This window comes from Gemmatimonadaceae bacterium (assembly GCA_020852815.1).
In the GTDB taxonomy this organism is placed as follows: Bacteria; Gemmatimonadota; Gemmatimonadetes; order Gemmatimonadales; family Gemmatimonadaceae; genus SCN-70-22.
The window spans coordinates 230,686-288,356 of record JADZAN010000010.1; the positions used below are offsets into that span (position 1 = coordinate 230,686).

General features: G+C 69.6%; 55 protein-coding genes, 2 tRNA genes and 1 riboswitch (2 of these 58 only partly in view). Of the genes, 49 read left to right on the forward strand and 8 right to left on the reverse strand.

The annotated features are described in order from the left end of the window. The 31 genes from IT359_06345 to IT359_06495 all read left to right on the forward strand — a co-directional run. On the forward strand, nucleotides 1–27 hold the end of the coding sequence (locus IT359_06345; GenBank protein MCC6928598.1) for an HPF/RaiA family ribosome-associated protein. It extends 285 nt beyond the left edge of the window; only the last 27 of its 312 coding nucleotides appear in the window; its start codon lies off the left edge, out of view; the stop codon is at nucleotides 25–27. 28 nt (nucleotides 28–55) lie between these two features. Then, entirely contained in the window at nucleotides 56–1,030 is a 975-nt protein-coding gene (gene hprK / locus IT359_06350) for an HPr(Ser) kinase/phosphatase (protein ID MCC6928599.1), read from the forward strand. Beyond that, a complete protein-coding gene (locus IT359_06355; protein MCC6928600.1) occupies nucleotides 1,023–1,457 on the forward strand; it encodes a hypothetical protein in 435 nt (144 codons plus the stop codon). The genes hprK and IT359_06355 overlap by 8 nt, the downstream gene beginning before the upstream one ends. Further along, on the forward strand, nucleotides 1,447–1,938 hold the full coding sequence (locus tag IT359_06360; protein ID MCC6928601.1) for a PTS sugar transporter subunit IIB: 492 nt from the start codon (nucleotides 1,447–1,449) through the stop codon (nucleotides 1,936–1,938). Before IT359_06355 ends, IT359_06360 begins: the two co-directional genes overlap by 11 nt. Then, nucleotides 1,935–2,621 (forward strand): PTS sugar transporter subunit IIC, encoded by a 687-nt coding sequence (locus tag IT359_06365; GenBank protein MCC6928602.1) that lies wholly within the window; start codon nucleotides 1,935–1,937, stop codon nucleotides 2,619–2,621. Before IT359_06360 ends, IT359_06365 begins: the two co-directional genes overlap by 4 nt. Then, the gene (locus IT359_06370; GenBank protein ID MCC6928603.1) at nucleotides 2,618–3,382 is read left to right on the forward strand and encodes a PTS system mannose/fructose/sorbose family transporter subunit IID; all 765 of its coding nucleotides are present in this window, start codon (nucleotides 2,618–2,620) and stop codon (nucleotides 3,380–3,382) included. Before IT359_06365 ends, IT359_06370 begins: the two co-directional genes overlap by 4 nt. After that, a complete protein-coding gene (locus IT359_06375) occupies nucleotides 3,382–3,648 on the forward strand; it encodes an HPr family phosphocarrier protein (GenBank protein MCC6928604.1) in 267 nt (88 codons plus the stop codon). Before IT359_06370 ends, IT359_06375 begins: the two co-directional genes overlap by 1 nt. A gap of 13 nt (nucleotides 3,649–3,661) precedes the next feature. Further along, the gene (gene ptsP / locus IT359_06380; protein MCC6928605.1) at nucleotides 3,662–5,425 is read left to right on the forward strand and encodes a phosphoenolpyruvate--protein phosphotransferase; all 1,764 of its coding nucleotides are present in this window, start codon (nucleotides 3,662–3,664) and stop codon (nucleotides 5,423–5,425) included. Between the two features lie 268 nt (nucleotides 5,426–5,693). Next, nucleotides 5,694–6,866: a methionine adenosyltransferase gene (locus IT359_06385; GenBank protein MCC6928606.1), complete on the forward strand. Its 1,173-nt coding sequence runs from the start codon at nucleotides 5,694–5,696 to the stop codon at nucleotides 6,864–6,866. Nucleotides 6,867–6,880: 14 nt separating this feature from the next. Continuing rightward, on the forward strand, nucleotides 6,881–7,417 hold the full coding sequence (locus tag IT359_06390; protein ID MCC6928607.1) for a bifunctional nuclease family protein: 537 nt from the start codon (nucleotides 6,881–6,883) through the stop codon (nucleotides 7,415–7,417). A gap of 12 nt (nucleotides 7,418–7,429) precedes the next feature. Beyond that, a complete protein-coding gene (locus IT359_06395) occupies nucleotides 7,430–8,986 on the forward strand; it encodes a hypothetical protein (GenBank protein ID MCC6928608.1) in 1,557 nt (518 codons plus the stop codon). A gap of 35 nt (nucleotides 8,987–9,021) precedes the next feature. Continuing rightward, nucleotides 9,022–9,136: riboswitch (cobalamin riboswitch) on the forward strand. Nucleotides 9,137–9,246: 110 nt separating this feature from the next. Further along, nucleotides 9,247–10,248 (forward strand): ABC transporter substrate-binding protein, encoded by a 1,002-nt coding sequence (locus IT359_06400; GenBank protein MCC6928609.1) that lies wholly within the window; start codon nucleotides 9,247–9,249, stop codon nucleotides 10,246–10,248. Next, nucleotides 10,248–11,225 carry an iron ABC transporter permease gene (locus tag IT359_06405; GenBank protein MCC6928610.1) on the forward strand — a complete coding sequence of 326 codons (978 nt, stop codon included), beginning with the start codon at nucleotides 10,248–10,250 and terminating at the stop codon, nucleotides 11,223–11,225. The genes IT359_06400 and IT359_06405 overlap by 1 nt, the downstream gene beginning before the upstream one ends. Next, the gene (locus tag IT359_06410; GenBank protein MCC6928611.1) at nucleotides 11,222–12,016 is read left to right on the forward strand and encodes an ABC transporter ATP-binding protein; all 795 of its coding nucleotides are present in this window, start codon (nucleotides 11,222–11,224) and stop codon (nucleotides 12,014–12,016) included. The genes IT359_06405 and IT359_06410 overlap by 4 nt, the downstream gene beginning before the upstream one ends. 14 nt (nucleotides 12,017–12,030) lie before the next feature. Beyond that, complete coding sequence (locus tag IT359_06415) at nucleotides 12,031–14,007, forward strand: TonB-dependent receptor (protein MCC6928612.1); 1,977 nt, start codon at nucleotides 12,031–12,033, stop codon at nucleotides 14,005–14,007. Between the two features lie 27 nt (nucleotides 14,008–14,034). Beyond that, nucleotides 14,035–14,823, forward strand: a complete 789-nt coding sequence (gene recO / locus IT359_06420; GenBank protein ID MCC6928613.1) for a DNA repair protein RecO — start codon at nucleotides 14,035–14,037, stop codon at nucleotides 14,821–14,823. Continuing rightward, nucleotides 14,820–16,664 (forward strand): selenocysteine-specific translation elongation factor, encoded by a 1,845-nt coding sequence (selB, locus tag IT359_06425; GenBank protein ID MCC6928614.1) that lies wholly within the window; start codon nucleotides 14,820–14,822, stop codon nucleotides 16,662–16,664. The genes recO and selB overlap by 4 nt, the downstream gene beginning before the upstream one ends. Before the next feature lie 236 nt (nucleotides 16,665–16,900). After that, the gene (locus IT359_06430; GenBank protein MCC6928615.1) at nucleotides 16,901–17,245 is read left to right on the forward strand and encodes a hypothetical protein; all 345 of its coding nucleotides are present in this window, start codon (nucleotides 16,901–16,903) and stop codon (nucleotides 17,243–17,245) included. Between the two features lie 298 nt (nucleotides 17,246–17,543). Next, on the forward strand, nucleotides 17,544–20,135 hold the full coding sequence (gene clpB / locus IT359_06435) for an ATP-dependent chaperone ClpB (protein MCC6928616.1): 2,592 nt from the start codon (nucleotides 17,544–17,546) through the stop codon (nucleotides 20,133–20,135). 33 nt (nucleotides 20,136–20,168) lie between these two features. Continuing rightward, the gene (locus IT359_06440; protein MCC6928617.1) at nucleotides 20,169–20,609 is read left to right on the forward strand and encodes a nucleoside deaminase; all 441 of its coding nucleotides are present in this window, start codon (nucleotides 20,169–20,171) and stop codon (nucleotides 20,607–20,609) included. Between the two features lie 127 nt (nucleotides 20,610–20,736). After that, nucleotides 20,737–21,948 (forward strand): GGDEF domain-containing protein, encoded by a 1,212-nt coding sequence (locus IT359_06445; GenBank protein ID MCC6928618.1) that lies wholly within the window; start codon nucleotides 20,737–20,739, stop codon nucleotides 21,946–21,948. Nucleotides 21,949–22,054: 106 nt separating this feature from the next. Next, nucleotides 22,055–22,141: transfer RNA gene (locus IT359_06450), tRNA-Ser, on the forward strand. Between the two features lie 87 nt (nucleotides 22,142–22,228). Next, nucleotides 22,229–22,316 (forward strand) — tRNA-Ser (locus tag IT359_06455). Nucleotides 22,317–22,659: 343 nt separating this feature from the next. Then, complete coding sequence (locus IT359_06460) at nucleotides 22,660–23,487, forward strand: hypothetical protein (GenBank protein ID MCC6928619.1); 828 nt, start codon at nucleotides 22,660–22,662, stop codon at nucleotides 23,485–23,487. A 326-nt stretch (nucleotides 23,488–23,813) separates the two neighbouring features. After that, nucleotides 23,814–24,632: a signal peptidase II gene (locus IT359_06465; GenBank protein MCC6928620.1), complete on the forward strand. Its 819-nt coding sequence runs from the start codon at nucleotides 23,814–23,816 to the stop codon at nucleotides 24,630–24,632. Nucleotides 24,633–24,890: 258 nt separating this feature from the next. Further along, a complete protein-coding gene (locus tag IT359_06470) occupies nucleotides 24,891–26,462 on the forward strand; it encodes a diguanylate cyclase (GenBank protein ID MCC6928621.1) in 1,572 nt (523 codons plus the stop codon). A gap of 82 nt (nucleotides 26,463–26,544) precedes the next feature. After that, a complete protein-coding gene (gene pyrR / locus IT359_06475; protein MCC6928622.1) occupies nucleotides 26,545–27,093 on the forward strand; it encodes a bifunctional pyr operon transcriptional regulator/uracil phosphoribosyltransferase PyrR in 549 nt (182 codons plus the stop codon). Then, on the forward strand, nucleotides 27,090–28,043 hold the full coding sequence (locus IT359_06480) for an aspartate carbamoyltransferase catalytic subunit (protein MCC6928623.1): 954 nt from the start codon (nucleotides 27,090–27,092) through the stop codon (nucleotides 28,041–28,043). Before pyrR ends, IT359_06480 begins: the two co-directional genes overlap by 4 nt. A gap of 69 nt (nucleotides 28,044–28,112) precedes the next feature. Further along, nucleotides 28,113–29,426 carry a dihydroorotase gene (locus IT359_06485; protein ID MCC6928624.1) on the forward strand — a complete coding sequence of 438 codons (1,314 nt, stop codon included), beginning with the start codon at nucleotides 28,113–28,115 and terminating at the stop codon, nucleotides 29,424–29,426. Between the two features lie 47 nt (nucleotides 29,427–29,473). Continuing rightward, nucleotides 29,474–30,097: a class II aldolase/adducin family protein gene (locus IT359_06490; protein ID MCC6928625.1), complete on the forward strand. Its 624-nt coding sequence runs from the start codon at nucleotides 29,474–29,476 to the stop codon at nucleotides 30,095–30,097. Nucleotides 30,098–30,171: 74 nt separating this feature from the next. Further along, nucleotides 30,172–31,146 (forward strand): hypothetical protein, encoded by a 975-nt coding sequence (locus IT359_06495; GenBank protein ID MCC6928626.1) that lies wholly within the window; start codon nucleotides 30,172–30,174, stop codon nucleotides 31,144–31,146. Between the two features lie 126 nt (nucleotides 31,147–31,272). Here IT359_06495 and rpsT read toward each other — a convergent pair whose 3' ends face one another. Beyond that, nucleotides 31,273–31,518 (reverse strand): 30S ribosomal protein S20, encoded by a 246-nt coding sequence (gene rpsT, locus IT359_06500; protein ID MCC6928627.1) that lies wholly within the window; start codon nucleotides 31,516–31,518, stop codon nucleotides 31,273–31,275. A gap of 205 nt (nucleotides 31,519–31,723) precedes the next feature. On the opposite strand from rpsT, the gene IT359_06505 reads away from it, so the two are divergent. The 17 genes from IT359_06505 to groL all read left to right on the forward strand — a co-directional run bounded on the left by IT359_06505 (nucleotide 31,724) and on the right by groL (nucleotide 50,751). Next, a complete protein-coding gene (locus tag IT359_06505) occupies nucleotides 31,724–32,419 on the forward strand; it encodes a site-2 protease family protein (protein MCC6928628.1) in 696 nt (231 codons plus the stop codon). After that, nucleotides 32,419–33,153 (forward strand): segregation/condensation protein A, encoded by a 735-nt coding sequence (locus tag IT359_06510; protein MCC6928629.1) that lies wholly within the window; start codon nucleotides 32,419–32,421, stop codon nucleotides 33,151–33,153. The genes IT359_06505 and IT359_06510 overlap by 1 nt, the downstream gene beginning before the upstream one ends. Next, nucleotides 33,128–33,670, forward strand: a complete 543-nt coding sequence (scpB, locus tag IT359_06515) for an SMC-Scp complex subunit ScpB (GenBank protein MCC6928630.1) — start codon at nucleotides 33,128–33,130, stop codon at nucleotides 33,668–33,670. Before IT359_06510 ends, scpB begins: the two co-directional genes overlap by 26 nt. Then, on the forward strand, nucleotides 33,670–34,563 hold the full coding sequence (locus IT359_06520) for an rRNA pseudouridine synthase (GenBank protein MCC6928631.1): 894 nt from the start codon (nucleotides 33,670–33,672) through the stop codon (nucleotides 34,561–34,563). Before scpB ends, IT359_06520 begins: the two co-directional genes overlap by 1 nt. 176 nt (nucleotides 34,564–34,739) lie before the next feature. Further along, nucleotides 34,740–35,684 carry an AAA family ATPase gene (locus IT359_06525; protein MCC6928632.1) on the forward strand — a complete coding sequence of 315 codons (945 nt, stop codon included), beginning with the start codon at nucleotides 34,740–34,742 and terminating at the stop codon, nucleotides 35,682–35,684. 19 nt (nucleotides 35,685–35,703) lie between these two features. Then, nucleotides 35,704–36,627, forward strand: a complete 924-nt coding sequence (locus IT359_06530; GenBank protein ID MCC6928633.1) for a DUF58 domain-containing protein — start codon at nucleotides 35,704–35,706, stop codon at nucleotides 36,625–36,627. Nucleotides 36,628–36,692: 65 nt separating this feature from the next. Then, nucleotides 36,693–37,673 (forward strand): hypothetical protein, encoded by a 981-nt coding sequence (locus IT359_06535; GenBank protein MCC6928634.1) that lies wholly within the window; start codon nucleotides 36,693–36,695, stop codon nucleotides 37,671–37,673. Continuing rightward, on the forward strand, nucleotides 37,670–39,439 hold the full coding sequence (locus IT359_06540) for a VWA domain-containing protein (protein MCC6928635.1): 1,770 nt from the start codon (nucleotides 37,670–37,672) through the stop codon (nucleotides 39,437–39,439). Before IT359_06535 ends, IT359_06540 begins: the two co-directional genes overlap by 4 nt. Beyond that, the gene (locus tag IT359_06545; protein MCC6928636.1) at nucleotides 39,439–41,733 is read left to right on the forward strand and encodes a BatD family protein; all 2,295 of its coding nucleotides are present in this window, start codon (nucleotides 39,439–39,441) and stop codon (nucleotides 41,731–41,733) included. The genes IT359_06540 and IT359_06545 overlap by 1 nt, the downstream gene beginning before the upstream one ends. A 200-nt stretch (nucleotides 41,734–41,933) precedes the next feature. Then, nucleotides 41,934–43,733, forward strand: a complete 1,800-nt coding sequence (gene mutL / locus IT359_06550; GenBank protein MCC6928637.1) for a DNA mismatch repair endonuclease MutL — start codon at nucleotides 41,934–41,936, stop codon at nucleotides 43,731–43,733. Continuing rightward, nucleotides 43,720–44,637, forward strand: a complete 918-nt coding sequence (miaA, locus tag IT359_06555; protein MCC6928638.1) for a tRNA (adenosine(37)-N6)-dimethylallyltransferase MiaA — start codon at nucleotides 43,720–43,722, stop codon at nucleotides 44,635–44,637. The genes mutL and miaA overlap by 14 nt, the downstream gene beginning before the upstream one ends. Nucleotides 44,638–44,658: 21 nt before the next feature. Further along, the gene (gene bshA / locus IT359_06560; protein ID MCC6928639.1) at nucleotides 44,659–45,795 is read left to right on the forward strand and encodes an N-acetyl-alpha-D-glucosaminyl L-malate synthase BshA; all 1,137 of its coding nucleotides are present in this window, start codon (nucleotides 44,659–44,661) and stop codon (nucleotides 45,793–45,795) included. Nucleotides 45,796–45,900: 105 nt separating this feature from the next. Further along, entirely contained in the window at nucleotides 45,901–46,701 is an 801-nt protein-coding gene (gene uppP, locus IT359_06565; protein MCC6928640.1) for an undecaprenyl-diphosphatase UppP, read from the forward strand. A gap of 3 nt (nucleotides 46,702–46,704) precedes the next feature. Further along, nucleotides 46,705–47,622, forward strand: coding sequence for a biotin--[acetyl-CoA-carboxylase] ligase (locus IT359_06570; protein ID MCC6928641.1), 918 nt, complete (start codon nucleotides 46,705–46,707; stop codon nucleotides 47,620–47,622). Continuing rightward, on the forward strand, nucleotides 47,619–48,401 hold the full coding sequence (locus IT359_06575) for a type III pantothenate kinase (protein MCC6928642.1): 783 nt from the start codon (nucleotides 47,619–47,621) through the stop codon (nucleotides 48,399–48,401). The genes IT359_06570 and IT359_06575 overlap by 4 nt, the downstream gene beginning before the upstream one ends. Before the next feature lie 285 nt (nucleotides 48,402–48,686). Beyond that, the gene (locus IT359_06580) at nucleotides 48,687–48,992 is read left to right on the forward strand and encodes a co-chaperone GroES (protein MCC6928643.1); all 306 of its coding nucleotides are present in this window, start codon (nucleotides 48,687–48,689) and stop codon (nucleotides 48,990–48,992) included. 124 nt (nucleotides 48,993–49,116) lie between these two features. Next, complete coding sequence (gene groL, locus IT359_06585) at nucleotides 49,117–50,751, forward strand: chaperonin GroEL (protein MCC6928644.1); 1,635 nt, start codon at nucleotides 49,117–49,119, stop codon at nucleotides 50,749–50,751. A gap of 184 nt (nucleotides 50,752–50,935) precedes the next feature. On the opposite strand, the gene IT359_06590 is transcribed toward groL, so the two are convergent. The 7 genes from IT359_06590 to IT359_06620 form a co-directional block, all read right to left on the reverse strand. Then, a complete protein-coding gene (locus IT359_06590; protein ID MCC6928645.1) occupies nucleotides 50,936–51,583 on the reverse strand; it encodes a carbonic anhydrase in 648 nt (215 codons plus the stop codon). 50 nt (nucleotides 51,584–51,633) lie between these two features. Continuing rightward, nucleotides 51,634–53,250: a SulP family inorganic anion transporter gene (locus IT359_06595; GenBank protein MCC6928646.1), complete on the reverse strand. Its 1,617-nt coding sequence runs from the start codon at nucleotides 53,248–53,250 to the stop codon at nucleotides 51,634–51,636. Nucleotides 53,251–53,518: 268 nt separating this feature from the next. Then, nucleotides 53,519–54,322: an MBL fold metallo-hydrolase gene (locus IT359_06600; protein ID MCC6928647.1), complete on the reverse strand. Its 804-nt coding sequence runs from the start codon at nucleotides 54,320–54,322 to the stop codon at nucleotides 53,519–53,521. Nucleotides 54,323–54,358: 36 nt separating this feature from the next. Continuing rightward, complete coding sequence (locus IT359_06605; protein ID MCC6928648.1) at nucleotides 54,359–55,558, reverse strand: hypothetical protein; 1,200 nt, start codon at nucleotides 55,556–55,558, stop codon at nucleotides 54,359–54,361. Next, nucleotides 55,555–56,598 (reverse strand): mannose-1-phosphate guanylyltransferase, encoded by a 1,044-nt coding sequence (locus IT359_06610; GenBank protein MCC6928649.1) that lies wholly within the window; start codon nucleotides 56,596–56,598, stop codon nucleotides 55,555–55,557. Before IT359_06610 ends, IT359_06605 begins: the two co-directional genes overlap by 4 nt. Beyond that, on the reverse strand, nucleotides 56,595–57,002 hold the full coding sequence (locus tag IT359_06615; protein MCC6928650.1) for a response regulator: 408 nt from the start codon (nucleotides 57,000–57,002) through the stop codon (nucleotides 56,595–56,597). The genes IT359_06610 and IT359_06615 overlap by 4 nt, the downstream gene beginning before the upstream one ends. A gap of 2 nt (nucleotides 57,003–57,004) precedes the next feature. Next, nucleotides 57,005–57,358 carry a roadblock/LC7 domain-containing protein gene (locus tag IT359_06620; GenBank protein MCC6928651.1) on the reverse strand — a complete coding sequence of 118 codons (354 nt, stop codon included), beginning with the start codon at nucleotides 57,356–57,358 and terminating at the stop codon, nucleotides 57,005–57,007. 119 nt (nucleotides 57,359–57,477) lie between these two features. Between IT359_06620 and IT359_06625 the strand changes: the two genes are divergently transcribed. Further along, on the forward strand, nucleotides 57,478–57,671 hold the beginning of the coding sequence (locus tag IT359_06625) for a hypothetical protein (protein MCC6928652.1). 424 nt of this gene lie beyond the right edge of the window; 194 of the gene's 618 nt are visible here — the first part of the coding sequence; its start codon is at nucleotides 57,478–57,480; its stop codon lies off the right edge, out of view.

A 57,671-nucleotide genomic window follows, 5' to 3' on the forward strand; every position in this document is an offset into this window, starting at 1 on the left:
AAGGCCAGCCGCCTCGTGACCGCCTGAGCGCCCCACGACCGGAGACGTCGCGCGCGTGAATCGCACCGTCAGCGTCGGGCGCCTGTTCGAGCGCCTCAAGGACCCGCTCGAGCTGGAACAGCTCGGCGGGGCCTTCGGGCATGAGCGCGACATCGTCAATTCCGACTTCTCGAGCCCCGGGCTTGCCATTGCCGGCTTCGTTGCGCGCTTCATGCACGAGCGGCCGCAGGTGTTTGGCGAGACGGAGATGACGTACCTCGCCTCGCTCGCCGAGGCGGACCGTGCGCGCCAGCTGCAACTCTTCTTCTCGTTTCCCATCCCCTGCGTCTTCGTGACCAAGGCGCTGGACGTGGTGGAGCCGCTGCTGGCCATTGCCGTCGCCGCGGGGGTCCCGGTCTTTCGCTCACCGCTCAAGACCAACGAGTTCTACCGGCGCGTGAAGCCGCTGGTGGAGGACATGTTCGCGCCGACGTCGACATTGCACGGGTCGCTGGCCGACGTGTACGGCGTGGGGCTCCTCTTCACGGGAGCGAGCGGTATCGGGAAGTCGGAGTGCGTGCTCGACCTCGTGGAGCGCGGGCACCGGCTGGTGGCCGACGACGTCGTCATTGCCAGGCGGCGCGGCAACGACATCCTCATCGGGAGCGGGCATCACCTGCAGCGGCACTTCATGGAGATCCGCGGCGTGGGGTTGATCGACGTGCCCAGCGTCTTCGGTATCAGGTCGGTGCGCCAACAGAAGCGCATCGAGGTCGTGGTGCAGCTCATGGAGTGGACCGAGGATGCGGTGGTGGAGCGCACGGGACTGGAAGGGGAGCTGACGACCATCCTTGGCGTCGAGCTGCCGCTCATCACGGTCTACCTCAATCCCGGGAAGAACATCACCGTGATTGCGGAGGTGATTGCCATGAACCATCTGCTGCGCTACGCCGGGATCAACCCGGCCGAAGCGTTCAACCAGCGCCTGATGGGGCACATGCAGCAGAAGTCCGCCGACCTGCGGCGCTACCTGATCCAGGACGATGAGTAGCGCCCCGGCGCCGCGTGCGATCGTGGCCGGCCACGGCGATTTTGCCGCGGGGATCGTGTCGGCGGTGGTGCAGATCACCGGGCGCGACGACGTGTTCGTGGCACTCTCCAACCGGGGGATGAGCGCCCAGGATGTGGAGCGCACGCTGCGGGAGCGCGTGGAGGCGCTGTCGCCCGACGGGGGGGCGGTGGCGGTCATCTTCACCGACCTGCCGGCGGGGAGCTGCACCATGGCCGCCCGCCGGCTGCAACGCGAGCGTCCCGGGCTGTCGGTGGTGACCGGGGTGAACCTGGCGGCGCTGCTGGAGTTCGTCTTCAGCGAGGCGGGCGATGCGGCCGCGGCGGCCGCGGAATCGGTGGAGAAGGGGCGCAAGGCACTCGCCGTGGCGGGTGGCGGCGCGCTGGGCGGGGGGTCGCGTGGCGCTTGAGCTCTATCGCATCGACGATCGCCTGATCCACGGGCAAGTCGTGGTCGGGTGGGGACAGCCGCTCGACCTGCGATTCATCGTGCTCGTGGACGAGGAAGTCGCGGCCAGTGATTGGGAGCAGGAGCTGTACCGCATGGGGGTCCCGCCGGAGATGGACGTCTACTTCGAATCGTTGGCCGACGCGGCGGCGCGACTCGCCGAGCACCAGGCCGACCCGCGAGCGGGATTGCTCCTGACGGGGGACATCGAGACCATGGCGCGCCTGGTGGAGGCGACGCGCGCGATTCCGTCGGTGAACCTGGGCGGGATCCACCACAAGACGGGGCGCGTGCAGCGCCTGCGCTACGTCTTTCTCTCCCCGGCAGAGGAGGCGGCGCTGCGCGAACTGTCGCGCAGCGGCGTCGAGGTCACGGCGCAGGACGTACCGGCCGCGCGCCCCCTCCCGCTGGACGAGGTCCTGGCCGGTGAGGGGAACCGATGAACCCCGTGGAGATCGGCGCGATCGCCCTCCTCGGCGCCGTGTTCGGGCTCGACGTCGTCTCCTTTCCGCAGGCGATGCTCTCGCGCCCGCTGGTGGCGGCGACGCTCACCGGGGCCTTTCTCGGGGCTCCGGAGGCGGGGCTCCTTCTTGGGGCGACGCTGGAGTGTTTTGCCCTGGAGTCGCTCCCGTTCGGTGCGTCGCGCTACCCGGAGTGGGGATCGTCGTCGGCCGTGGGCGGGGCGCTGGTCTCGCTCCCCGTGGCAAAGGGGGCAGGCGCACTGATGATCGCGGTGGTGGTGACGTTGTGCTGGGCCTGGCTGGGGGGGTGGTCCATGGTCCAGCTGCGACGCCTGAATGCGCGCTGGGCGCGGCAGCGGCACGAGGCGGTTGCCCGCGGCTCGCGGCGTACCGTGATCGGGTTGCAGCTGTACGGGATGAGCGCCGACCTGCTGCGCGGCGCGCTGATGACGGCGAGCGGGATCGCCATCGGGGCGCCGCTGATGCAGCTCGCCATCCCCCGCTGGCAGGTGCCGGAGACGCTGACGCGCAGCGTGCTGATGGTGCTGGCGGGGATCGTGGCCGCGTCGGCCACGCACAAGGTCTTCCACATCGTTCCCGGGGCACGCTGGTACATGCTGGGCGGATTGACGTTAGGCATGGCGCTCCTCGTGGTGCTGTCATGAGCGCGTCGCCGGCGGTCGCGCTTCCGCTGGGCACGCGCTCGGCCATCCTCCTGCGCATGCTGGCCATCCAGGGGGCGTGGAACTACGAGACGCTGGTGGGGAACGGGATCGGCTTCTGCGTCGAGCCGGCGCTGCGCCGCCTCCCGGGAGGGATGGGGGGGGAACCCTATCGCGCGGCGCTGGCGCGCCAGAGCCAGTACTTCAACGCCCACCCCTACCTGGCGGCGGTGGCCGTCGGCGCACTGGCGCGGGCCGAACTCGAGGGCGTCGATCCGGGAAAGATCGAGCGCTTCCGGACGGCGATGTGCGGGCCGCTGGGGAGCGTGGGCGATCGCCTGGTGTGGGCGTCCTGGCTCCCGTTGTGCGCGCTGATGGCGCTCGTGGCCTTTGCGTTTGGCCTGGGACCGGTGGGCACGGTGCTCGTCTTTCTGGTATCCTACAACATCGGACATGTCGCCCTCCGCGTGTGGGGGATCAACGTCGGGTGGCGGGAGGGGCTGCGGGTGGCCGGGGCGCTGGGGCACCCGGTCCTGCGCTACGGCCCGTTGCATCTGGCGAGGGCGGGCGCCCTCGTCGCGGGCGTGGCGCTCCCTCTCGTGGTCCATCGCCTCGTGGGCGGCGGACGGCTGGTCCAGGGGGAGATCCTCGCGGCGGTGCTGGTGGGAGGATTCGTCGTCACCCGGTTCCAGGGCCGCGTCGAAGCCTGGAAGTGGTCGTTAGGCGTGCTCGCGATCTTCGCCCTCTACTCGGTGCTCCGCTGATGGTCGAACGCTCCGTCGAGATCGTCAACAAGAACGGGATCCACGCGCGACCGGCGGCCGAGATCGTCAAGACGGCCGGCCGGTTCAAGAGCCACATCACCCTCTCGCGCGAGGACCTCGAGGTGAACGGCAAGAGCATCATGGGCGTCATGATGCTCGCCGCGGAGTGCGGCTCGCTGGTGCAACTCCGCGCCGACGGCCCGGACGCGCTGGAAGCCGTCGAGGCGCTGGCGATCCTCATCGCCGACAAGTTCGGCGAGCGCTGAGGAGCCGCACCACATGGACCGCGCCATCGTCGGCGTCTCCGCCTCGCCCGGAATCGTCCTCGGACCCGTCCACCTGCTGCGGTGGGAAGTCCCTGACGTGCCGCACCTCATCATCCCGGACGACGACGTCGACCAGGAGATTGCGCGCTTCCGCAGCGCCGTCGAGAAGGCCAAGGATCGACTCCGCGCCGTGCGCGACCGCGCCGAGCGCCACGCGGGGCCGGAAGAAGCCGCGATCTTCGAGGTGCAGATCCAGATCCTCGAGGACGGCGAGCTGGCGTCGCGCGTGTCGTCCTACATTCGGCAGAACCTCGGCGCCGAGAAGGCGTTCGACCTCGTCCTGCTGGAATGGCGACAGCAGTTCGCGCGCTCCTCGTCGGCCCTCATGCGCGAGCGCGTGGGCGACCTCACCGACGTGCACATTCGCGTCCTCTCGTTCCTGCTGGGCCTCCCCGACCACGACCCGGTGGACGTGCCCAAGGGAGCCAACGCGATCCTCGTCACGCACGACCTCACGCCGAGCCTCACGGTGCAGCTCGATCGCGAGGCCATTGCCGGGATCGCGACGGAGTCGGGCACGCGCACCTCGCACGTCGCCATCCTCGCCCGCTCGTTAGGGTTGCCGGCGGTGGTCGGGCTGCGCGATGCGGTGTCGCGCCTGCGCGGTGACGAGTACGTGGTGCTCGATGGCTCGAGCGGCATCCTCGTCGTGAATCCCAGCGCGGCGGAGATCGACACCTTCCGCAATCGCGCCCTGGCCGAGGCGCAGACCGAGGCTGAACTCCTCAAGGGGGCGGAGCTCGACGCCATCACGACCGATGGCGTGCGCGTCACCATCCGCGCCAACGTCGACCTTCCCGACGAAGCCGAACAGGCGGCGCACAGCGGGGCCGAAGGCGTGGGGCTCATGCGCACCGAGTTCCTCGTCGTGGGGCGCGCCGCGATGCCTGACGAGGAGGAGCAGTACCGGGCCTACACGCGCGTGGTGGAGGCGTTCGGCGGACGCCCCGTCGTCATCCGCACCTTCGACGTCGGCGGCGACAAGCTCCCCATCGGCGGCTTCCCGGCGGAACCCAATCCGTTTCTCGGCTGGCGCGCCATCCGCATGTGCCTGGACCAGCCGGAGCTGTTCAAGGTGCAGCTGCGGGCGCTGCTGCGCGCCGCGATGCACGGTGACGTGCGCATCATGCTCCCGCTTGTGGTCTCGATCGAGGAGGTGCGCGACGCGCGGCGCCTCCTGGACGAGAGCGCGGAGGAACTCGAGCGCCGCGGCGTCCCGTTCAAGCGCGGTGTCCCGCTGGGAATCATGGTCGAGACCCCGGCCGCCGTCATCGGCGCCGACGCCTTTGTCGAGGACGTGGCCTTCTTCTCGATCGGGACCAACGACCTGGTGCAGTACACGCTGGCCGTCGACCGCGGCAACGCCAACCTTGCCGGGCGTTTCACCCCGTTGCACCCGTCGGTGCTGCGGCTGGTCAAGCGCACCGTCGAGGTGGGGGCCGCGCACGGGCTCGATGTGTCGGTGTGCGGGGAGATGGCCTCGCAGCCATTGATGGCCTTTGCCCTCATCGGGCTCGGGTTGCGCACGCTGAGCGTGAACCCTCGCGCCGTCCCCCTCGTCAAGCGGATCGTCCGTGGGCTGAGCATCTCCTTCGCCACGGAGGCGGTGTCGGCCGCGCTCCAGTCGCGCTCCGCCGCGGAGGCCGAGCGGCAGCTGAAGTACCGCCTTCTGGCGGCGTTCGGCGACGCAGCCTTCCTTCGCGACAACGTCCTGTAGGCGCCCCGCCGCGGCAAACGCGGCGCCGGCCACCGTGCCACCCACCGCGCCAAACGCGGCGCCACCCACCGCGCCACACGCGGCGCCACCCACCGCGCCACTCGCCGGGTGACACGCTTCCGCCTGCGCGCGTCATGCGCATGGCATGGACGGTGCAACGGACGTTCCGTTGCTTCGCTCCAACGTGATCGGTTAATCTTGAACCCGACAGGTGGTCACTCGTTCGCCCCTGTCTCCCCTCCCAACGCCCAACCGCGCGAGCCTCTCCGTGGCCGAACGTCATCTCTTCACGTCCGAATCCGTTACCGAAGGGCATCCCGACAAGGTGGCCGATGCCATCTCCGACGCGGTGCTCGATGAGCTGCTCGCCAGCGATCCGCACTCCCGTGTCGCGTGCGAGACGATGGTGACGACCGGCCTCGCCACGATCTTCGGCGAGATCACGACCTCGGCCTGGGTCGACCTGCGCGAGGTCGTGCGCAGCACCATCAAGCGCATCGGCTACACCGAGGCCGGCATTGGCTTCGATGCCGACTCGTGCGGCGTGCTCAATGCCATCGGCCGCCAGTCGCGTGACATCGCGCAGGGCGTCGACACGGGCGGGGCCGGCGACCAGGGGATGATGTTCGGCTATGCGTGCGACGAGACGGCGGAACTCATGCCGCTCCCCATCACGCTGGCGCATCGCCTCACGCAGGCGCTGTCCGAGCGCCGCCGCGACGGTTCGCTCCCGTGGCTGCGCCCCGACGGCAAGTCGCAGGTGACGGTGCTGTACGAGGACGGACGCCCGGTCGAGGTGGAGACGGTCGTCATTTCCACGCAACACGCGGAGTCGGCGTCCAACCGCAAGATCCACGAGGGCGTCACGCAGGAGGTCATCGAGGCGGTGATCCCCGTCGAGCTGCGCGCCAAGCGGATGCGGAAGTACATCAACCCGACGGGGCGCTTCGTGATCGGCGGGCCGCACGGCGACGCCGGCCTCACCGGGCGCAAGATCATCGTCGATACGTACGGCGGCATGGGGCGACACGGCGGCGGCGCCTTCTCGGGAAAGGATCCGTCCAAGGTTGACCGCTCGGCGGCGTACGCGGCGCGCTGGGTGGCGAAGAACATCGTCGCCGCGAAGCTCGCCAGCCGCGTCGAGGTCCAACTCGCGTATGCCATTGGCGTCGCCGAGCCGGTCTCGATCATGGTCGATTCGTTCGGCACCGGGACCGTGGCCGACGCGAGGATCACGCAGGCCGTGCGCGATGTGTTCAAGCTCACGCCGCGCGACATCATGCACGCGCTCGACTTGCGAAAGCCCATCTATTCGCCCACTTCGGCCTACGGGCACTTCGGTCGCACGCCGGAGAAGGTGGGGAAGGGGAAGTCCGCCGCGACGACCTTCAGCTGGGAGCGCCTGGACAAGGTGAATGAGCTGAAGCGCGCGGTGAAGTAACTCACGGAGGGCGCATGAGCACGATGGTGGAGGTGAACGTCAATCGCCTCGGCTTGGACGGGAGCACCAACACGTACGTGGTCATCCTGCGCGAGACGGGGGGCGAGCGTGTCCTCCCGATCTGGATCGGTCAGGCCGAAGCGGAGTCGATCCTGCTCGAAATGAACCATGTGAAGAAGGACCGTCCCTTCACCCACGATCTGTGCAAGGCGCTGATCGTGGGGCTGGGGGGGGCGGTGCGTCGCATCCATGTCACGCGCGTGCAGAACGGGACGTACTTCGCCGAACTGCACATCGAGCGCGACGGTGAGGAGTACCGCATCGACGCGCGCCCGTCCGACAGCATCGCCATCGCGCTCCGCATCCCGGCGCCGGTGTACGTGGAAGAGTCGCTGCTCGTGCTCCCGGGCGATGAGTCGCGCGAGGATGATGAGGACGTGATCGTCCCCGAAGCGCCGCCGGCGCAGAGCACCGACGAGATGACGGCCGAGCAGCTCAAGCAGTACCTCTCCGGCTTGCGTCCGGAGGACTTCGGCAAGTTCCACCTCTGACCAGATCGGCGCGTGATGCAACGCTGGCGGGCGACGCGGTCGCGGTGGCGCGGGATGTCGCGTGAGATGTTGCGTGAGAAGTCGCGTGAGTTTGCGCCTGGCGGATTGCTGGTGACGTCGTGGTTGTGGTTGTTCATGCTGGTGTCGGCGGAGGGTTCGGCGGCGCAGCGGGCGCCAGTCGTGGCGCAGCAGGCGCCGGCGTTGCCGGCGCAACTGCCGGCGACACCTGCGCCGGCGGCACCTGCGCCCGGGCCGTTGCTCGTTCGCGGGACGGTGGTGCGGCAGACCATCGACGGGACGCGACCGGTGGTGCGCGAGCAGGTGACGCTGCATCGGGTGAGCGCGCAGGATGCGGGGGCGGTCGATTCGCTCGTGACCGATGCGCGCGGGAACTACGCGTTTCGCGTGGCGGCTCCCGAGGCGCAGTCGATGTACCTCGCGTCGGCGCGCTACGGCGGCATTGCCTACTTCTCGTCGCCGGTGCAGCCGGGGGCGCCGGCGAACGCGCCATCGGAGATCGTCGTCTTCGACACGACGTCGGCCGAGCTGCGCCTGCAGCTGCAAGGACGCCACGTGGTGGTATCGGCGCCCGACGCCGACGGCGTGCGGTCGGTGATCGATGTCCTCGAGATCTCCAACGACACCGTGCTGACGCGCGTGGCCGGTGGAGACAACCGGCCCACCTTCTCGGTGCTCCTGCCGGAACAGGCGCGCGAGGTGACGGCGTCGCAGGGGGACCTGGGCGCCGGTGGGGTGGAGTTTCGCGCTGGGCGGGCCGACATCTTCCTGCCGCTCGCCCCAGGGTTGCGGCAGGTCGTCGTCACCTACAAGCTGCCAGCGGCGGCGTACCCGGTGGCGATCCCGCTGGAGCGAACGGTCTCCGTGCTGGAGGTGCTGCTGGAGGAGAAGGGGGCCACCGCCGAGGGGGGCGGGCTGGTGAACAAGGGGGGCGTCACGGTCGATGGCAAGGCGTTCGAGCGGTACCTGGGGCAGAATGCCGGGGCCAGCGCCGTCGTCACCTTGCGCGCGCCGGGCGGGATCCGTGGCACCTCGCTCCCCGCGTGGTCGCTTCCCGTCGCACTGGGCGCCCTGACGTTAGGCATGATCGTCCTGCTCGTGCGCCGTGGCCCGTCGGCTGCAACCGTGCCGGTCACCCCGCCGACAGGCGCAACGCCGGCGGACGCGACGCGTGTCGCGGCGAGGGCGGTGGATGCGCGGCCGGCGCACACGCCACCGGGTGTCGCGGCGCAGGGCGCAGCGCTGCCAGGCGATGCGCGGCCCGGCGATGCGCTGCCAGGAGATGCGACGCCCGGCGATGCGCCGTCAGGAGAAGCGGTGACAGGCGATGCGGTGCCAGGCGATGCGGTGCCAGGCGATGCGCGGCCCGCTGACTCGGCGCCGGCGCTCGATGGCGTCACACGGCTGGCGCGGCACGTCGCGGCGGTCGACACACTGCTCGAGCATGGCACCGTGGCGTCGGAGACGGCGCGCGCCGAGCTCGTGGCGTATCGCGATTCGCTGCGCGTCGAACTCGTCGCCGCGCTTGCGCGCCGGAGCGGTCGCCGATAGGTTCGCTTCACAACTGAATTGCGGACGGCGGAGACGGAAACCGGTACCATGCCGGTGCGGCCCCGCCACTGTATCGGGCGAACACACGTCCATTCTGCGCGCCACTGACTTCGGTCGGGAAGGCGAATGGACGGCCCGGAGCCAGGAGACGACCGTCGTCCGTGCCACACACATTGAGTCCTCGGGGGAGGGCTCGTGGGGCACGGCACACCAACCGGCGTGCGTGCGTTCGCGGGCAATCCCCACTACCTCGGGTGCGGATGTCCGCGTTGTTCTTTCAGCCAGCGTCGATCGTGCGTGCGGTCACCACCGTCGTGGTGGCCGCCGCGACCGCGAGCCTGATGCTGGTCGCGGGTTGCACGCCGCGCGAATCGAGCGCATCGCGCGAGCCGCATGAGCGCCAGGAGTCGCGCCCCAGCGCTCGCGCCGCGGTCGATTCGCTTGGCGCCGCCGATGGGCTTGGCGCGGACGACTACGGCGCGCCCATCGATGCGTCGCGCGCGGCACGGCGCATCGTCTCGCTCAACCCGACCACGACGGAGATCCTCTTCGCGCTCGGTGCGGGGAGGCAGGTGGTGGGGCGCTCCCGATGGGACCAATGGCCCGTGGAGGCGCGCACCCTTCCTGAGTTAGGGGACGCGATTCGCCCGAGCGTGGAGCGGGTGCTCGCCGCCACTCCGGACCTCGTCGTGCTGTACGCCAGCGGTGACAACCGCGCCGCAGCGTCCGCGCTCGCCGCGGCCGGGGTGCGCGTGGTGGCGTTGCGCGTGGACCGCATCGCCGACTTCGAGCGCTGCGTGCGCGTGCTGGGGGCGGTGAGCGGACATGCCGACGCGGCGCGGTTGGCGATCGACAGCGTGACGCGTTCGCTCGAGTCGGTCCGCACGGCCATGCGCGGTTTGACGCGCGTGAGCGTCTTCCTGCACGTCTGGGCCAACCCGCTCATGGCCATCGGTGGCGGAAGCTTCATGTCCGAGCTGGTCGAGATTGCCGGTGGGCGCAACGTGTATGGCGAGATGGCCGAGCCGTCGCCGCAGGTGAGTTTCGAGGATCTGCTGCGACGCGACCCGGACGCGATCCTTGCCGGACCGCTCGAGGTTGCGCGCCTCACGCGTGACCCGCGCTGGAGGGCGTTGCGCGCCGTGCGCGAGGGACGCGTGCTGGCGTACGACACGTCGCTCGTGGCGCGCGCGTCGATGCGGCTGGGCGAGGGGGCGCGATCGCTGGCGACGCTCCTCCATCCGTCGGCACGGGTGCCCTGATGCGGCGCGCCTGGATTCCGCTGCTGGCGGTCGTGCTGGCGCTTGCGGCGCTGGCCGCGCTCATGGCCGGCGCCGCGCGCATTGCACCTGGCGACGTGATCGCCGCCTTGCTGGGTGGGCCGGGCAACTCGACCGAAGCGACGATCGTTCGCGCCGTGCGCCTGCCGCGCGTGGTGCTGGCCCTCCTCGTGGGGGGGGCACTGGGGATGAGCGGCACGGTGCTGCAGGGCACGCTCCGCAACGCGCTGGCGGAGCCGTATCTCCTCGGCGTCTCGGGTGGTGCGGCGGTGGGTGCGGTCCTGGCGGTGGCGTCTGGGGTGGGTGCTCCATCGCTCATCGCCCTTGCCGCGTTTGCCGGGGCGCTCGCGGCGGTGACCGGCGTGCTGGCCATCGCGCAGGCGGCGGGGGCTCGTAGCGACACGCGCGTGCTCCTCATGTCCGGCGTGGTGATGGGCGCCTTTGCCAACGCGACCATCATGGTGGTGATGGCCACCGCGGCCCCGGATGTCACGCGCAACGCGCTGTGGTGGATGATGGGGTCGGTGGCCGCGGCCACGTGGCGCGACGCGGCGCTGCTGTCGACCATGTGCCTCCTCGTGGGGGCCGCGCTCCTGCATCGGGCGCGTTGGCTCGATGTCCTGGCCCTGGGCGACGACAGCGCCGAGTCGTTAGGCATCGACACGGAGGGGGCGGGGCGCTTCTTCTTCCTCCTCGCCTCGATCCTCGCCGCGGCGACGGTCGCCGTGGCCGGACTGGTTGGCTTCGTCGGCCTGATGGTCCCGCACCTGGCCCGCTCGCTGGTGGGGGCGCGTGCCCGCCCGGTACTCATCGCCTCGGCGCTGTGTGGGGCAATCCTCGTCGTCGCGGCCGACGTGGCCGCGCGCACCGTGCGCGCCCCTGCCGAGTTGCCGTTAGGCGCCGTGACCGCGCTGCTGGGCGTCCCGTTCTTCCTCTGGCGGCTGCGGGGCGCGCGATGATTGCCTTCGACGCCGTGCGGGTGCGCTACCCGGGGAGCGATCGCGATGCGCTGGACGGTGTGTCGTTCGGGGTGCCAGCGGGTGCGGTGACCGCCGTCGTCGGCCCCAACGGGAGCGGGAAGAGCACGCTCGTCCGCGCGCTGCTGGGTCGCGTTCCGCTCGTGGGCGGGGCGGTGGTCGTCGATGGACAGACGGCCCACACGCTCGCAAGGGGCGACCGGGCGCGCCGGGTTGCGGTGGTATCGCAGCGGGAGGAACCTGCGTTCCCGCTCCGGGTGCGCGACTACGTCGCCCTCGGTCGATTTCCATGGCAGGGCACCTGGTCGCCCGACACGGTGGACGATCGTCGCGCGGTGGATCGTGCCCTGGAGGCGGCCGCGGTGGCCGCACTCGCCGATCGGCAGACCGATGCGCTTTCCGGTGGCGAGTGGCAGCGGGTGCGCGTGGCTCGCGCGCTGGCGCAGGGCGCGGGGACCGTCGTCCTCGACGAGCCCACGACCTTCCTCGATATCGCACACGAGATGGCCTGCTTCGAGCTGTTTGTCGCGCTCGCGCACGCCGGCAAGTGCGTCCTCGTCATCAGTCACCAGCTCAACCTCGTCGCGCGCTTCGCCGACCGGGTCGTCCTCGTGTCGCGCGGCGCGGTGGTCGCCGAAGGGGTGCCCGGCGACGTGATGCGCGGCGAGACGCTCGAACGCGTCTACGAGTGGCCACTCGTGGTCTCGCGTGACCCGGCGGTCGGTGCACCGACGCTGGTCCCCCTTCGCAAGCGACATCCCGTCCTTCCCTAACGCTGCCGTACCCCATGCCTCCACGAGTCACGCCCCGCTGCATTGTGCGGTTGGCCATTCTTGCGATCGGGGCGCCTGTCGTCGCCCCGGCGGCGCAGCACCCCGCCACGGCGCGCGATACCACGCGCCTTGCGTCGGTCGTCATCACTGCCGATCGCATCGCGCGGCCGCTCGCCGCGACCACATCCGCCGTCACGGTGCTCGACGGCGCGGCGCTGCGCGCCGCGGGAGTGACGCACCTGGCCGATGCCCTGCGTACGGTGCCCGGCCTTGCCCTGGCACGCAGCGGGTCCAACGGTGCGCAGACGTCGCTCTTTCTGCGCGGCGGCGAGAGCGACTACGTCCGGCTCCTGGTGGATGGCGTTCCCATGAACGATCCCGGCGGTGCGCTCGACCTGGGCGCGCTGACGCTCGACAACGTGGAGCGGATCGAAGTGGTGCGCGGCCCCACGAGCGTGCTGTACGGGAGCGACGCGGTGACCGGCGTCATCCAGCTCTTCACCCGTCAGGCACAACAACGGCTGGAGTCGTCGCTGGCCGTGCGGACCGGGACGTACGGCACGCGCGTGGCCGAGGCGACCGTCGGCGCGCGGGGCGCCACCGGCGGGGCAACGCTTGGCTACGCGCATCATGCATCCCAGGGGATGTTGGCCTTCAACAATGCGTACCGCAACGACGTGCTGACGGCGCGCGGCGACGCGATCGTGGGGGGCATGCGCTCGCAACTCACCCTTCGCCACGGCGACAACAGCTTCGAGTATCCGACCGATGGGGCGGGGCAGGTGGTGGATCGCAACGCGATGCGCGGTGAACGCCGCTTTTCGGCGTTTGCGGAGCTGTCGCGCGCCCTTGGTGACTGGGCGGAGGCGGCGGTGGCGCTCAACGCACTCGAGCTGCATGGGCGTACCTCCGACCTCCCCGACGACCGGGGCGACACGCTGGGCTTCTACTCCTACCAATCGTTAGGAGCTGTTCGGCGCCGCGGGGCGGAGGCGCGGCTGCACGTGCGCCCGGCGGCGGGGCAGAACGTGGTTCTCGCTCTCGAGTACGGCGCGGAGCGACAGCGCAGTGCCGACTCCTCCAACTACGACATGGCGCTCAATCGCTTTGCCGCGTCGCGCATCACGCGCTCGGCCATGCTGCAATGGATTGGTGAGATCGGACGGACGTCGGTGTCGGTGGGTGGACGGTATGACGACAACGACACCTACGGCGCGTTCCGAACCGGGCGTGCGTCGGTGGCGACGCGCCTGTGGCGTGGGGCGCGGCTGCGTGCCGCGCTGGGCACGTCGTTCAAGGCCCCCACCTTCCTCGAGACCTTCTCCAGTGCCTTCTCGGTGGGGAACGACGCCCTAAGGCCGGAGCGTGCCCGCGCCTGGGAGGGTGGGCTCGACCAGTCGTTCGCCGGCGAGCGGTGGCGCCTCGCGCTGACATTCTTCGATCAGCGCTTTCGCGACCTGATCCAGTACACCTGGATCTCGCCCACGGCGCCCAACTACTTCAACGTCGCGGCCGCATCGTCACGAGGGATCGAGGCTGAAGTGCGCGGCGAGGCGGCGCCCGGCATGACCGTGTGGGGCAATGCGACCGCACTGCGCACGCGCGTCGATGATGCCGGTTTCCAGACGGGCGCCGGCGCCACCTTCGTGCAGGGCGGGCGACTGCTGCGGCGCCCCCCGCTCACGATCGCCGCGGGGACGCAGCTGCAACGCATTTCGCGCACGCGGCTCGATCTCTCGATCACGCGCGTGGCGGCGCGCGACGACCGCGACTTCGCGGCATTCCCGGCCGCTCCCGTGGAACTTGACGCGTACACCCGTGTCGACGTGGGCGGGGAGTACAAACTCGCGGCCGGTGACGGCTTCTGGCGCACGTCCGCGCTCACCGTCCGCGTCGACAATGCGCTTGGTGCGCGCTACGAGGAGATTGCCAACTTCCGGGCGCCTGGGCGGGTGCTGGTCGTGGGAGTGCGCCTCGGCACCATGCGCTGAGTCGCTTCGCGCCGGCTATCTTGCGGCATGCCGCTGGTGACGACCGACGCGGTGGTCCTCCACGCGTTCGACTACCTCGAGAACTCCCGCATCCTCAAGCTCGCCACGCGCGACGCCGGCCTGCAGTCGGTCGTGGCGCGCGGGGCGCGCGCATCGCAGAAGCGCTTCGGGGCGGGACTCGACCTCTTTGCCAGCGGCGTGGTGCAGATCCAGTCGCGCGCCGGGCGCGAGCTGCAGCAGCTCGCCGGCTTCGACCTCGTGCGTGCCCGCGTGGCGCTGGCGCAGGACCTGGAGCGCTTCACGGCGGCGTCGGCGCTCACCGAGCTGGTGCTGCGCTTTGCCGGTGACGACCAGGGCGGGGAACTCTTCGACGCGCTGGTGGGCGCGCTGGATGCGCTGAGTGAGGCGCCGGCGGGGACGGCATGCGACGTGGGGCTGGCGGGGGCGTGGCGCCTCGTCGCCGCGTTAGGCTTCGCCCCGGCCATCGACAGCTGCTGCCGCTGTCACGCGGCAATCGACCCGCTCGCCGGCGCCTCGTTCAGCCACGCCGCGGGCGGCGCGGCGTGCGCCGCCTGTGCACCACAGCTCCCGCGCGGTCGCTCGCTCCCGGTGGCGGCGCGCGATGCGCTTCGCGCGTGGACCGCCGGGCGAGCCGCCGCACTCGTCGATCCCCCGGAGCGGCGCGCGCACCAGCGTCTCCTGCGCGAATTCCTGGAGTATCACCTGGCCGACGGCCGCGCGCTGCGCGCCTTTGGGGCGTGGGAGCGCGGCGCGATTACCGGGGCCACCCGGGCGCCCGACGGGGTGGCGCCGTGATCATCGGCACCGCCGGCCACATCGACCACGGCAAGACGTCGTTGGTCCGCGCCCTCACCGGCGTCGACACCGATCGCCTGGCCGAGGAGAAGCGACGCGGTATCACCATCGAGTTGGGCTTCGCGCCGTTGGAGCTCGATGGCGTCGGGACGGTCGGGATCGTCGACGTTCCCGGGCACGAGGCATTCATCCGCACCATGCTCGCCGGCGCCACCGGCGTCGACCTCGCCCTGCTCGTCGTTGCGGCTGACGAAGGTGTCATGCCGCAGACGCGGGAGCACCTGGCCATCCTCTCCTTGCTGGGCGTGCGGGGCGGGGTCGTGGCCCTCACCAAGCGCGACACCGTCGACGACGAGTGGGCCGCCCTCGTGCGTGAGGACGTGCGCGAGGCGCTGCGCGCGTCGCCGCTCGCCGACGCGCCGATCGTCGAGACGTCTGTCGTCTCCGGAGCGGGGGTCGAGGCGCTGCGTAACCTCCTTGCCCGGCAGCTCCTCGAGCTCCCTCAGCGCATCGCCCGGGATCTCTTCCGCATGCCGATCGACCGCGCCTTCACCGTGAAGGGGACGGGAACCGTCGTCACCGGGACGGTGTGGAGCGGTCGCGCCTCGGTCGAGACGCCGCTCCGTCTCTTCCCGCTCGATCGTGCGGTGCGCGCACGCGGGGTGCAGCGGCATGGGAGCGCCACGGCGGAGCTCCGTGCCGGCACGCGCGGGGCGATCGCGTTGGCGGGAGTCGCCCTGGGCGATGTGTCGCGGGGGGGGCTCCTCGTGGAGGAGGGGGGATGGGTGCCCTCTCGTGTGCTCCGCGCCGACGTGGCGCTGCTGGACTCGGAGGAACACTCCCTGCGCCCGCGTGAGTGGGTGCGGCTCCATCTGGGGACCAGCGAGCTGGGGGCGCGCGTCGTGGTCGCGGGAGGGGCGCTGGGGCCCGGCGCCACGCGGGGCGCGCGCCTCGTCCTCGATGCGCCCATCGTGGCGCGCGCCGGCGACCGGTTCGTCCTGCGCCTGGCGTCGGAGTCGCGCACCATGGGCGGAGGGATCGTGACCGACCCATCGCCCGTCCATCGTCGGGCGCGCCCCTGGGCGCCGCAACTCTCAGCGGGCGAGCGCCTGCGCCTCATGTTGCACGAGGGGGGAGAGCGGGGGCTCGCCGTGGCCACCCTGCCCGTGCGCCTTGGGATCGCCCCGGGAGAGGTCGCCCCCCTCCTGGCGGCGTCGGGCGACTGGTTGGTCGAGACATCGGGACAGCTCTTTGGGCGCGACGTCATCGATGCGCTGGGAGCCTGGATGGCGCAGGGGGTGCGCGACTTTCACGCCACGCACTCGCTCGAGGCGTGGATGCCATTGGCAACCCTTCGCGCCGCCGTCGTGTCCGAGCATGAGGCGTTCGACGTGGCGTTGGCTGGTGCGGTTCGTTCCGGGCGGCTGGAGGTAGGGCAGGGCGGGGTGCGGTCGCCGGGGTGGGAGCCGGTGCTGGACCAGGCACGGATGCGCGAACGGGAGTGGCTGGTCACTCGGCTTGGCGCGTCGGGGAGTGAGCCGCCCTCGGTGTCGGAACTGAGGAGCGAGCGCGACGGCAACGATCCGGTCCCGCTGCTGCGTATGCTGGAAAAGGAGCGGCTCGTCGTCCAGGTGGAGCCGGATCGCTTCTACTGGGCTGGGGCGCTGGACGCTTTGGTGGAGCGACTGCGACGCGGGATGGAGCCCGGGAAGGTCTACGGCCCGTCCGAACTGAGGGATTTTCTCGGGACGTCGCGGAAGTACCTCATCCCGTTGCTCGAGTACTGTGACCGGCAGCGCATCACGGAACGGCGGAGCGAGGGTAGGGTATTGGCCGGCTGAGTGCGGGTTCACTTTCTTGACACGCTTCACCCCGATTCCTATGTTCGCCCCACCAGTCGGAACCCAAACCGCTTTCAGGAGTTAGCTCCCGCACTTCTACTTTGTCAGTTGGAGAAGGACACATGACGCTACGATGGGCGGCACGAGGTCTGGTGCTTGCTCTCTGCGCGTTGGCAACACGGTCCGCAGCGGCCCAGGCGACACAACAATCGACGCGAGACCCCGTTTCAGGGTCGGTGCTTGGGCAGAACTATCCCAACCCGTTCAACCTCGAAACGACCATACCGTTTTCGATTGGTGGGGCGCCAACTTGCGCCGATGCAGGACGCCAGTACCGCGTTTCGCTGAAGATCTACAACGTCCTCGCCCAATTCGTCGGCACACCCGCTCTTCAGGGGGGCTCGTCGAGTGTGGCAGGCGGTCAGCCCCTCAGCAACGTGTTGCTCACGTGTGGACAGTACACAGCGTACTGGGATGGCAAGTACCTCGCGAACGGTCGCGAAGTCGCTTCCGGGGTGTATGTCTATCGCCTCGAGATCGACGGCAAGCCGATCTTCCGAAAGATGATCGTCATGAAGTAAGCGACCGGCCCGCAACCACGGCGCCGCGGCATCCTTGAGACGCCGCGGCGCTTCGCTTTCTAGCACCCACCGATCCTCTACCCGCGGCGCTTTCGCCCTCGAGGTCGCGAGTCACCGATCGCCACATCCGCCAACTCGGCATGGTCGCGGATCGCCACCGCCGTGCATGCCGGCAGTGCGGCGAGTGATGCGAGGAAATCGGCCAATTCGGCCAATCCGGGGCGGCATCCCCGTTGCCGAGACGGCGGTGAGCGGTTGGATTTCCTCCTGAACGTCCCCACGCCGACCCCACGAGTCGATGATCAATCCGGATCGCCTGACGGTTAAGTCCACCGAAGCGCTCAACGAGGCCCTCGCCCTCGCGCGGCGAAACGGCAACCCGCTCGTCTACGACCTCCATCTCCTGCACGCCTTGCTCGGGCAGGACGAGGGGATCGTCGTTCCCATCCTGCAGAAGATGGGCGTGCAGGTCCCGTCGCTGCGCGAGGGCGTGGACCGCGAGATGGCGCGCTATCCCCGGCAGAGCGGGGCGCAACCCTCGCTGTCGCGCGAGATGACGCAGATCGTCGATCGCGCTGAAGAAGAGGCGCGCGGGCTCGGCGACGACTTCGTCTCAACGGAACACCTGCTGCTCGCCCTGGCCGACGTGAAGGGGACGGAGAGCCGGGGCCTCCTTGCGGCTGCCGGCGCCGACCGCGCCGAACTCCTGTCGGCGCTGCAGGCGGTGCGTGGCTCGCATCGCGTCACCGACCAGACGCCGGAGGACAAGTACCAGGCGCTGCAGCGCTTCACGCGCGACCTCACCGAGCAGGCGCGCAAGGGCAAGCTCGATCCCGTCATCGGGCGAGACGAGGAGATCCGGCGCGTGATGCAGGTGCTGTCGCGTCGCACCAAGAACAACCCGGTCCTCATCGGCGAACCCGGCGTGGGCAAGACGGCGATCGCCGAGGGGCTCGCCTCGCGCATCATCAACGGCGACGTGCCGGAAGGGCTCAAGAACAAGCGCCTCATCTCGCTGGACCTGGGGGCGCTGATTGCCGGCGCCAAGTACCGCGGCGAGTTCGAGGAGCGCCTCAAGGCGGTCCTCAAGGAGATCGCCGACGCCGAGGGGCTCTTCATCGTCTTCATCGACGAGATGCACACGCTGGTTGGGGCGGGAAAGGCCGAGGGCTCCATGGACGCCGGCAACATGCTCAAGCCGATGCTGGCGCGCGGCGAGCTGCGCGTGGTGGGCGCCACCACGCTCGACGAGTACCGCAAGCACGTGGAGAAGGACCCCGCGCTGGAGCGGCGCTTCCAGCCGGTCTTTGTCGGCGAACCGAGCGTGGAGAGCACGATCGCGATCCTGCGCGGGCTCAAGGAACGCTACGAGGCGCACCATGGCGTGCGCATCACCGACGGCGCCATCGTGGCTGCGGCCACCTTGTCCAACCGCTACATCGGCGACCGCTTCCTCCCCGACAAGGCCATCGACCTGGTCGACGAGTCGGCGTCGCGCCTGCGCATCGAGATCGACTCGATGCCGCAGGAGATCGACGAGGTGGAGCGCCGCATCGTGCAGCTGGAGATCGAGCGTCAGGCGCTGCAGAAGGAGGTCGACCCCGCCGCCGTCGAGCGCCGCCAGGTGCTCGAGCGCGAGCTCGCCGAGGCGCGCGAGACCTCGGCGGGGATGAAGGCGCAGTGGCAGCGCGAGAAGGAATCGTTAGGTGCGGTGGGGAAGATCAAGGAGGAAATCGACGCCGCCAAGACGGCCGCCGAGCAGGCCACGCGCAGCGGCGACCTGGGGCGGGCCGCCGAGATCCAGTACGGCACCATTCCGCAGTTGGAGCGCCAGCTCAAGGACGTGGAGGCGCAACTGGCCTCGACCTCCACCGAGGGGCGCCGCTTCCTGAAGGAGGAAGTCACCGCCGACGACATTGCGGAGGTCGTGTCGCGATGGACCGGGATCCCGGTCACCCGGATGATGGAGACCGAGCGCGAGCGACTCACGAAGCTGGAGGACGAACTGGCGCGGCGCGTCGTGGGGCAGCGGGAGGCGGTGGTCGCGGTGAGCAACGCCGTGCGCCGTTCGCGCGCCGGCCTGCAGGATCCCAATCGCCCCATCGGCTCCTTCATCTTCCTCGGCCCCACGGGCGTCGGGAAGACGGAGACCGCGCGCGCGCTCGCCGAGTTCCTGTTCGACGACGAGACGGCGATGGTCCGCATCGACATGTCGGAGTACATGGAGAAGCACGCGGTCGCGCGCCTCATCGGGGCGCCGCCGGGCTACGTGGGCTACGAGGAAGGAGGGCAGCTGACGGAGGCCGTGCGCCGCCGCCCGTACCAGGTGGTCCTGTTCGACGAGATCGAGAAGGCGCACCCCGACGTCTTCAACATCCTGCTGCAGATCCTCGACGACGGGCGCCTCACCGATTCGCAGGGGCGCACGGTCGACTTCCGCAACGTCGTGATCATCATGACCTCGAACGTGGGTTCGTCGTTCATCCTCGAGCACGCGGGGAGCGACTGGACGCTGGTCGAGACGAGCGTGCTGGGGGCGCTGCGGCAGCAGTTCAAGCCGGAGTTCCTCAACCGCGTCGACGACATCATCGTCTTCCGCCCGCTGGGTCGCGAGCAGATCGGGCACATCGTGGAGTTGCAACTGGCGAGACTCCGCAAGCTCCTCGCCGAGCGCAAGATCACGCTGGAGCTCACCGACGAGGCCAAGGCGCTCGTTGCCGACGAGGGGTACGATCCCGCGTTCGGCGCGCGCCCGCTCAAGCGCGCCATCCAGCGGCTGCTCCAGAATCCGTTGGCGCTGGCCATCCTCGACGGGCGTTTCAGCGACGGCGACACGATTCGCACGGTCGTGGCAGCTGACGGGACGTTGCACTTCGACAAGGTGGCATAGCGCGCCGTGGCACGTGCCGACGATCATCGGTGGATGCGGGACGCCCTCGCGCTGGCCCGCGACGGCGCCGGCGCGGGCGAGGTCCCCGTCGGCGCCATCGTCGTGCATGAGGGGGTCGCCATCGGCGCATCGGGAAACCGGACGGTCCGCGACCAGGATCCCACGGCGCACGCCGAGATGGTCGCCCTGCGACAGGCGTCGCGGATGCTGGGGGCGTGGCGGCTGGCGGGGTGCACGCTGTACGTGACACTCGAGCCGTGCGCGATGTGCGCGGGGGCGCTGGTGCTGGCGCGCGTGGATCGCGTCGTCTTCGGCGCGTGGGATGAGAAGGCGGGGATGGCCGGCTCGGTCGAGGACCTGTTGCGCCACCACCGGCTCAATCACCGGCCCGAGGTGCAGGGCGGGGTAGAGGCCGACGCCTGCGGCGCCATCCTGCGCGATTTCTTCGCCGCGCGCCGCGACGCGGTGGGGTGACGGTGACGGAGTACCCGTGACGGCGCGACCGTGACGGAGTGACAGCGGCGACGTGACACGGCCGCTGGCGTGGGCATGACGTTTCCGGCCGTGCAGCGTCCTTGGGGTGAAGCGACCCGTCCCGTAGATGCCGCCGACCCCCCCGCACGTCCCCTTGCAGCTGATTCCCCGCCCCGCCGAGTGGCGGGGCTTCTTCTCGTCCGGTCCGGATGTCGCGGTCATTGACGCCGGGTCGGAGGGGGAGCTGCTCGTGGCGCGCGTCCGCATGGCGCTCATGAGCGCCATCGCGGCCGTCCCGCTGGTGAGCATGTACGGGGTGAAGCATGTCGGCGTGCGCGAGAACCTGAGCGCGTTGGCGACGGTGCTGGCGGGGCTCGTCGTCTCGGCCATCATCTACCGCGTCGCCAGGCGCAACGATCGCAGCCGGCGGCTCGCCATCCTGACCAGCGCCTTCGACGTCACCCTCGTATCGGTCACGCAGCTCGCCTACCTCGCCCAGGGCTTTCCGTCGGCGGCCGCCAACTCGCGCACCACGTTCATCGCGTACTTCATGGCGATCGGGGCCACGTGCCTGCGCTGGGACGTACGCGTCACGATCTTCGCCGGCCTGCTGGCCATCGCGGAGTACGTGGTGGTCGCTGGGCTGGCCTGGTTGCGCTGGCCAATCGAGGCGACCAGCGACGTCCTGCTGCACGGCGAGTTCGTATGGGGGCACCAGCTGGGGCGCGTCGTCTTCCTGGTGGCGTTCACCGTGCTGAGCGCCGCCATCGTGCGGCAGTCGTTGCAGCTGCGGATCTCGTCGACGCACGATGCGCTCACCAAGGTCATGAACCGCGCCTTCTTCGAGGAACGGCTGCAGGATGAGCTGGTGCGCGAGCGGCGCACGCGGCGGCCGCTCTGCGTGGCCCTGCTCGACATCGACCACTTCAAGCGCGTCAACGACGAGCATGGGCACGACGCCGGCGATGCCGCGCTGCAAGTCGTGGCGTCGGTGATGCGACGCTCGCTGCGCCGCACCGACCTCGTGGCCCGCTACGGCGGCGAGGAGTTCGCGATCGCCTTTCCCGACACGCGCCTCCCCGAGGCGTTCGGCAAGATGGAGCAGCTCCGCCTGGAGATCGCGTCGCACACGATCCTGCTCCCGTCCGGGTCGGAGTTGCGGCTGACGGCGTCGGCCGGCATCGCGACGGCCTCGCTCGACGGCGAGGACGTGCGCACGCTGCTGCATGCCGCCGACCAGCGACTGCTGGACGCCAAGCGCGGCGGGCGCAATCGCGTGAGCGTCTCGTCCATCACGCGTCCCGAAAGCGGGCCGTGGCGCGTGATCGTTGCCGGCTGAGCGGGAGGCGGATCTCCCACGGGTGAGCGACCGTCGACGCGTGGCGTGACGACAGTGTCCCTCGTTGACTCCACCTCGTCACCCGAATATTCTTCGCGTCTCTTTTGGACAGGTGTCCGAGTGGCTGAAGGAGCCGGTCTCGAAAACCGGTGTACCGGTAACGGTACCGTGGGTTCGAATCCCACCCTGTCCGTCCAGACTCCGCGCGAATTCCGCGCGATCGACGCGCCGGAGCGACTTTCCGGCGCGTTGTCGCTTGGCAACGGATCTCGCCAGCGTTGGACGGGTGGCCGAGTGGTTTAAGGCGCACGCCTGGAAAGTGTGTGTACGTCAAAAGCGTACCGAGGGTTCGAATCCCTCCCCGTCCGTCCGGGCCAACGCCCACGCGAACGGCCTCCCTCGGGAGGCCGTTCGCGTTTTCCGTGCGTTCATGCGCGAACGCGCAGATTGTGGCATTCGCGGCGCGGGGGTGGGTGGGGGCGGGTGGCAACATGGGGCAGTTCGGTACCAGAGTCATCGAACCAAGTTCTCGATGACTTTGACCCCAATTCTCCAGCTGCCCAAGTCTCCCAAACCTCCCCCAACCCTTCCGCCTCCTACCCCCGCAATTGAACTCTGGCGATCCGACGAACAGTTTCGCCTTGTCCCGGCTCGCCGCGTGAATTCGTCCGGCCACCCCATCCGCTCCAGACCTCCAGCCAATCGCCGCGCATGTCCAACATCGCCGCGCTCCATCCGCAGGTGGTTCACTTCGTGATCGCCCTCCTGATCGTCGGCGTCCTCTTCCGGTTGGTCTCCCTCACCGGAAAGCTCGCGTGGACGAACCAGGCGGCGACCGCGCTCCTCATCCTCGGCACCATCGCTTCTGCCGTCGCCGTGAAGTCGGGGATCGACGCGCACGGACCGGTGGAGCGAGTTCCCGGTTCGCGACCGGTAGTGGTGAAGCACGAGGAGGCCGGGGAAACGACGCGCAACATCTTCTTCGGCGTCGTCCTCCTCGAACTCGGCGCGCTGGCGCTCAGCGGTGGGAGGCAGCGCGCCCTCCGCTTCGGCTCAGCGGCCGTCGGGCTGGTCGGACTCTTCTTCCTGTACGAAACGGGGGAAGAGGGGGGGGAACTGGTCTACTCGTACGCCGGCGGCGTGGGGCTGCGCACGGGCGACCCTGAAGACGTGGGACGCCTCCTGCTGGCGGGGCAGTACCACCAGGCCATGCTCGACCGGAAGAACGGGAAAGGCGAGGAAGCGGCGGCGCTTATTTCCGATATGGCGCGCCGCCTTCCGGGCGACACCACCGTCATGATCATGCAGATCGAATCCACGCTGCGCGATCGAAAGGACGCCGTGGGGGCGCTGGCGGCGCTGGACGGGCTCATGATCCCGGCCGACAACCGGCGGTTGGTGTTCAGCACCGGTATCCTCCGCGCCGACGCGCAGGCGGCGCTCGGCCAGAAGGATGCTGCGCGCGCCACTCTCACCGAGCTGCTCAAGGCAACGCCGGATAACCCGCGCCTCAAGGCCAAGCTCGACTCGCTGCAGTAGGGCGCCCGCAGGTTTCCGGTGGCCGCTGCGATGAGGAGGAAGTAGCTGCCTCTTGCGCGCTCCCGAGCGGCCCGGGCACGGTATGCCGGTGCGACGCCATGTCGCTCGGGCGCCACGTTCCGGGCCTCCGGGGTGGCTCGGCACAGGGTGAGTTGACGCACTGGCAGTTTGTGATGGATGGCACACCTCCTGCCTCGCTATATTGCTGAGGCCGGGAACGCGCGACGCCTCACCCGCGCATTCCCGGCCCGGCTGATCGCGGCGATGCCCGCCCTGACACACGTCCTCGTCCCCGGACCTTTTCCTGAACGGTTGCGGCCAATCTCGTGACGGAGAATCGGCACCTCACCCTGCTGTCGCGTATCGCCATCCTGGTGACGGTCGGTGACCTCGCCACGAAGGCGGCGGCCAAGGAACTCCTGTCGGCCGAAGCCACGTGGTTTGCGCCGTGGCTCCATTTCGCCGTGGTGCATAACGACAAGGGCGCGTTCGGGTGGTCGGCGGGGATTTATACCTGGCAGCTGAATCTCGCGCTCACCCTGGCGGCGATCGTCTTCATGGTCCCCGTCACGCGCGACCTGGCGCGCATCGATCCCACGGCGCCGCGCGCGCTGGGGCTCATCGTTGGTGGTGCGCTCGGCAACCTCGCCAGCCTCGTGACGTCGCCGTACGGGGTGGTCGACTTCATCCAACTCGACGCAGCGGAGTTCGGGATTGCGCTCAACGTGGCCGATGTGGCAGCGTACACCGGGTTGGCGATGATCGTGAGGACGGGGGCGCTGGTGGTGCTGGCGCTATTCAAGGAGTCGCGCGCCCGTGCGGTTGCCCCCATTCCCGACCTGTTCCACGAGAAGGCGGCGCTCAAGCAGTCGTTGGGCGCCCAGAGCCGGTTCGATCGCGAAGTGGCCCGCCAGCCGCATCGCGTCCCGGATCTGGTCATCGCCGACTGGAATCGCGTGGCTCCCGCCGTTCGCCTGGTGGCCGACACGGCGCCGGTCGACGAAGCGGTGGAGGTGATCGACATCCGCGACGCCGGGCGGCGGCACGGGGTCGTCGGCGATATCTCGACGCCCCCCGCTGATCGATCGGGACACGCGCTGCGCCAGATCGCGCGCGACTTGGAACGCGGCGACTCGAGCATCTGACCTGACGCGCGGTCGCTTTCCGCACGCCGTCGGCTAACTCGCCATCGGCTGACTCGCCATCGGCCGCCCCGCGCCGTTCACCGCCCCGCGCCGTCGACTGTAGCGTGCCGTCGGCACCTGAGGGGCGGCAACAGGTGCCGGGTGAAGGGTATCCCCGACCGGGGCGGCAGCGATGGCCGGGTGGTTTGGTGACGCGAACCATGCTCATGCGTTTGATGGTAGGCGGTTTCTTCCGCCCGACTCTCGCACGCGCCCCGCATGCGCCTTTCGATCGGCCAAAAACTCACCCTCGCGTTTGCCGCGGCGGTCGCCATCCTCCTGGCGACCGGGGTGGTGTCGTATCGGAACACGCGTGAACTGCTGCGCACCACCGACCGGGTGGCGCACGCGCAGGAATCGGTGGCGGCGGCGGACGGGGTGGCGGCCGCCATGTCGCAGGCCGATGCGGCGGCGCGCACGCACTTGCTCATTGGGGACGACCGATCGCGCCGTCAGGTGCAAGTCGCCGGCGATTCGGCGCGTGCCCTTGTCATGGCCTACGCCTCGCGTGCCGGCGCCGATCCGATCGCGCGGCGCGAGGCGGAAGCGCTCGACACGCTGGTGCGCCATCGGCTGCAACGCCTCGAGTGGTCCATGTCGCTGCACGATGACGGGGCGCCGGCGCAGGCGGCCGCACTGCTCGCGACGCGCGGTGACTCGTCAGACACCGACGCGCTCGACGCGCTCATTGGCGTCGTGCGCCGCCGGCACGTCGCAGAGCTGCAATCGCGCACCGTGGCCGCGCACGAGGGGGCCAACCGCGCCGATTTCATCCTCCGGTTCGGGCTCCTCCTGGTGGTCATCCTCGCGCCGCTGGCCTTCCTCATCGTGCGCAACGACTTCGCGATGCGTCAGGCGGCCGAGGCGGCGATCCTCGAGAGCGAGGGACGCCTGCGCGCCGCGACCGACGGGAGCCTGGATGCCTTCTACGTCCTGCGCGCCTTGCGTGACGCGAACGGGAGCGTGATGGACTTCGAGTTCGTCGACCTCAACGCGCGCGCCGAGTCGCTGCTCGGACACCAGCGCGCCCAGGTGCTGGGGCAGCGCCTGTGCGAGTTGATCCCCGCCAACCGCACACTCGGCTTTGTCGAGAAGTACCGGCGGGTGATGGAGACAGGGGTGGTGCTGGAGGAGGAGTGCGAAGTCACGTCGCGCGACTTCCACGCCGCATGGATCCATCATCAGGTGGTGCCGATGGTCGATGGCGTGGCCATCACCTCGCGCGACATCACCGAGCGGCGCCGCCAGGAGGACGCACTGCGCGCCCTCTCGCTGATCGACGAACTCACGGGGCTCTACAACCGACGCGGCTTCCTCACCCTCGCGCAGCAGCAGCTCAAGCTGGCGCGGCGCGGACATCGCGAGTTGGTCCTCCTGTTCATCGACATGGATGACTTCAAGGAGATCAACGACACGTTCGGGCATCACGAGGGCGACACGGCGCTGCGGCGGGCCTCGGAGATTCTCAAGCACACGTTCCGCGATTCCGACATCATCGCGCGGCTGGGCGGCGACGAGTTCGTCGTGCTGGCGACCGACGCCGGGAAGTCGGGGAGCGAGATCATCATCCAGCGCCTGCGGCGCGAGCTTCTCGAGCGCAACGAGTGCGACGGCTTCCCTTACCGCCTCTCGTTCAGCGTGGGCGCCGCCCGCTTCGACCCCGACGCCCCCCCGTCGATCGAGGAGCTGATGGCGGCGGCGGACTCGATGCTGTACGAGCAGAAGAAGGACCGGCGCCGGCGCACGCCGTCGCGCCTGCCGTCGGCCCCGCCCGCTCCGGTGGGCGTTTAGCGCTCCGGCGCTCCGCCGCCGGCCGCGGCGGGGCACGCGCGCCGCTTCATTTTGACCAGGGGACGGCGCATATTGGCCGCTCATGGCATCCACGCGATCGATCGCGCTCGACGCCCGGGCCGTGGCGAGAACGCTGCGCCGCATGGCCGACGAAATCGTCGAGCTGTTTGATGGAACCGATGACCTGATCCTGGTTGGCATCCAGCGCCGCGGGGTGCAGCTGGCCGACCGACTGGTCGAGATGATCAGGGAGCGCGAGGGCGTACAGCTACCGCGCGGCGCGCTCGACATCACGCTCTACCGCGACGACCTCCAGACCGTGGGGCCGCGACCGGTGGTGGGGAAGACGCACCTCCCCTGGTTGATCGATCGCCAGCGCGTCGTGATCGTCGACGACGTGCTGTATACCGGGCGAACGATCCGCGCCGCACTCGACGAACTGGCAGACTTCGGGCGGCCGTCGCGAATTGCCCTCGCCGTCCTCGTCGACCGCGGCGGGCGCGAGCTCCCGATTCATGCCGACATCGTGGGGAAGAAGCTCGACGTGGTGCAGCCGGCGCGCGTGGATGTGCAGGTGTCGGAGCTCGACGGCGAGGACGCGGTCACGGTGGTGACGGGAGGCGAGGCGTGAACTCGCCGCACCTCGGAAAGGACCTGCTGGGACTGGAGGAACTCACGGCGGCGAAGATCCAGCTCCTGCTCGACACCGCGGAACCGTTCAAGGAGATTTCGCTCCGGGCGATCAAGAAGGTCCCGACGCTTCGCGGTGCGACGATCGTGAACCTCTTCTTCGAGCCGTCGACGCGCACGCGCATCTCGTTCGAGTTCGCCGAGAAGCGCCTCTCCGCCGACACCGTCAACGTCGCCTCGGCCGGTTCGAGCGTCTCGAAGGGGGAGACGCTGGTCGACACCGCCCGGAACCTCGAGGCGATGAAGATCGACATGGTCGTCGTGCGGCACGCGGCGTCGGGGGCGGCGCGCTTCCTGGCGCAGCGCATCGAATCCAACGTGATCAACGCCGGCGACGGGACGCACGAGCACCCCACGCAGGGACTGCTCGACATGCTCACGCTGCGCGATCACTTCAAGCGGCTGGAGGGGCTGCGCGTCTGCATCTGCGGCGACGTGCTGCACTCGCGTGTGGCGCGCTCGAACATCTGGGGGCTGCAGAAGATGGGGGCCGAGGTGGCGATCTGCGGCCCGCGATCGCTCCTGCCAAACCATGTGGAGTCGCTCGGCGTGCACGTGTTCCGGCGCATCGAGGAGGCGATCGAGTGGGCCGATGCGCTGAACATCCTCCGCTTGCAGCTGGAGCGCATGCAGGGGGGCTACATTCCGTCGCTGCGCGAGTACAACCGTGTCTTCGGCGTCACGCGCGAGAAGCTCGAGCGTGCGCCGCGCGACATCCTCATCATGCATCCCGGCCCCATGAACCGTGGCGTCGAGATCGACTCCGACGTGGCCGATGGTCCGCACTCGGTCATCCTCGACCAGGTGACCAACGGCGTCGCCGTCCGCATGGCGGTGCTGTACCTCCTGGCCGGCGGCAATCCCGCGCTGGCCGAAGCTGCGAAGGGTTAGAGGTCGCACCTCGCCCGCCTCCCCCCAGCCTTCGCTGGGGCAAGCTTTCTCCCGTCTCCCGTCCCACACGTGCCCAACTCCACGCCGCACCAGTACGTCCTCCTCCGCAACGGACGCGTCCTCGATCCGTCGTCCAACCTCGACGTGACCGGCGACGTCCTGGTCGCCAACGGCGTCATCGAGCACGCCGGCGCGCCGTTAGGCGACGTGCGGCGCGACGGCGACCTGGTCGAGATCGACTGCGCCGGACAGGTGGTCTCGCCCGGCTTCGTCGACGTGCACTGCCACCTGCGCGAACCCGGGCGCGAGGATGTGGAGACCATCGCGACCGGCGCCCGCGCCGCTGCAGCTGGCGGCTTCACCGCTGTCTGCGCCATGCCCAACACCGACCCGGTGACCGACAACCAGGCGGCGGTGGGCTTCATCATCCGCCAGGCCATGCGTGCCGCGGCGGCGCGCGTCTATCCCATCGGCGCCATCTCGGTGGGGCAGAAGGGTGAGGCGCTCGCCGAGTTCGGGGAGATGATCGGCGCCGGCGCCGTGGCGGTGAGCGATGACGGCAAGCCGGTGGCCAGTGCGCAGCTCATGCGCACGGCGCTCGAATATGCGCGCACCTTCGAGATCCCCGTCGCCGACCACTGCGAGGAACCGACGCTCGCCAAGGGCGGGGCCATGAACGAGGGCGTCGTCTCGGCCCGGCTCGGACTCAAGGGGATCCCGAGCGAGGCCGAGGAGATCATGGTGATTCGCGACATCCTCCTCGCGCGGCGCACCGGCGGCCACGTGCACCTGTGCCACATGTCGACCAGGACGTCGGTCGAACTGATCCGGTGGGGAAAGGACCGCAACATCCGCGTGACCGCGGAGGTGTGCCCGCATCACCTCTCGCTCACCGAAGAGTCCGTCGAAGGCTACAACACAAACGCCAAGATGAATCCGCCGCTCCGCACGGCGGAGGACGTCGAGTATCTCAAGCAGGCGGTGAAGGACGGGACGATCGATCTCGTGGCCACCGACCACGCGCCGCACCACTACGACGAAAAGGAGCGCGAGTTCTCCGATGCGCCCAACGGCATCATCGGGTTGGAGACGGCGCTGGCGGTGATGGTGACCAACCTCGTGGAGCCCGGCATCATCAGCTACGCGACGCTCGTCGATCGCATGTCGTGTTCACCGGCGCGGATCTTTCACCTGCCGGGCGGGACGCTGCGTCGCGGGAGTGTGGCCGACATCACAGTCTTCGACCCGGCGGCGCGCTGGTCGGTGGACCCCGCCACCTTCCTGTCCAAGGGACGCAACACGCCGTATGCTGGGATGTCGCTGACGGGGCGCGCCACCTGTACCATTGTGGGGGGACGGATCGTCTATCGCCTGACATCGTAGGGGACTGGATGGCACCACGCGGGACGTTCGCGCTCAGGCGTGAGATTGTGACAGCCTGTCAGCGGCTCTATGCGCGCGGGCTCATTTCGGGACCCGATGGCAATGTCTCGGTTCGCCTCGCGGGCGATCGCATTCTCGTGACGCCTTCCGGGCTTTCCAAGGTAGATGTGCACACCAGCGACCTGGTCGAGATGAGGCTCGATGGACGCGTGCTGGATGGACGGGCGAAGCCATCGTCCGAAGTGCAGATGCACCTGCGGATCTACCAGCGTCGTCCCGACGTGCACGCCGTCGTTCACGCGCATCCTCCAACGGCGACGGCGTTCTCGGTCGCCGGCGAGACTCTGGCGAGCGATGTCCTTCCCGAACTGATCCACCAGGTGGGGCACGTCCCGCTGATCCCCTTCGCGATGCCCGGCACGACTTCACTCGCCGACGCGTTCGAACCCTTCCTTGCCGCGCACGATGCCTTCCTCATGGCCAACCACGGCGCCACGACGGTCGGGTCCACGCTCTCCATGGCGCTCCAGCGCATGGAGAGCCTCGAGCACGGCGCGACGATCCTGCTCACCGCGAGGATGCTGGGCCGAGTGAACTCACTCGCGCCTTCGCAGGTACAAGCACTGCTGGATGCCCGCGCGCGCGCGGCGCGTGGTCCAGCGGCGAGGTAGCGGGGCCCGCACGTGCCCGTTGCCGCGCAAATGAAGACCCGACGACTGCATACGCTCCGACCCGAGGGAACCGCATGACGAGCTTCGATTCGAATCCGATGGACGCGCTCACCGCGCTGCTCGAGGAGCGCCGCCGCTACGAAGGGTGGCTGGCGCAACTCGATGCGCGACGCGCCAACTCGCCGTCGCACGTCGTCGAGCGTGTGCGGGGTGACTATCTCGGGCGTCTGGACGCGGTCACGCAGAAGCTGCGCGGGCGTGCCGAGGAGCTGGAGACGTCGGCAAGGGAGCTGCGCGATCGCATTGCCGTGTTGCAGGACGAGGAGAATGGCAAGCGCGACGAGCGCGCGGAACTCGAACTTCGCGCCATGGTCGGGGAGTTCTCGCCGGACCAGTCCTCCAGCGCCATTGCGTCGTGCGACGAGGTGATTGGACGCGTGGTCGGGGAGCGCTCCGGGCTCGAGGCGGAACTGGCGCGCGTGGCCGACGTCCTGAGCCAGGTGGTAGCGCCGCCGATTGCCGAGCCCATCGCGGCTCCGGCGGAGGAAGTGGCCGCTGCGGAGCCGGTCGCCGTGTCGCCACCGGACGAAATCACCGCCGAGCACGAACCGCTGCAGACACAGGAGATGGCGGCGGCTTCGGCGCTCGAGACGGCTTCGATCGCGCCGCAGGGCGAGACGTCGCCGATCGACGAGTTGGCATTTCTCCACTCGGTCGTGGATGGCCCCAGTCACGAGAGTGCGCCGCTGTCGGCGCCGGAGGCCTCGGGGCAGGGAGGACAGCAGACGGGTGCCGATTTGCTCCCGCCCCCCGTCCTCACCGCGCCTCGCCGCCCGGTGACGCCGCTGTCCACGAGCATTCCGACCTCGCGCGATCCGTTCGCCGGACCGTCAAAGGCGTCGTCGCTCACCCCGGGAAGCATCCCGTCGTTCCTCAAGGACATGCCCACCGAGCAGGTCAAGACGCTCAAGTGCCAGGAATGCGGGACGATGAACTACCCGACCGAGTGGTACTGCGAGCGGTGTGGCGGCGAACTGGCGGCGATGTAAGCCGCGAGGTACTCGGCGATTGAGCCGCCCGCGGTTGAACGAGAACGCGGGGCGATCCACTCGGATCGCCCCGCGCTTCGTGTGTGCCCTCGTCGCGACGGTCGTGTGACCGTCGCGCGGATACCGCTACTTGGCGGCGTTGGCCTTCTTGTCGAGGTGGCTCTTGTGACGGGCGGCGGCGTTCCGGTGGATGAGCCCCTTGCGGGCAGCGCGATCCAGCAGCGAGATGGCCGTCTTGGTCACGTCCGGCGAGGCGCCGTCGGCCTTCGCCTTTTTCAACGCCGTGCGAAGCGCCGAGCGCTGGGCGCGATTGCGCACGGTCGCGGCGCGGGACTTCCGCATGTTCTTTTCGGCGGAGGCGATATTCGGCACGAAGTAACTCCGGTGGGGCGGTGTTCTAGGGTTGGTTGCGAGCCATGAATCCTATTGGCTCGCGGGGGGCATGTCAAGCAACGACAGCATGTTGGCCGTCGGTGGCGAGGCGTGCTTGGTGAGCCTCGCGCTGCTTTGACTCTGCTTTCCCTCCCGACTAGCTTGCCCGTCCTTCCGCTCCACCCCCCCCAAACGCCGTCAGCCATTGGACAAGCTCCAGGAGTTCCTGCTCGTGGCGCCGGTGCTGCTGTTCTCGATGGTCGCCCACGAGTTCGCGCACGGCTATGCGGCGCTCAAACAGGGGGACCCGACTGCGTACCAGTTGGGGCGGCTGACGTGGAACCCGCTGAAGCACATCGACCCGTTCTTCACGATCCTTCTCCCGATGCTGACGTTCTTCACGGGGGGCTTCATCTTCGGCGGGGCGAAGCCGGTGCCGGTGATGCCGCGCAATTACCGCAACTACCGGCGCGGTGACATCATCGTGTCGATGGCGGGGATCGTGACCAACCTCGCCCTGGCGCTCCTCTGCGCCGTGGTGATCGTCGCGCTGGGACTCATGGGGCGCGTGCTTCCGGTTGCCACCGACACGCTGGCCATCCTGCAGCGCATGTTCATCACCGGGATCGTGTTCAACCTGATCCTGGCGATGTTCAACCTGCTCCCGATCCCCCCCCTCGACGGGTCGCACGTGATGAAGTATCTCCTCCCGCCAGCGTGGGCCATTCGCTACCAGCAGGTGGGGATGTACGGGATCTTCATCCTGATGATCCTGATGATGACGCGCGTTGGCGCGCCACTGCTCTCGGCGTGGATGACGCCCGTCAACATCGTCGGCGGCGCGCTCATGCGCGCCATTTCGCAGTTTGTCCTGCCGAGCCAGTTCACGCTGGGAATGTGATGTCGTCGATCGCCGTGGAGCACGAGCATCCTTTCGTCGTCGAGCTGTCGCAGTTCCAGGGGCCGCTGGACCTCCTGCTCGGGCTCATTCGCGACGAGAAGGTGGACATCTACGACATCCCCATCTCGCGTATCGCCGACCAGTTCCTGGGGAAGATCCACACCCTCGGGCTCGACCAGGCGGCCGACTACCTCGAGATGGCGGCGCGACTGCTGCGCATCAAGGCGCAGATGCTCCTCCCGCGCAACGAGAGCGACGACGCGTGGGAAGACCCGCGCGCCGAACTCGTGCGGCGCCTCCTGGAATACCAGCAGATGCGCGAAGTGGTCGATGTGCTCGAGCGACGTGCCGAGGATCGCCGTTCGCGCTTTGCGCGTGCCTACATCTCGCCAACCGGGGCCGAGCCGCCGCCCTCGCCACTGGCGCTCTCGCTGGCCGAGCTCCTCTCGGCGATCGATCGCGTGTTGCGCGTGGCGAGGGACCCGGCGGTGCACGACGTCATTCCGCGTGCGCTCGACGTGGACGGGGCCATCGACATCGTGCGCGGCCTGCTCGCGTTGCGCGAGCGCGCGCGGTGGCGCGACGTGGTGCGGCAGGGCGCCGAGCGGTGGGAAATTCTCTCCGCCCTCCTGGCGCTGCTGGAACTGGCGCGCCGCGGCGAGCTCAAACTCATGCAGGCGACTCCGTTCGCCAACGTGTTCATCACTCGTGAATCCCCTGGCCAAGCTGCTTGAGGCGGCGCTGTTCTCGAGCGCGCGCCCTGTCCCCAAGGAAGAACTGTCGGCGCTCGATTCCGAGGCGTCGCCGGCTGCCGTGCAGGCAGCGCTCGACGAACTGCGCGAGACGTATGACCACAACGGCCACGGTGTCGAACTCGTCGAGCTGGGCGAGGGGTGGCAGATCCTCACGCGCCCCGAGTACACCGAGGCGATCGAGCGTGCGCAGCTGGCGGTGCGCCCGCATCGGCTGTCGGCGGCGTCGCTGGAAACGCTGGCCATCATTGCGTACCGGCAGCCCATCGGTAGGGCCGAGATCGAGGAGATTCGCGGCGTGAACGTGGGAGGCGTCCTCAAGTCGCTGCACGAGCGCGGCCTCATCGACGTGACCGGGCGCGGCGACGGGATCGGGCGTCCGCTGCTGTACGGGACCACGCCGCTCTTCCTCGAGCACTTCGCGTTGCGTCACCTCGAGGAACTCCCACGCGCCGACGAGCTGGCCGTGGCCCTCCGCGCCGAACCGAAGCCGATCTGATGAGCGAGCCGATGCGGATCCATCGCGCCCTCGCGCGCGCGGGGGTCGCATCGCGCCGCCACGCCGAGGCGATGATTGCCGAGGGGCGCGTGCTGGTGAACGGTGTCCCGGCGCGCGTGGGGCAGAGCATCGATCCCTCTACCGATCGCGTGCAGGTGGACGGACGCGCGGTGGAGATGGCGCCGAGCGCGCATCGCTGGTTCGTGCTCAACAAGCCCGCGGGGGTGATGACCACGCGCCACGATCCCGAGGGGCGCCGCACCGTCTTCGAACTCGTTCCCGACGTCGCGGGGCTGACCTACGTCGGGCGGCTCGACTTCCTCACCGAAGGGGTCCTGCTCCTCACCAACGACGGCGAGGGGGCCAACCGGCTCACCCATCCCAGCTCGGAGGTGGAGCGCGTGTACCTGGCCACGGTGCGCGGCAACGCCAAGCAGGCGGCCGAGGAGGCGCGTCGCGGGGTGGAGCTGGAGGATGGCCTGGTGAAACCGGCGTGGGTCAATGTGCGGGCGCTGGAGAACCGTCGCTGGTCGTTCGAGGTGGCGATTCGCGAGGGGCGCACGCGCGAGGTGCGTCGCCTGTGCGCGGCGTTAGGGTTGGAGGTCGAGCGCCTGGAGCGCGTCCAGTTTGGTCCCGTGCGCATCGGCGAGCTGCAACCGGGGGCGTGGCGCGAGCTGAGCCCGCGCGAGGCGGCGATGCTCGAGGTCCTGACTGGGACCGATGTTCCCGCCGGGAAGCCGCCGCGCAGGCGCGACGATCGCCAGCGACCGGCGGCTCGGCGCACCGACGACTCGCGCCCTGCCGCTCGGCGCGATCGCGCTGGAGAGGGGGGGCAGCGTTCCCGCGTGTCGTCGTCCGGGCGTCAACCGCGTCGCGATCGGCGGCGGGACTGAGAGCGCGAGCCGGACGCGAACGAGCGTGCGAACGTACGCGCGTGTCAGCGGGGTGATTGGGGTGTCGGAACCGCGACCGTGGGTGGTGTAAGAGCGACAAGCGGGCGCTGTCCCGCAGGACGAGTCCCCAGCGGCGAGAGGAGAGCGCGCACGTGGCAACACAGGCAGCAAACGACATGGCGCTGGTGCAGGCCGTCGAACGCGAGGTGGGAAAGCGCGTCGTGGGCCAGGAGTACATGGTGGAGCGGCTGCTCATCTCGCTCCTCACTGGTGGCCATGTGCTCCTGGAAGGGGTGCCCGGGCTCGCGAAGACGCTGACGGTGCGGACGCTCGCGGAGACGATCCACACCACCTTCCAGCGCATCCAGTTCACCCCGGACCTCCTCCCGGCCGACGTGTTGGGGACGCAGGTGTTCGATCAGTCGACGGGGAGCTTTACGATCAAGCGCGGGCCGATCTTTGCCAACATCGTGCTGGCCGACGAGATCAACCGCGCGCCGGCCAAGGTGCAGGCGGCGCTGCTGGAGGCGATGCAGGAGAAGCAGGTGACGTTAGGCGGCCAGACCTTCCGACTGGAGGAGCCGTTCCTCGTGCTGGCCACGCAGAACCCGATCGAGCAGGAGGGGACGTACCCGCTCCCCGAGGCGCAGGTCGATCGCTTCATGCTCAAGCTGCGCGTGGGGTATCCGTCGCGTGAGGAGGAGAAGGAGATCATGCGGCGCATGGCGAGCGGCGACCCCATCGCCATTCAGGCCATCGCCACGCCGCAGGCGATCCTCGAGGCGCGGCATCGCATCACGGAGCTGTACATGGACGAGCGCATCGTCGACTACGTGGTCGACATCGTCCACGCCACGCGCTATCCCGCCGAGGCTCGGCTCAAGGACCTGGCGCCGCTCATCGAGTTCGGGGCGTCACCGCGCGCGACCATTGCGCTGGCGCAGGCGTCGCGGGCGCACGCCTTCCTGCGGGGGCGCACCTACGTGACGCCGGACGATGTGAAGGCGATTGCCCCCGACGTGCTGCGGCATCGCGTCCTCACCACGTACGAGGCCGAGGCGGAGAGCGTGACCAGCGACGACATCGTGAAGCGGATCCTCGACACCGTCGAGTCGCCCTGACGCGCGTGCCACACGTCGCATGACAACCCTTGCACCCGGCGGTACCACACGCCCGGTCCTCATCTCCTCGGAGGTGCTGCGACAGGTGAAGCTCGTCGAGCTTCGCACGCGGCGGCTGGTGAACTCGCTTTTTTCGGGCGAGTATCGCTCGATCTTCAAGGGGCAGGGGATGGAGTTCGCGGAAGTGCGCGAGTACCAGCCCGGCGACGAGGTGCGCTCGATCGACTGGAACGTCACCGCGCGCATGCGGCGCCCGTTCGTGAAGCGCTACATCGAGGAGCGCGAGCTGACGTTGATGCTGGCGGTCGACATATCCGGGTCGGAGCGGTATGGCACGGTGCGTCGCTTCAAGTCGGAACTGGCAACCGAACTGGCGGCGGTGCTGACGATGTCGGCGGTGCGCAACAACGATCGCGTGGGGGCGCTCTTGTACACCGATCGCGTGGAGCACTTCGTCCCGCCGGGCAAGGGGCGGCGTCACGCGCTGCGCATCCTGCGCGACGTGCTGGTGCACGAACCCGCCGGGCATGGGACCAACACGGCGCTGGCGCTCGACTTCCTGCGCGGGCTCCTCAAGCAGCATGCGATCGTCTTCCTCATCTCGGACCTGCAGGACGGCGGGCTGGAGCGGCCGCTCAAGCTCCTTGGGCAGCGGCACGACGTGGTAGTGGCGACGCTCGACGACCCTAGCGAGACGACACTCCCCGACGTGGGGATGGCGCGCCTCGTCGATCCCGAGACGGGGGAGACGCTGGACGTGGACACGAGTGCGCGCGCGGTCCGCGCCGCCTTCGACAAACTGGCTGAAGCGGAGCGGGACGGTCGGCGCGCGATGCTGCGCCGGCTGGCGATCGACGAGATTCCGATCTCGACCAGCGGCGGCTACATCGAGCCGTTGCTGCGCTTCTTCCGGGCGCGCGAGCGCCGGGCGGCGCGCGGATGATGGCCCGCGCGATCGTGAGGCGATGCACGCCCCGGGCGACGCGCACCAAGCGCGTTGCGCGCAGCATGCGCGAGCTGGGAGCGCTGGCGCTGTTGGCGTGCGGGCTCGTGGGCGCGGGGCGCGCGGGGGCGCAGGCGCAACGCGCGGGCGCAACGGGTGCGGACGCTCGCGGCATTGCGCGCGGGGTGGCGGTCTCGCCCGATACGGTGACTGTCGGCGACCCGTTCCGGGTCATCGTGCGCATTCGTGCGCCGCGCGGCTCCACGCTCGAGTTCCCGCACGCGCCGGATTCGGGGACCGGCGTCGAGGCGCTCGATCCGGTGGCCGTCGTTCCGTCCGCCGATACGAGCGTGACGGAGCAGACGGCGACGTATCGGTTGGCGGCGTGGGATGTGGGGATGCGCCCCATTCGCCTTGCCGACGTCGTGGTGCGTGACTCGTTGGGCGAGCGGCGCGTGGCGGTGGGGGGCGACGTCTCGGTCTTCGTATCATCGGTGCTCCCCGCGGACACGGCGCAGCGCGTGCCCAGGCCGGCGCGTGCGCTGTACGAGTTCGCCCCGCCGTGGTGGTGGTGGGCGATCGTCGCGCTCGTGGCGTTAGGCGTCCTATGGCTCGTCTGGCGGCTGTGGCGTCGCCGGCGACGTGCGGCGCCCGTGGCGGTGACCACGCCGCTGCAGGACGCCGAGGCGGCGTTTGCGCGCGTGGAGGCCATGGCGCTGCTGGCCAGCGGGGAGCGGTCGCTGCACGTGGCGCTCATGGCGGACGTGATGCGGAGCTACCTCGAGCGCGTCCTGCCGGCGGCGACGCCGTCGCTCACCTCGAGCGAAGTGCTGGTGGCGCTGCGCAGCGACGCGCGCCTCCCGATGAGCCGCCTGTCGCGATTGCTGCAGGATGTCGACCTCGTGAAGTTCGCGGCCTACGCCGTCGATGCGGCGCGGGCCGACGTGATTGGGCGCGAGGCACGATCGATGGTGGTGGCGGTGGATGCGGCGCTGGCGCCGCGCGCAAGCGCGAACGCGGGGACGACGACCCGGGAGGCGGCATGAGCGGCGCGAACGCGATCACGACCGACTGGCCGTGGATGCTTCCCGCCGCCGTCCTCCTCGCGGTGACGGTGGTCCTGCTCGCCGTGGTTGCCGTCAGGCGCAAGCGCTCGCGCCTGTTGCGCCTGGCCGACGCGTCGTTGCTGGGTCGCCTCGTGCCGGCGGGGGCGGTGAGTCCCGCGCCGTGGCGCGCCGTGCGGCTGGGGGGCGCGGCACTGCTGGCTGGGCTCGCGCTGGCCGGCCCGCGCTGGGGGAATGAACCGGCGGTGGTGACTGGGGAGGGGATCGACGTGGTGCTGGCGCTCGATGCGTCGCTCTCGATGCTGGCGACCGACGACCGCCCCAACCGCCTGGAGCGCATGAAGCAGGAGGTGCGGCGTTATCGGGACCTGGCGCGCGCGGATCGCGTCGCGATGCTCGCCTTCGCCGGCCGCAGCTACATCCTGACCCCGCTCACCGTCGACGACGGCGCCATCGAGCTTTTTCTCGACAATCTCGACCCGAGCATCGTGGGGCAGGCGGGGAGTTCGCTGGCGCGGACCATCACGCAGGGGACCGACCTCCTGATGACCTCCAAGGGGGGAGGTGATCGCGCGCTGGTCATCATGAGCGACGGGGAGGCGTTCGAACCGGTGGAGGAGATCCGCGACGCGGCGGCGCGCGCGGCGCAGAACGGGATCTCGCTCGTCACGGTGGGCTTCGGAACGACCGCAGGTGCGACGATCCCGGTGCAGGAGAACGGGAGCGTGTCACCCAAGCGCGACGAGAACGGGCAGATCGTCGTGTCGCACTACACACCGGCAACCTTGCAGGCCATCGCGCAGGCGGCGAACGGGACGTTCATCGACGCGTCGGTCACCGACAAGGCGACGCGCGTGCGTGCGGCGCTGCAACGCCTGCGCGCCACGTCGCGCACGGTGTCGGCGGGGGCGTCGCGCACGCCTCGCTTCCAGTGGTTTGTCGCGCCAGCGCTTCTCCTCCTCCTCCTCGACACCTGGCGCAGCGAGCGCGTTCGGGGGCGCCGTCGTCGTGCGCCGGACGGAGGCCGCACCGAGACCGCGGTCGCACCGGCCGGCGCCGGCGCCGCGCGTGGCGCGGGAAAGGTCGCGGCAATGGGTATTGCGCTGGCCGTCGCGGCCCAGGGTTGCAGCTGGAGCGGGAGCGTGCCGCGCGAGGCGGCGCGCGACTACGCCGCGGGGCGCTACGCTCGGTCGGCGGGGCTCTATCGCGCCGCGATCCATGCCGGTGACGCGCGCGCGCAACTGTTCTACAACCTGGGAACGGCGCTCGTGGCCGCGGACTCGCTGGAGTCGGCAACCGAGCCGCTGGAGCGGGCCAGCAAGGTCGAGGACGCCGAGCTGCGGTTCCGCGCCTGGTTCAACCTGGGGCTGGGTTACCTGCGGCGTGGGCTGGCCGGGGCCCCAACTGCCGACAGCACCCGCGCCGCCCTCACCCGCACGCTCGAGCAGTACAAGCGCGCGCTCATCCAGCGCCCCACCGACAAGGACGCGAAATGGAACTACGAGCTCGCGCTGCGCCAGCAGGAGCAGAACGGCGGCGGAGGTGGCGGGGGTGGTGATGCGCAGGCCAACAACCAGCAGGACCGGAGCAATCCCGACACACCGCAAGCGCAGCAGCCCAGCGGTGGCCTCGGTGAACAGCAGGCGGAGCAACTGCTCAACGCCGCGGCGCGCGACGAGCGCGGGGTGCAGGGGCGCAAGCAGCGCCAGAGCCGGCCGCAGCCGCCGCCGGGCGGGAAGGACTGGTGATGGGCGCGGCCGTGAGTGCCCCGGGGCGTCGCGCCGCGTTGCGTCTGACGGCGATCTGTGCCGTGCTGTGCGTCTTCGGCGTCGCTGGCGCCAACGCGCAGCAGCGCCAGCGCGCGCGCCGCGCCGCGCCGCCGCGCCCACTCGCATCGAACGCAGTACAACAGACTCCCGCCCAGGCGTCCAACCAGGCCCCCGCGCAAGCACCCGCTCCCGCCGGCGGCACGGACGCGCGACCGGCCATCGTGACGCAGGGGCGTGTCGACCCTCGGCAGGACGTGAACTTCAGCGCCGTCGCCGTTCCGGCCAAGGTGTATGTCGGGCAGCAGGTCACGTACCAGATTGGCGTCTTCCTCTCCGAGGACGTGTCGCAGCGCCTGCGGCGCAACCCGGAGTTTGTCCCGCCCGACGTGCGATCGATGCTGGCCTACGACCTTCCGTCGCCGGCCGCGCCGCTGTCGCGCGAGGAAGGGGGGCGCCACTTCGACGTGCACGTTTTCCAGCGTGCACTCTTCCCGCTCACGCCCGGGCGGCACACCCTCGCGCCGGCACGCCTCACCTACTCGCTCCCGCTCTCCAACACGTTCTTCAGCCGCGAGGAGACGCACTCGGCGCGCACGTCGGCGCTCACCATCGAGGCGAGGGAGCCACCCACCGACGGGCGCCCGCGCGACTTCTCCGGCGCGGTGGGACGCCTCTCGGTCAGCGCACGCGTCGACACGCCTACCTCGCGCGTGGGCGACCCGGTCACCCTCACCGTGAGTGTGCGCGGGGCGGGGAACGTCTCCCTCTTTCCGCGACCGGCGGTCTCGCTCCCCTGGGGCGACGCCGTCAATGGCGGGGAGCGGGTGGCGATCGACTCCGGCGTCACGCTCATCCAGGGCCGCAAGGACTTCGATTGGGTCGTCACGCCGCGTCGCGAGGGGCGGCTCGAGATCCCGGCGCTCCGCTACCCGTACTGGAACCCATACACCGAGCGGTACGAGGTCGCCGTCACCACCCCGCTCGACCTCAGCGTTGGCGGCGGGACGCTTGCCGCGCGGCCGCCAACCGTGGCAGACACCGCGCCGCGACTCCCGTTGCGCCTGGCGTATCGCGGCGCGGTTGCTCCGCCGCTGTCGCAATCGCCGGTGCTGTGGGCCGTGCTCGCCCTGGTCCCCATGCCGGCCCTGGTGCTGGGCCTGCGCCAGCGCCCTCGCCGCGCCCGCGCCGTGTTGCCAAACTCTCCGTTGCAGCGACTCGCGGCCGGTTCCACGACGCCGGCGCCGTCCGACGTCCGTCGCGCCTTTGCCGCCGCCGTGGCGGCACGCACGGCGATCGGGGCAACGGCAATGACCGACAGCCGCACCTTCGTGCGCGCACTGCGGCGCGCCGGCGTCACCACTGAAACGGCGCAACGCACGCAACTCGTCTTGGGCGAACTGGATCGCGCCACCTACGGCGGCGAGTCTGCGCACGACGGCCTCCTGCTCCAGCGCGCACTCGACACCTACGCGGCCGTTGACGCCGAGGCGATCCCGATCGGCGGCGCATCGCTGGCCCGGTTTCACTCGACGGGACGGCGCATCTCCTCGGCGACGGTGCTGCTGGCGGGGATGTGGATGTCCACGGTCGCGGTTGCGGCTGCCGACGATGCGCTCGACGCCGCGCGCTTCCAGCGCGGCGTGGCGTTCTATGATCACGGCGACTACGTGGCGTCGATGCACGAGTTCCGCGACATCGTCACGCGCGTTCCCCGCGCAGCCGATGCCTGGGCCAACCTCGGGACCGCTGCGTGGTACGCCGAGGATACGGCGACCGCGGCCATCGGGTGGCAGCGTGCGCTGCGACTGGAGCCACTGGCGCTCGACGTGAGAACGCGTCTCGAGGCGACCCCAGGATTCGAATCGGGGTTGCTGGGTGACGTCCCGCCAATCCCGGTCGATGCCGCGGCCGCCCTGGGGGCACTGCTCTGGATAGCGGGGTGGGGAGGGCTCGCCTTCTCGGGGCGCGGCGCGGGGCGCGAGTGGCGAGGGCAGGCCTACACGGCGATCGGCATCGGGGCGCTGGTGGGCGTGCTCACCGTGGCGCTCGCGGAGTCGCTCGCCGGGCGGCATCGCGTCGTGGTGACGCAGTCGTCGCGTCTGCGCGCGGCCCCCGCCCTCGGCGCCGAGGAGGCGTCGGAGGTGATGACGGGGGAGAGCGCCACCGAGACGACGGCGCAAGGCGTCTGGACTCGCGTGCGATTCGCCGACGGCCGAAGCGGCTGGCTCGAGACGAGCCGCCTTGGCTCGCTGGACGTCAACCGCGCGCCGTAGCCCTCAGGTGTCGCGAGGTAACGCACGGTAACGCGCGAGGCGCACATCCCCTCGGCGTGGCAGTTCACGACGCCGTGCCCGCGGCGCATCTTTCGCGCATCGGCGCACCTGCGCATCGCTCACGTTGCGCGCATCCATCTGAACGATTGCCGCTCGCCCGTCATCGCCGGGTGAACTCGCTCCTCTCGCCTCGACGCCCCGTGCCTCGCATCGCCATCCTCGCCAGCGCCGTTGCCGACCAGATCGCCGCGGGCGAGGTGGTCGAGCGCCCCGCCTCGGCGGTCAAGGAGCTTGTGGAGAACGCGATCGATGCGCGCGCCGAGAGTGTCGAGGTCGACGTCGAGGACGGAGGGCGCGTCCTGATTCGCGTGAGCGACGACGGAATCGGGATGGACGCGGCCGATGCGACGTTGGCGCTGGCGCGACACGCGACGTCGAAGATCCGCGAGGCGCACGACCTCGTGGGCGTCGCCTCGTACGGCTTTCGCGGCGAGGCGCTGCCGGCCATTTGTTCCGTCTCGCGACTCACGCTCCTCACGGCGACGCACGATGGGGAGGGGACGTCGGTGCGTGCGGCGGGAGGGGTGGTGGAAGGGGTGGCGCCGGCGGCGCGCCGTCGCGGGACGACGATCGAGGTGCGCGACCTGTTCTACAATCTTCCCGCCAGGCGCAAGTTCCTGCGCAGCGCCCGCTCGGAGTGGCGCGCGATTGCCGACACCATCGTCACGCTGGCGCTCACCAAGCCGTCGCTGCGCCTGCGGGTGAGCACGGACGGGCGCGAGGCGCTCTCGTTGCCCCCGGCGGCGTCGTTGCGCGCGCGCGTGGCGTCGGTGTGGGGGCATGAGTACGCCGCACGATTCGTCGAGGTGGATGGCGTGCACGGCGCCGTGCACGTGACGGGGCTGGTGGAGCGCCCCGGTGACGCGGGAACGTCGTCGCGCCGTGCAATCGTGATCATCAACGCTCGCGCGGTGCGCGACATCGGGATCGCGCGTGGTGTGGAGGCGGCCTATCGATCGACGCTCCCGTCGGGGGTGCGCCCCTCGTTCATCCTCTCGATCACGCTCCCCGTCGACGTCGTCGACGTCAACGTGCATCCGGCCAAGGCCGAGGTACGTTTCCACGACCGATGGGGGACCGAACGCGCCGTGGAGCACATCGTGCAGCGGGCGCTGGGGACGCCGGATGCGGCGGCGTGGGTGGGGGCGCGCACCTGGAGTCCGGGGAGCGGGCTGTCGCCGGCCAGCGGCGGCGCCCTCGACGCGCTCCCCGTGCCGCCGCGCCCCGCCCCGCTCGACGGACTCTTTGCCCCGGGGAGCGAGGAGGGCGGGGATGCCGCGTTGCCCGGCGTTGTGCCTGGCGACTCGACAGATGCAATGGGAGTCGCGTCCGGCGTGGGCGCCGCGGGCGCCATGTCGGCGGCGCCCATCAACGTCCCGCCGCTGATGCAGCTGCGCCGCACCTACCTCCTGTACGAGCACGACGAGGGCGTGGTCCTGATCGACCAGCACTCGGCGCACGAGCGCGTGCTCTACGAACGCTTCCTGGGTGCGCTGCAGCGAGGCGAGGCGCCGTCGCAACGCCTCCTCTTCCCGGTCACCCTGCACCTCGCCCCCGACGACGCCGAGGCATACGAGGCAAGCGCCGATCTCCTGTCGCGTCTCGGCTATGAGATCGAGGCATTCGGCGGCCACACACTCATCGTGCACGCCGTGCCCACGCCGCACGCGCGCTTTGACGCCATCCAGTGCCTGCGCGACACGCTCGCGGCGCTCAGCGGCGCGCGCGAGGCCAGCCGCCACGCGCGCCACGAGCAGCTGGCGGCAACCGTCGCCTGCAAGGCGGCGGTCAAGGCGGGCGACGTGCTCGCGGCCGAGGAGATGCGCGCGCTCTTCCTCGCGCTGGCGCGCGCCACGCTCCCCGCGCACGACGTGCACGGGCGCTCGACGATCGTCCGGCTGTCGTGGGACGAACTGGAACGTCGCTTTGGCCGTCGTTAGGCTCGCCGTGGTCTGCGGCCCCACGGCCGCGGGGAAGTCGTCGCTGGCGCTCGCCCTCGCCGAGTCGTGCGGGCTCGGGATCGTGAGCGCCGACTCGCGCCAGGTGTACCGGGGCTTCGACATCGGCACCGCGAAGCCGAATGCCGCCGAACGTGCGCGCATCCCGCACGCCGGCATCGACGTGGCCGATCCCACGGAACGATACAGCGCCGCGCGATGGATGCAGGAGTTCGAGACCTGGCGCGAGGGGATCGAAGGCACTGGGCGCGCGGCGCTCGTCGTGGGCGGAACGGGACTCTACCTGCGCACGCTTACCGAACCGCTCTTCGAGGAGCCACCGCTCGATGACGAGGCGCGGCGCGCCCTCGATGACGAGTTGCAGCTGCTGGCGCTCGAGGAGCTGCGCGCGCGCTGCCAGTCGCTCGACCCCGCACGCGCGCACCTTGGGCGGACGCAGCTCCTGCGTGCCATCGAGGTGGCCACGCTCACGGGGCGACCGATCTCGGCGTGGCATCGGGAGCGCGCACGCGACGCGCGGTACGATGCGCGATACCTCCTGGTGGACCCCGGAGTGCCGGCCCTGCACGCGCGCATCGTCCAGCGCGTCGACGCCATGCTCGACGACGGATGGGTGGACGAGGTGCGGCGGTTGATGCCGCAGGTGCCGGCCGATGCCCCGGCGTGGAACGCAACTGGCTACGACGCGATACGTCAGGTGGTGGATGGAACGCTGTCGCTGGGCATGGCGCGCGACCGGGTGATCGTTGCCACGCGGCAGTACGCCAAACGACAGCGCACCTGGTTCCGGCACCAACTGCCGGCGGCCCACGTTGTACGGCTGGATCCGTCCGATCCGGCGGCCAAGGAACGCGCGCTGGCGTGGTATCGCGACGCGACGCGCTAATCAATCGGAGGAGATGCGGCGGTGAAGATCGGCATTACCTGCTATCCGACATACGGCGGCTCCGGTGCTGTGGCGACGGAGCTGGGCATCGCGCTCGCCTCGCGCGGGCACGAGGTCCACTTCATCACGTACCAGCAGCCGTTCCGTCTCCCGTCGTTCCTTCCCGGCGTCTTCTTCCACGAGGTCGATGTCGGCAAGTACCCGCTCTTCGAGTACCCGCCGTACGACCTCGCGCTCGCCGTGCGCATGCACGAGGTGGTCCTGTCGCACCAGCTCGACCTGTTGCACGTGCATTACGCGGTGCCGCACGCCACCAGCGCGTGGATCGCGAAGGAGATGCTGCGCGAGAATGGCCACGACATCCAGGTCATCACCACGCTGCACGGCACCGACATCACGATCGTCGGGCAGGATCGCTCGTTCCACGCGATCACGAAGTTCTCGATCGAGAAGTCCGACCGGATCACCGCCGTCTCCAACTTCCTCAAGGACGAGACGTTCTACGCCTTCGGGTGCGCCGGCTGCGACGTGGAAGTCATCCACAACTTCATCGACCCCGCGCTGTACAACCGCCAGGTGCACGGCGCGGTACTGCGCCAGCAGATGGGGCAGGGGGACCGCAAGATCCTCATGCACGTCTCAAACTTCCGGGCGGTGAAGCGCGTGCGCGACGTGATCCGCATCTTTGCCAAGGTGCACGCGGAGCTGCCGAGCACCCTCGTCATGGTCGGCGACGGCCCCGATCGCGACGATGCCGAGGAGGAGGCGCGCACACTCGGCGTCGACCGTGACGTGCACTTCCTGGGGAAGATCGAACAGGTCGCTCCGCTCCTCGCCAGCGCCGATCTCTTCCTCCTGCCGTCCAATCGGGAATCGTTCGGCCTCAGCGCGCTCGAGGCGCTGGCGTCTGGCGTCCCCGTCATCGGGTGCGACGTCGGCGGCCTTCCCGAGGTGGTGCGCGAAGGGGAGACGGGGGCGCTGCGCCCTCCCGCCGACGTGGACGGGATGGCCAGCGCGGCGCTGGAGATCCTCGGCGACCCGGTGCGCTGGTCGCAGATGAGTCGACTGGCCGCTGCCGACGCGCGAGAGCGCTTCTCGCAGGACGCCGTGGTGGCGCAGTACGAGGCGTTGTACCTCTCCACCCTCGCTCGGCGATAGATTGCCGCCCGTTCCGATGCGCCAGTGGCTTGGCGATGGCCGGCTGGCTCCGGCTGGCGCCGGCCGTCGGCTGCAGCCTCGTTTCCCTCGTGATTCGACCAGCGCGTGACCGTCTTCCAAGCGATCGTCCTTGGCGTCCTGCAAGGGTTGGCCGAGTTCCTTCCCATCAGCTCCTCGGCGCACCTCGCGCTGGCGCCCTGGGCATTCGGATGGAAGGACCCGGGGTTGGCGTTCGACGTCGCGTTGCACCTGGGGACGCTCGTGACTGTGCTGTGGTACTTCCGGAAGGAGTGGGGGGCGCTGACGCTCTCCGCCTTCTCGATCCTGCGACAGCGCGCCGTCCGCACGCCTGACGAGTGGCGGCTGGTCTATCTCATCATCGGGACGGTGCCGGCGGCGATTGCCGGGCTCCTGCTCGAGGACATTGCCGAGACGACGTTTCGGGCACCGGCGCTGATGGCGACGACGCTGATGATCATGGGGGTGATCCTGTGGACCTCGGATCGTTTGTCGTCGCAGCAGCGGGCGCTGGACGAGATGACGTGGCGTGATGCCCTCCTCATCGGCCTGGCCCAGGCGTGTGCGCTCGTCCCGGGCTTCTCGCGTTCGGGGTCGACCATCACCGGTGCCCGCCTCCTCAAGTTCGATCGCACCAGCGCAGCGGTCTTCTCCTTCTTGCTCAGCATGCCCGTCACCGCGGCCGCGGCGCTGCTCAAGGTGCCCGACGCTTTGCGCGAGGGAGTCTCGGCGCCCCTCGTCGTCGGCGTCGTGTCGGCGGCGGTGAGTTCATGGTTCGCCATCTCGATCCTGCTCAAGTACGTCTCGCGCCACTCCTTCGGCGTCTTCGCCATCTATCGCCTCGCGTTAGGCGTGGCGATCCTGGCGCTGATCGCGCAGCGCGGCTAGCGCATGCTCGAGCGACCCATCGATCGAGGCCACGGCGTACCGCATCGTCCGGCGTTCGACGCGTGGCGCTGGCACCCGAGCGAGGCGTGCGCCGCCCTGGCCCGCCGCCTGAACCTCCCGCGCGTGGCGTGGCTCGCCGAGGCGACGTCGACGATGGACGTCGCCGAGCAGCTGGCGAGGGAAGGGGCGGCGGGAGGGACGCTCGTCCTTGCCGACGCGCAGACGGCCGGCCGGGGGCGCGGCGGTCGCGCCTGGGCCTCGCCACCGGCAACGGGGTTGTGGATGACGCTCATCGAGCGCCCGCTGGTTGCCACCGGGCTCGATGTGCTCTCGCTGCGCGTGGGGCTGCGCGCCGCCAGCGCTCTCGATCGCTTCGCCGACGCCCCCATCGCCCTCAAGTGGCCCAACGACCTCCTCCTCCCGGCGGGGAAGTTGGGGGGGATTCTCGTCGAGGCGCGCTGGCGCGAGCACCGCCCCGAGTGGGTCGCCATGGGGATCGGCATCAACCTGCTGAAGCCTCCCGTGGCGGGGAGCGCGGCACTCGGCGTCTTGCCAGGGGTGCCGTCGGCTGCAACACCTGGCGCCGCGTCAGGCGATGCGGCGTCAGGCGAAGCGGCGTCCGGCGAGGGCGCGTCAGGCGACGCCTCGGGAAATGCGGCGCGCTACGCGACGCTGCGCGACGCCGTGCTCGGCGAGTTGGTGCCGGCGGTGCGCGCCGCGGCGGCGGCCGACGGGCCGCTGACGGACGAGGAAATGGAGGCGTTCGCGCGGCGCGACTGGGCGCGCGGCCGCCGGGTAACGTCGCCACATGCGGGAACGGTCGCCGGCCTCTCGGCGACCGGCGCGGTACTCATCGAGACCTCAGGCGGGATTGTCGCCTGCCGATCGGGGTCGCTCGTCCTCGAGGGAGGGAGCGCATGATCCTCGTTTTCGATGTCGGCAACACCGAGACCACCGTCGGCCTCTTTGCCGGCGACGCGCTGCGCGCCCATTGGCGCATCACCACCGACGCCACGCGCACACCGGACGAGATTGCCCTCACGCTGCAGGGCCTCCTCGCGTCGCGCAGCATCGCCGCCCGCGAGATCGTGGGGGCCGCCATTGGCTCCGTCGTCCCCGCGATGACCGATCCCCTGGGCGAGGCGTGTGTCCTCCTTTGCGGAGTGGTCCCCGTTACCGTCGACGCGCGCTCGAAGCTTCCCATCGTGCTCGACGTCCTCGAGCCGCTCACCGTGGGGGCCGACCGGATCATCAACACGCTGGCCGCGTCGCGGCTGTACCAGTCGGATACCATCGTCGTCGATCTCGGCACCGCCACGACGTACGACTGCATCACCGCCGACGGCGTCTTCCTGGGCGGAGTGATTGCACCTGGCGTGCGGACGTCGGCGGAGACGTTGTTCCGCCGCACATCCAAGCTCCCCGCGACCGAGCTGGTCGCGCCGTCGCGCGTGATCGGGCGGCGTACCGAGGAGTGCATTCGGTCGGGCGTGGTGCTCGGAGCGGCCGACGCGGTCGATGGTTTGGTGCGCCGCATCAAGGGCGAATGGCCCACGCCGCGCGTGCCCATCGTGATTGCGACCGGTGGCCTGGCCCCGATGATCGCGCCGCTCTGCCAGACCGTCGATCGCGTGGAGCCGACGCTCACGCTGGTCGGGCTGCGCCTCGCCTACGAGCTCCTTCGAGCCGGCGCCGCCTGACGCGAGCTGGCGCCCAATAGCGCGCGGAGTACTGCGTGCATTGCACCTCTCGGCGCGTGACGAGCGGCGCGCGTAACTTGCTGACTGGCAGTCGGTTGCGTGCTTGGCGGTGGCGCAGGTTGCGAGGTGAGGCGCGCTCGGTGGGGAGGCGTCCCAAATCCCCTTGACCACCCTTGCGGGCGCTCCTAAGTTCACCTCCCGTTAGCACTCACGGACCGTGAGTGCCACGACGCAGAGAATCGCCAGTTTCTCTCAACCAGACCCAGAGAAGGAGGGTTGTTCGCTATGAGCACGAAGAGCGCGACCAAGGTCGCTCCGCTCGCCGATCGTGTGGTCGTGAAGCCGCTCGAGGAGGCCGAGACGATGCGCGGGGGGCTGTACATCCCCGACACCGCCAAGGAGAAGCCGCAGCAGGGTGAGATCGTGGCCGTTGGCCCCGGCCGCTACGAGGATGGCAAGCGCGTGCCGCTCGACGTCCAGGTGGGCAACCGGGTGCTGTACGGCAAGTACAGCGGGACCGAGGTGACGGTCGATGGCGACTCGCTCCTCATCCTTCGCGAGTCCGACATCCTCGCGATCATCAACAGCTAAGACGGACGGGAGACGGGGGATGGGGGACGGGAGTTCGGCGGCGCACGGCGCCTGACCGACTCGCCATCTCCGGGTCCAGCCGCTCCCTGCCTAACGTCAACTTCACTCTCGTCACTCACAAGCCATGGCTGCGAAGGAACTCTATTTCAGCGTAGACGCGCGCGCGGCGCTCAAGCGCGGCGTCGACAAGCTCGCTGATGCGGTGAAGGTCACCCTCGGCCCCAAGGGCCGGAATGTCGTCATCGACAAGAAGTTTGGCGCTCCGACCGTCACCAAGGACGGCGTGACCGTCGCCAAGGAAGTCGAGCTCTCCGATCCGCTCGAGAACATGGGCGCCCAGATGGTGAAGGAAGTCGCCACCAAGACGTCCGACGTCGCGGGTGACGGCACCACCACCGCCACCGTGCTCGCCCAGGCCGTGTACCGCGAAGGGCTCAAGAACGTGACCGCCGGCTCCAACCCGATGGCGCTCAAGCGCGGCATCGAGAAGGCCGTCTCGCACATCGTCGAGGAGCTCAAGAAGATCTCGGTCCCGACGGCCGGCAAGAAGGAAATCGCGCAGGTTGCCGCCATCTCGGCCAACAACGACAAGGAGATCGGTGATCTCATCGCCGATGCAATGGAGAAGGTGGGCAAGGACGGCGTGATCACCGTCGAGGAAGCGCGCGGCATCGAGACCACGCTGGAGACGGTCGACGGCATGCAGTTCGACCGCGGCTACATCTCGCCCTACTTCGTCACCGATCCGGACAAGATGGAGTCGGCGCTCGACGACGCCCTGATCCTCATCCACGACAAGAAGATCTCGTCGATGAAGGACCTCCTCCCGGTGCTCGAGAAGGTGGCCCAGATGGGGCGCCCGCTGCTCATCATCGCCGAGGACGTCGAGGGTGAGGCGCTGGCCACGCTCGTGGTCAACAAGCTTCGCGGGACGCTCAAGGTCTCGGCCGTCAAGGCGCCGGGCTTCGGCGATCGACGCAAGGCGATGCTCGAGGACATCGCGAAGCTCACCGGTGGCCAGGTCGTGAGCGAGGAAGTCGGCTTCAAGCTGGAGAACGCCGTCGTCTCCGATCTCGGCCGCGCCAAGCGCGTCGTGATCGACAAGGACAACACGACGATCATCGATGGCGCCGGCGACGCCGACGCGATCCAGGGGCGCGTGAAGGAGATCCGCGCCGCGATCGAGAAGAGCACCTCGGACTACGATCGTGAGAAGCTGCAGGAGCGCCTCGCCAAGCTTCATGGCGGCGTGGCCGTCATCAGCGTTGGCGCCGCGACGGAAGCCGAGATGAAGGAGAAGAAGGCTCGCGTCGAGGACGCGCTGCATGCGACCCGTGCAGCGGTCGAGGAAGGGATCGTCCCCGGCGGCGGTGTGGCGCTCATCCGCGCGCAGCGCGCGCTCAAGGGGCTCAAGCTCGACGAGCACGACGAGCAGATCGGCGTCGACATCATCCGTCGCGCCATCGAGGAGCCGATCCGCATGATCGTCGCCAACGCCGGTGGCGAAGGCTCGATCGTCGTGGAGAAGGTCCGTGGTTCGAAGGATGACGCCTTCGGCTACAACGCCCTCACCGACACGTACGAGAACCTCGTGACGGCGGGCGTGATCGACCCGACCAAGGTGACGCGCTCGGCGCTCCAGAACGCCGCGTCGATCGCCGGCCTCCTCCTCACGACGGAAGCGCTCGTCGTCGAGAAGAAGGAAGACAAGCCCGCCGCGCCCGCTGGTGGCCCTGGCGGAATGGGTGGGATGTACTAAGGGCGGACGGGAGACGGGGGAAAGCTTGCCCCAGCGAAGGCTGGGGGGGGACGGGAGTGCCGGCGCGCTCACGCGCGCCGGCGAGTGCCTGGGACCGCGATCCCCTAGCTGTCATCGCACTCCAAACGACAAAGGGCGCCGCATCGCGGCGCCCTTTGTCACTCCCGTCTCCCGTCACCCGTCCCTAGAACCCCACGCTCTTCCGGTCCGACTCCAGCAGCGTGCGCGCGGTCTCGGGGCTGTCGACGCTCAGGACGAGCTTCCGCAGCAGGCCGTCCTTGATGTCGTAGACCAGGCCGTGGAGCAGGGGGCGACGGCCGCGCTTCCATGCGCCTTGCACGATCGGCGTGCGCGAGAGCTGGTGCACCTGACGGAGCACATTCAACTCCGTGAGGCGGTCGGCGCGGCGGTCGTCGTCGGGGAGCGCGTCGAGTTCGTCCTTGTGGCGCCTGACGAGCTCGCGGACCCCCGCCAGCCAGTGATCGACCAGGCCGAACGAGGCGTCGCTCATGGCCGCCTTCACGCCCCCGCACCCCAGGTGGCCGCAGACGATCACGTGCTTCACGTCGAGCACGTCAACCGCGTACTGCAGCACCGAGAGGAGGTTCAGGTCGGCCGGCATTGCCTGGTTGGCAATGTTGCGGTGCACGAACATCTCGCCCGGCGCCACACCGGTGAGCATCTCGATGGGGACGCGCGAGTCGGCGCAGCCGATGAAGAGAAAGTGCGGTTCCTGCTTTTCCGCGCGGCGACGGAAGAAGTCGGGGTCGCTCGCCGTGATCTCTTCGACGAAGCGCTTGTTGTTCTCGAACAGGCGTTGGAGGTTGTTCACGAGGCGTTAGGCAGGAGCGAGGGAAGTGGGCAGCGGACGTCGGTACCTGATCAGTGCCCGGGCATGATGGATTGTTCCGGCAGTCCCACGAGGCGGAGCTCGATGCGGCGCAGCCGCGCCGTTTCGCCGTACTCGTAGATCAGCTCGAGGACGTCATGGTCGATCCGCTTGCAGTTGCGCCCATCGATCTCGATGCGACTCCCCGGCGGCATCGCCTCCAGCGTCGTGGCGAGCGAGGCCTTGTTGAGGAAGTTCACGTTGTCGTTGAGCCGCAGTCGCGTCAGCACACTCCCCTTGGGACTCACCACGCTGAAGCATGGCGCCTTGAGGTGCTCGATGAGGACGAAGGTGAGGCCTACCGCCAGCCCGACACCAATCCCCACCAGCAGGTCGGTGAGCAGGATGGCGACGACGGTGATCACGAACGGAATGAACTGGAACAACCCCTGCGACCACGCGTGTCGCAGCAGGCGAGGGTGCGCGAGCTTGAAGCCGGTATAGAGCAGGATCGCGGCGAGCGGCGCCACGGGAACGAGGTTCAGCACCGCGGGAATCGTCAGGGCCGCGGTCAGGAGGAGCCCGCCATGAAGGATCGCCGACCACTTGGTGCGCGCCCCCGCGTCCACGTTCGCCGCGCTCCGGACGATCACCCCCGTTACCGGGAGCCCGCCCACGAGCCCCGACAGCGAGTTGCCGATTCCCTGGGCGACCAGTTCCCGGTTGGTCGACGGTTCGCGCCGATACGGATCGATGCGGTTGGTGGCGCTCAGCGACAGGAGCGACTCGAGGCTCGCCACCACGCCGATGGTCACGGCAATGCGCCACACGTCCGGGTTGGCGATCGCCGCCCAGTCCGGGACGACGAAGAGCGCCGACAGCTCCTCGAAGGAACGGGCGACCGGGAGCGACACGAGGTGCCCTTCCGTCAGTTGCAACGACGGGGCGACGGTCGCGAACAGCGAGTTCAGCACCGTGGCCAGCACCACCACCGCCAGCGGACCGGGAAGGAGCTTGAGCTTCTTGAGGCGCGTCTTGTCCCACACGATCAGCAGGACGAGCGCCAGAGTGCTGAGCAGCAGCGCCCCCGGATGAATGCGCTCCAGCGCGGTGCCGAGCGACGAAAACGTCGTCTCGGCGTTCGACTGCCGGAACGCTTCATCGCCCTGGAAGTTGGCGTCGTACCCCAGCGCGTGCGGGATCTGCTTGAGGATGAGGATGATGCCGATGGACGCCAGCATCCCCTTGATGACCGCCATCGGCACCACGTACCCAATCACCCCTGCGCCCACGAGGCCCAGCACCACCTGCAGCACCCCGGCCAGCACCACCGAGACGAGAAAGGCGCGGAAGGAGCCCAGCGTGGCGATGGCACTCAGCACGATGGCGGTGAGCCCGGCGGCGGGGCCGCTCACCATCAGTTGCGACTGCGAGATGAAGCCCACCACCAGCCCGCCGATGATCCCCGAGATGATCCCCGAGAAGAGCGGAGCCCCCGATGCCAGCGCGATACCGAGGCAGAGAGGGACGGCGATCAGGAAGACCACGACTGACGCCGGGACGTCGGCGCGCCACGTCTCCGAGAAGCGGAAGCTCTCGGTCTCACCCCCGTCGTCGTCCGGGCCCGGAGTCCGATCCCCGAAGATGGAGAGCACCGAAACGGGCATCATCTGCAGCGGACGCGCCGGCTCGCCCTCGTGGGATGACGATGGCGCTCGATTGGATTGGGCCTGAGGCTCGGCGGGTTCTGTGGTCGTGGCCATGGCGTCGGCGTCAGCGTTTTGGGGGGCGGTGGATCGACAATCACGATCGATCCAATCGGCGTTAGCAAATTCTTAATGCCTTGGTAGCCCCTTTCTCAAGTCCCTGCGCGATCTCGGATTTCACCAGCGCCTGAGGTTCCCCCCCGACCAAGGGGGGCCGAGGCGACCCCGCCAATCAGAAGAGCGAGAGCTGTTCGACGCGGCGCGCACGCTCCACGCGGAAGGCGGTGATCGCGTTCTGCGTGGCGACGGTGAGGGAGCCTCGGAACGGCGTGGCGCGCAGCGCGAGGTCGACGGCGCCGCGCGCCGCCTCGGGGGTGTTGTTGTTCTCCGACAGGTGCGCCAGCACGAGGTGACGCATGCTGCGGTGCGCGATCTGGCGGGCGAGGTCGGCGGCGGCGCGGTTGCTCAGGTGTCCATGCGAGCCGGCGATGCGGTCCTGCACCACCTTGGGGTACGGGCCGGCGCGCAGCATCTCCTCGTCGTGGTTCGACTCGAGGATGAGTGCGTCCAGCTCTCGCATGGCGTGCTCGATTCCCGCGGGGACGTGCCCCAGGTCGTAGGCGATCCCGACCCGCGTTCCCGAGGCGGGGGCGTCGACGACGAGGGCGATGGGTTCACTCGCGTCGTGCGGGGTGCGGACGCAGCGAACGGTCATCGTGTCCAGGACCAGCGCGTCGCGCGGGTCTATGGCGTGCGGGCGCAGCGCAGGGAGCCCCGCCGTTCCCGCGATGGTCCCTGGCGTCGCGTAGATCTTCCACCCCCAGCGACGCGCGGCGGTGCAGACTCCGCTCACGTGGTCGGTGTGTTCGTGGGTGAGGACCACCGCGGCGATCGATTCGGGGGCGATCTCGGCGGTCGCCATGCGCGTGGCCAGCGTCTTGGCGTTGAAGCCGGCGTCCACGAGGACGCGCGCGCCATCGGCTTCCAGCACCACGGCATTGCCGCGGCTCCCGCTCCCCAGGATCGTGACCTGCATGCGCGTTGCGCTCGGCGATCGTCGATGCGTGGCGCGTCAGGCGCTCACCGACCAGCGCGCCGCAAAGACGCGCTGCAGGTGACGCCGGCCACCATCGCCTAACGTCACGCCGCGGCGCGCCATCGCGCGCTCGGCCACCACGGCGAACCGATCGCCCTCGTACAGCGCCGTTCCCTCGCCCCACAGGAACGGCGGAACGACCTTCGGCGTCATTCCCGATCCCACGACGTTGGCTCCTGTCCCCACCACGCTTCCCGTCGTGAGGCGGGTGGCGATCGCGGTCTTGGCATGGTCGCCGAACATCGTCCCCAGGAACTGCAGTCCGGTCGATCGGACGCCGTCGGGAGTCCATAGCTGCACGGCGCCGTATGTGTTCTTCATGTTGCTGGTGATGGTCCCGGCGCCAAGGTTGACCCAGCGTCCCAGCACCGAGTGCCCCACGAAACCGTCGTGTCCCTTGTTGGAGTGGCCGATGAAGATCGTGGTGCTCACCTCGCCGTGTACGCGACACTGCTCGCCGATGGCGCAGATCCCGATCTTCCCGCCCAGCAACTGCGCGCCGGCGGCGACGTAGCACGGGCCGATCAGGCGCGTGAGGGCGGCCACGCTCGCGCCGCGCGAGACGAGAACAGGCCCCGCACTCGCGTCGATCACCACCATGGGTTCGATCGTCGCCCCGTGCTCGATGTAGACGGGGTGCGAACCGACGATCGCGTGTGGGCGTTCCGCCGCCTGAGTCACGGCGCCGCCGAGGATTGGCACGTCCTCGGCCAACATCTCGGCGAGGTACCGGATCAGGTCCCACGGCGCGTCGAGCCAGCGGGCCCGGACGCTCATGCGCCCCCAGCCGTCGCCTCCGATGTCCTCCAGGTCGAGCATCCCGTTGGCAAATCGCTCTACGTCGACGGCGTGGGCGAGGCGCACCGCGGCCACGCGCCCATCGCACTCCAACAGGTCGGGCGCGCCTAACGCGTCGAGCGCGGGGACGCAGCGCGCGTTCACCACCATCGCGCCGGCCGGCAGCATCCCCGCCGTGATGGCGCGCGGCGCATCGAACTCCTCGAAGTCGGCGAGGTGGGGGGCGCCAATGAAGCCGCCGCACGAGAGGCCGAGGGCACGCGCCCATCTCTCGCGCACCAGCAGCGCTCCTGCGCGCAACTCGCCCGCGGGGCGCGACAGGGCAAACGGCTCGAAGCCGCGCGCCGTGGCGTCGTCGTAGAGGTAGAACTGCGTCACGTCCGGTCGCGGACGGCTGTCGGGAGTTGGTCGAGCAGCGTCTTGAGGTCGGCTGCGCGTTCCGTCGTCGTGATGAGCGTGAGGCCATCGCGCACGACCACGACGAGGTCGCGCACGCCGTACAGCACCACATCGCCCGCCTCCGCGTGCACCACGTTGTGGTGCGCGTCGACGACATTCACAGGACCGTTGGAGGCGTTCCCCTGCGCGTCCAGACGCCGTACGCGCGCCAGCGCCGCCCAGGTCCCCACGTCGTCCCACCCAAACGATCCGGGGATCACCACGACCTTGTCGGTGCGCTCGAGGACACCGACGTCCACCGAGATCGACTGCACGTTGGAGAAGAAGCGCACGATGTCGCCGTGCGCCTGCTCCAGCGCCGGCGCAACCTCCGGCGTGTGCGCACGCACCTCGCGCAGGAAGTCACCCACGCGCCAGACGAAGATCCCCGAGTTCCACAGGTACCCATCGCGCACCATTGACTCGGCGCGATCGCGCGATGGCTTCTCCACGAACTGCGCCACGCGCCGGGCCCCGGTTTCGTCACCAGGCAGTGCCTCGCCCTGACGGATGTAGCCAAAGCCCGGATCCGGACGCGAGGGGACCACCCCCACCGTGACCAGCGCTTCCTGTGACTCGGCGACCGTGGCGGCGCGTTCGAGTGCGTCGCGAAAACCCTGCGCGTCGGCAATGGCCCAGTCGGCGTGAACCGAGAGCATCACCGCGTTGTCGCCGTCGCGCGCGGCGATGAGTGCCGCCGCCCAGGCGAGCGCGGCCGCCGTTCCCGCCGGCTTGGGTTCGGCGATGAGGTTGGCGCGAGGAATCTCCGGGACGAGCGCGTGAATGGGCTCGACCAGCGACGCGTTCGTGAGGATCAGGATGCGATCGGCGCTCGCCAGCGGGAGGAGGCGATCGACCGTGTTGCGCAGCAGGGGCTGGGCATCGATGAGCGGCAGCAGCTGCTTGGGGCGCGTCGGCGTGCTGAGCGGCCAGAAGCGCGAACCGACGCCGCCGGCAAGGATCACGACCCAGCGCTTCATCCCTCACCCTCGCTGGTTGGCGACACCGAGACTCCCGCCAACTCGGCGGTGCGCAGGTAGAGCTTCTTTGGGCTGAACGGTTTCGTCATGAACTCCGTGGCGCCGAGGGCGATGGCGCGCTGGTGTTGCGCCTCCTGCCCGGCGGCAGTGAGGACGATGCAGGGTGTGTCGCGCCAGCGCTCGCTCGCGCGCATGTGCGAGAGGACGTCGAACCCCGACAGGTGTGGCATCATGACGTCGAGGAGGACGAGGGCGATGTCGTCTGTTCGTTCGAGAACCTCGATGGCTTCGCGCCCGTCGAAGGCCAGCGTGACCCGGAACGGGCCCTGCTCGAGCTTCATCTTGATGATGCGGCCGATATGTGGTTCGTCATCGGCCACGAGCACGTGCCGGCGCTGGCCCACGGCTAGACGAGCGAGGCGATGTGGCCGCGATGCCGCCGCAAGTCGAACAGGATCGAGCCGACGTTCGCCGACGGGTGTACGAGCACCAGCAGGACGGCCTCGCTCGACAGGGCGCTGACGAGCGCGAAGCCGCGCTCGTACTCCAGCACCGAGGTAACCAGGGGGCCGCGCTGAGCGTGCACCGCCAGCTCTTCGGCGGCGGCAACGAGGGCGGGGACGTGGGCCGCGAGAAGCTCGGCGTCGAGCGACGTGGCGGTGCGGCCATCGATGACGAGGCCGTCCCGGCCAAGGAGGATGACCCCCTCGACGCCGTCACGCTGGGCCAGGGCTCCGACCAGCTCGCGAATGGTAGGCATCCACGCTCCGTGGTGGTTCATGGGGGCAGTCGAGCCAAGCATAACGGGGGAGGGGGTGAAGTCAAGCTGGATCGCTTGAAGTCAGGGAGCCCAACGGGTAGTCTACGCCACGGGAGAACATGATTACGAACTCGTTGTCGATTCGCATGATACGCTCGTCGCTCGCTCGCTTCGTCGCGCTCGCCGCCGCCTTGGCCGGAACCACTGCCTGCAACGACACGCTGGGGCTCAGGGCCTCGCTCTCGGTGGTGTTCGACAGCACGTCGGTGTACGCGCTCACGAACTCGCCCATCAACTATCCGTCGGCGTTCAG

Coding starts and splice junctions, on each gene's coding strand:
- IT359_06355 (MCC6928600.1), top strand. CDS start 1,023: ATGAGTAGCGCCCCGGCGCCGCGTGCGATCGTGGCCGGCCACGGCGAT.
- IT359_06365 (MCC6928602.1), top strand. CDS start 1,935: ATGAACCCCGTGGAGATCGGCGCGATCGCCCTCCTCGGCGCCGTGTTC.
- IT359_06370 (MCC6928603.1), top strand. CDS start 2,618: ATGAGCGCGTCGCCGGCGGTCGCGCTTCCGCTGGGCACGCGCTCGGCC.
- IT359_06375 (MCC6928604.1), top strand. CDS start 3,382: ATGGTCGAACGCTCCGTCGAGATCGTCAACAAGAACGGGATCCACGCG.
- ptsP (MCC6928605.1), top strand. CDS start 3,662: ATGGACCGCGCCATCGTCGGCGTCTCCGCCTCGCCCGGAATCGTCCTC.
- IT359_06390 (MCC6928607.1), top strand. CDS start 6,881: ATGAGCACGATGGTGGAGGTGAACGTCAATCGCCTCGGCTTGGACGGG.
- IT359_06400 (MCC6928609.1), top strand. CDS start 9,247: ATGTCCGCGTTGTTCTTTCAGCCAGCGTCGATCGTGCGTGCGGTCACC.
- IT359_06405 (MCC6928610.1), top strand. CDS start 10,248: ATGCGGCGCGCCTGGATTCCGCTGCTGGCGGTCGTGCTGGCGCTTGCG.
- IT359_06410 (MCC6928611.1), top strand. CDS start 11,222: ATGATTGCCTTCGACGCCGTGCGGGTGCGCTACCCGGGGAGCGATCGC.
- IT359_06415 (MCC6928612.1), top strand. CDS start 12,031: ATGCCTCCACGAGTCACGCCCCGCTGCATTGTGCGGTTGGCCATTCTT.
- recO (MCC6928613.1), top strand. CDS start 14,035: ATGCCGCTGGTGACGACCGACGCGGTGGTCCTCCACGCGTTCGACTAC.
- clpB (MCC6928616.1), top strand. CDS start 17,544: ATGATCAATCCGGATCGCCTGACGGTTAAGTCCACCGAAGCGCTCAAC.
- IT359_06440 (MCC6928617.1), top strand. CDS start 20,169: ATGCGGGACGCCCTCGCGCTGGCCCGCGACGGCGCCGGCGCGGGCGAG.
- IT359_06445 (MCC6928618.1), top strand. CDS start 20,737: ATGCCGCCGACCCCCCCGCACGTCCCCTTGCAGCTGATTCCCCGCCCC.
- IT359_06460 (MCC6928619.1), top strand. CDS start 22,660: ATGTCCAACATCGCCGCGCTCCATCCGCAGGTGGTTCACTTCGTGATC.
- IT359_06470 (MCC6928621.1), top strand. CDS start 24,891: ATGCGCCTTTCGATCGGCCAAAAACTCACCCTCGCGTTTGCCGCGGCG.
- pyrR (MCC6928622.1), top strand. CDS start 26,545: ATGGCATCCACGCGATCGATCGCGCTCGACGCCCGGGCCGTGGCGAGA.
- IT359_06495 (MCC6928626.1), top strand. CDS start 30,172: ATGACGAGCTTCGATTCGAATCCGATGGACGCGCTCACCGCGCTGCTC.
- IT359_06510 (MCC6928629.1), top strand. CDS start 32,419: ATGTCGTCGATCGCCGTGGAGCACGAGCATCCTTTCGTCGTCGAGCTG.
- IT359_06520 (MCC6928631.1), top strand. CDS start 33,670: ATGAGCGAGCCGATGCGGATCCATCGCGCCCTCGCGCGCGCGGGGGTC.
- IT359_06525 (MCC6928632.1), top strand. CDS start 34,740: ATGGCGCTGGTGCAGGCCGTCGAACGCGAGGTGGGAAAGCGCGTCGTG.
- IT359_06530 (MCC6928633.1), top strand. CDS start 35,704: ATGACAACCCTTGCACCCGGCGGTACCACACGCCCGGTCCTCATCTCC.
- IT359_06535 (MCC6928634.1), top strand. CDS start 36,693: ATGCGCGAGCTGGGAGCGCTGGCGCTGTTGGCGTGCGGGCTCGTGGGC.
- IT359_06540 (MCC6928635.1), top strand. CDS start 37,670: ATGAGCGGCGCGAACGCGATCACGACCGACTGGCCGTGGATGCTTCCC.
- IT359_06545 (MCC6928636.1), top strand. CDS start 39,439: ATGGGCGCGGCCGTGAGTGCCCCGGGGCGTCGCGCCGCGTTGCGTCTG.
- IT359_06570 (MCC6928641.1), top strand. CDS start 46,705: ATGCTCGAGCGACCCATCGATCGAGGCCACGGCGTACCGCATCGTCCG.
- IT359_06575 (MCC6928642.1), top strand. CDS start 47,619: ATGATCCTCGTTTTCGATGTCGGCAACACCGAGACCACCGTCGGCCTC.
- IT359_06580 (MCC6928643.1), top strand. CDS start 48,687: ATGAGCACGAAGAGCGCGACCAAGGTCGCTCCGCTCGCCGATCGTGTG.
- groL (MCC6928644.1), top strand. CDS start 49,117: ATGGCTGCGAAGGAACTCTATTTCAGCGTAGACGCGCGCGCGGCGCTC.
- IT359_06595 (MCC6928646.1), bottom strand. CDS start 53,250: ATGATGCCCGTTTCGGTGCTCTCCATCTTCGGGGATCGGACTCCGGGC.
- IT359_06600 (MCC6928647.1), bottom strand. CDS start 54,322: ATGCAGGTCACGATCCTGGGGAGCGGGAGCCGCGGCAATGCCGTGGTG.
- IT359_06610 (MCC6928649.1), bottom strand. CDS start 56,598: ATGAAGCGCTGGGTCGTGATCCTTGCCGGCGGCGTCGGTTCGCGCTTC.
- IT359_06620 (MCC6928651.1), bottom strand. CDS start 57,358: ATGCCTACCATTCGCGAGCTGGTCGGAGCCCTGGCCCAGCGTGACGGC.